Below are 57,671 nucleotides of genomic sequence, written 5' to 3'. Positions count from 1 at the left end.
TTAATTTCCTGGGCTATCATATTGTAATCCATGAGCTTGTAAGTGCCCTCCACGGGAGAGTAAAAAATATACAGAAAATCCTCACCGTTTGTAGAAGCAATAGTTCCCTGGAACTTAAGCTGCTGGACCTCTGTACTAAACAGATGAAATTCGCCGGTTTGCAAATAATACCCATTGGGAAAAATAATGCCCTGCTCATCGGGCAGCAATACCACCGCTTCCTTAACAGAATCTATTTTCTGTACCTCCTGCACCTTGTGATTGTACACAAAATACCTTGGCTCCTCCTGGAATGGTTTTATTTCCAGGATAATGAGGTTTCCCAAATCGGCAAAGCGAATCTGGCCGTCATCCAGCGTCTGGTCTTTATAGCTTACGGCTTCAGAATAAATTCCTTTACCATCATTGGTATTGTCTTCAATTTTGATGGTGAGATCCCCACCAATGGTTTCCACAAATACCTTATCCAAAATAGCCACATGCGGGTGCTCCCCGTAACGCTGCATATCGCGGTTTGCTTCCTGCCACTTAAACTGGTGCTGCTGCGGATATTTAAATTCATGCTCGCTGCGATTGTCTATATATTCCAGTTTGTCATCAGCGATAAGCCACTTAAAAGTCTTGATATCAGTAACGCTGTCACTTAGCTGAAAAACCATGTGCAGGTAATTGCCGATTCTGGCAAATTTCGAGAAAATGGTATTGCGGTAATATTTATAGAGATTGGTAAAATCGCTTTTGAAGGTTTCATCTTCAAGAATAGAATGCGCCACCTGCACAAACCGGTTTTCTGCAAATTGGTATACGCTGAAAACATCAGAAAGTTTGATCTCGGTACGCAAACCAAAATGCACATTATAGCCAAAAATGCAGGTATTCCCAAGGGAAATAATATCCCTGGCCACGCAATTATTTTCAGTACTAATGCGGTTACTGGCGATAAGCTGCGTTTCCAGAGAACCAAAGACCGTTTTGCGGCTTTCATTTAACTGCTGTAAACGCTCCTGCAAATTTGATTTATGAACGGCCAGCCGGTTGCGGATAATTTCGTAAGTGCCGCCATCCAGGGCATCATTTTTTACAGTTTTGTTATCTTCTTGTTTCATTTATTGCTAATCATAATTTGGATAAACATTCCCGTTTCCAGCCTTGCAGACCCGAAATTGGAGGTAAAGCTGAAATAGATTTCCATAACAGGATAAGCCTGCCCATGCAGACAGGCTTTCCTTTATGGGTCATTTCACTACACTTCAGCGGAAAAATGATCTTAAAACATTTTCCTGAACCATTATTAGGCTTTTAAAGCAGCTACCTTTTTATCTGAAAGCCCCAGCCCTTTCGCCAGGTTGAAAAGGTTGCCCAGCATGGTTTGCTCATTAGGATCATTAGATTTTTGTTTGAGCTCCATCAAAAGACTGGCGATGGTAAAGTTCTTGATATCTTCTGAAGAGATCCCGTATTTATGGGAAAACTCGCGGACTTTTGTAAGCAGGTTTCCCTTAATATCTTCACTTCCCAATATAGAATCCTTTAAATCCTGAACATTGCTGCTGTTTTGCACCAGCCTGTCTATCCCTTTACCCCTGGTAATCTGCCCGATAATCTGATCGAAGAACATAGTTTCCCCACCAACAATATCTATTTTGGCGGCTTTAAGGGCATCGCTTATCACGTGCGCCTGGGCATCTGCTATATCTTTCTGAATATTGATATGGGCCAAATCTACCTGAAGTTCTTTATCTAACTTCAATTTAAATTCTTCATGCTCTTTTCCAACTCCGTCCAGTTTCTTCATTGCGGCCGCTTTTTCCTCAATTCCAGCAGCATCGGCAAGGGCTTTTTCCTTAATGACCTCGGCAGCTGCTTTTCCTTCCTTAAGGCTGGCTTCAGCTTTGGCTTCCATTCCGGCAGCTTCGGCTTTGGCTTTTTTCTCGATAATAAGAGCTTCCATTATTCCCTGCCTTTCGCTGGCATCTGCCTTGGCATGCATCACTTCAGCTTCAGATAATCCAATGGTGGCTTCTTCTTTGGCTTTGGCCTCAGCAATGGTCTTTCTGGCTTTGGCTTCTTTTTCGCTGGCCTCTTTCTGTGCCAGGGCTTCAATATTAATTTCTTCGGCTCTTTGTTTAGCCGCTTCTTTTTTGGCCTCGGCAGCTTTTATTATTTTAATCAGGTCTTCCTGGGCATTGGCTTCAGCAACCGTTATTTTTACTTTCTTCTCACGGTCGGCGGTTTTAAAAGCTTCAATATCTTTCATATTCTCACGCTCTTCCACCACTCCTTTTTCCAGCATTACCCGGTCCCGAATCACATCCTGGATATTCTTTTTCTCAACCTCAACCACTTTTTCTTTTTCAATTTGAGCTAAGGTCACAATACGTTCTCTCTCGGTAGCTTCCAGTAATCGGTCTTTTTCAACTCTTTCGCTTTCCACAGCATCTGTGCGTTCCTTATTCTTGGCGGCCACAATAATCTGCCGGTTCATATTTTCTTCAGCCACCTTAACTTTTTCTTCCGTGGCAATCCTGGCGGTTTCAGATTTAAGTCGCTCTTCTTCAGCCACCTTGCTTATTTCTGCTGCTTCCCTGGCTTTAATATTGGCCACTTCGCGTTTTTGCTGCTCTTCTTTTTCAGCTAATTGTTTATCAAGCTCCAGAATAGCTTCCCGGGCTTCCACATCCTGCTTGCGAATGGTTTTTTCTTCATCCCTTTTAATAAGATTCGCCTTCATATTCTGAACAGCGGTAAGCTCGGTAATTTTCTTAATTCCTTCAGCATCTAAAATATTATCGGGTTTAAGATGGGTGATTGGCGTTTGCTCAAGAAAGTCTATAGCACAATCTTCCAGGGTATAGCCGTTAAGATCTGTCCCAATAATATTCACAATTTCATCCCGGAATTCCCGGCGTGCTTCATAAAGCTCAATAAAGTCGAATTTCTTTCCAACGGTTTTAAGAGCTTCTGAAAATTTGGCTTCAAAAAGGTCCTCCAAAGTTTCAATTCTGGAAGCACGGTCCACCCCAATGGTTTGGGCAACACGCTTTATAAAGGAAATATCGTTGTTGACCCTCACAAAAAAAGCCACTTTTATATCTGCCCGCATATTGTCCCGGCAAATAAGGCCTTCATGTGCCTGGCGCTCAATCTGGATTTTCTTTACAGAAATATCCATGACTTCCACCCGGTGAAAAACAGGCACCACGTAAAGGCCTTTATCTGTGGCTACTTTGGTCCCGCCAAAACCTGTACGCACAATGGCACGGCCCTGGGGCACTTTCTTATAAAACATCGCGATAATCGCGAAATACACTATGATTAGGAACAATATTCCCCCTAATCCAATTCCGATGATTGGTAAAATTTGATTCATTTTAAGATAGATTGATTAGTCGTTATAAGATTGTACTAAGAAGTAATTTTTATCGGCAGATTGCTTTATTATCAATATTTTATCATGATAATTCAAAGCCTCGCCGTGAAGGGATTTTACGTAAACAGACATGGAATCCCCGTTTACACTAATTTCAGCATTTCCCATCCTGTCACCGGATATGCTGGATAAAAGCACGCCCTGCCTGCCAATATAATCCACTGCTTTATCCCCATCTTTATTCAGGTTTTTAAAAAAGCCTTTAAAGGGACTGGTAAAGATCTTGTTTATAAAAAGAGAGGCAAAAAATGCAATTATTAAGATGGCAAATCCCAGCACATTGTCGTAGGTAACGGTTAGCGCTGTTATTAACACGGTACTAAACCACCAGATAAAAACAAAACAGGTAAAGGTGAACATAAACGGCAGCCCCACGAAATTGAAATAAATAAGAAAGACCTGCCACCATTTTAAAGGCTGGATACGCTTTCCCACAACATCTTCCCGGTTTAACTCGGCATTGGAAACCTCCTGGAATTCCATATTCCCGCCTTCCATCCCAACATCTGCATCCACATCTACATCAATATCTACATCATAATCAAAATCTATCCCGCTAACCATGGTTAATAACCAGTAGACCAGGAGTAAAATGAGCAGGATGCTTAAAGTGAGATTAACCTGGGAAAACAATATGTGCGTTAAACTGTCCACTTTCAGGAATTTTTATCTTTGTTAATTCCCAGCTGGTCTTTGAGTTTGCTTAAATCATCTTCAGCCTTGGTCTCTGTAGAATTCGCGGCTTTCTCCAGCTCGTCATCTATGGTTTTTGTGGCCCCGGCAATATCTCCGTAAGCTTCGGCCAGGGCTTCTTCCTGGGCAACTTTTTCTTTCATCCTCTCCAACATAGACACGGTACTGCTACTGTCAATTTCAGCCATTTGCTTGTTGAGGATTTTGGTGGCATTGCTAACTTTTACCCTTGCCTTTAAGGTCTTAAGCTCATTTTCCCAATTGCTGATGCTGGCTTTTATCGTTTGAATATTGCGTTCCAACTGGCTTACATTTTCATTGAATTTACGCGCTTCCTCCTCTGCCCTTTCCACATGTTTCTGAGATTCCTCTTTCTTGATAAGCGCTTCCCTGGCCAGGCGATCAGCCTCGGTTTTATCCATTTCACCACGCTCTCCTTTTTTGAGGATAAGAATGGCTTTATTGTGATAATCTTCTTTTTTCTCCAGGTATTCTTCCTGGTCGTTGCGGGCACGAATAGCCAGGGCCTTTACCTGTGCCAGGGCTTCCATATTTTTATCAAGGTCCTGCTTTAAATCCCTTATTCCCTGCTCGGTTAGTTTAATGGGATCTTCCATTTTATCTATGGCTGAATTTGCTTCGGCTTCCCCTATTTTAAATAATCGTCTAAAAATGTTCATAACATTAGGTTTAGTATTTTGAAAATTCTATAATCCGGTCTGAATATTCACTCATCAATAAGCTGAGGGAATTTAAAGAACCTTCCAACTCGTTTATGTCCAGGTTTTGTATTTGAAGTGTATCCCTGAAAATCACTTTTTCTCCCGAATCGTCCAGAACAAAAGCTCCATGAATTATGTCCCTGTTCTTTTGAAGCAGGCTTCTGAAAATTTTTTCTGACTGATTGTTAATCCTGAAGATATATTGCTCCATAATTAATATAGGCGGCGCTACTCCAAGAATTAGGTTCTTAATTCCAAAACTTTCCTTTTGAACCATTATAATTCCTTCTTCTTCATTTTCGAAGGTGATATTAAAATTAAGTTCCAGCAAAAAGTTTTTTGTAATCTGAAAATGGTTTTTCATCGATTGGTTTTTTGATTGCTGATGGTTTAAGGCGTAATAATACAAAAATCTGAAGGTTTTAAGGTATTATTAACAAAATGACCGCAATTATTATCGCTCCCATGATTTATCTTTTTTAAGGTTAAAAAAATTACGCTAATTATCTTAGTACTTCAGGATATCATTCTCTCTGAATAAAATAAAACCAAAAAGATTAGCAATTATCTACACTATTAGCTAATATTGTTAGATAAAGATAAAACAATTTTTATTTATTGCAAATAATTTTAGCAAAAATATGTCTTACTTTGGAAAGAATATCCGGAAGATCAGAAACGTCAAGAAGCTGAGCCAGCAGGCTTTTGCAGAGATGTTCGAGTTAAAACGCGGGACTTTAGGGGCTTATGAAGAAGAGAGAAGTGAGCCGCGTATTGAAACTATTATAAAAATAGCTAATTATTTTAGCATTACTATAGACGATCTGCTCACCAAAGAACTTACGGTGAACAAACTTTTAAAATTTAAAGAGGACCTGCCTCTGCAGGGAACTTTTGAAAAAGATGATTTTCCCAAGGTTCCCTGCATTGTACCAGCCAGTGAACAGGATTATATTCGGTATTACGATAAGCCGCACTTTATAGAAGACCTTCCCTGCCTTTGCCTCCCGGTAGATCCTAATGGTACGTTCCGGGGTTTTGTGATTTCTAATGAAGACAACGTAGAGAATGAACGTGGCTTAAGGCCTAAAGATGTTGTTATTGGTGAAAGGGTTCAAGCCGAGAATTTTTTAAAAACAGAAAATGGCAGCCTTATCCTTACGCTTGTAAAGGAAGGTTTGTACCTGCGTAAGTTTTATTTGTTTGGAGACAAAATAACCCTGAAGGCCACCAATAATAATATTAAAGATACTGTGATACCTTTGGCAGAAGTAAAAGAATTATGGCTCATAAAATATACTTTTCTCCAAAGGCTGCCGGACAATGCATCTGCTTTGGCAAATAAACTGGATTACCTCGAGCAGGAATTTAAAAAACTCCGGGAACAGTTGTAAAGTATTTAGGAGTTTGCGCTTTCTATAATTCTTCCGCAGAAAAAACCTCTAAAAAAATTTTCTTTATACCTGGAGCTCCGTGAGTATTGTAGTTATGAAATACTATATTTACAAGCGGTTTCCTTTTTGAAACTTAAAAACATAAGTATGGAGAAAAGAATTCTTGTTCCTACAAATTTTTCAAAGCATGCATGGAACGCCCTGGTGTATGGTTTTGGTTTATATAAAAACATTCCCTGCACATTTTATGTCTTGAATGCCTATCAAAGCGGAAGCACTTTACCGGAAAAACTTTCTTTATCTAAATCTTCCGGAAAAAACGCCACTGAAAGAGCCAGGGAAGATTCCCTGGAAGGTCTTGAAAAAGTTTTGCAGGGCTTATCTTTCCGCAAGGAAAATCCGCGACATCAGTTTGAAACTCTGTCTTCTAACCAGCCACTGCCGGAAGCTATTCAGGATGCTGTGGATAAGCATAATATAGACCTCATCCTTATGGGGTCTAAAGGGGAAAATGTTTCTATAAATTCAGCTTACGACAATACGGTAACTTTAGTTTCAGATAAAATAGAAAAATGCCCAATCCTGGTAATTCCAGAAGAATGTTCACCAACCACAGATCTGGTAAGGGAAATTGTATTCCCAACCAGCTTTAGAATGGCTTTTAAACTTAAAGAGCTCACTGCCCTTATGGATATTGCTTCCAGTTTTAGAGCCGGCATAAGGGTGCTTTATATTGATACCGATAATAAAAAACTGAACAAAGAACAGGAATCCAATAAGAAGGTTCTTAAAGATTACTTTATAAAATTTGATTGTAGTTTCCATACCCTTACCAAAACTACCATAAGCACCGGTACCCGTCTTTTTATTGAAAGCAGGCAGAGTGATTTGCTCGCCATCTATAAGCGGAAACAGGGGTTTTTCTCAAAATTGTTTGCACAGCCTTTTATAGAGGAAATAGATTTTAACCCCAATATTCCTGTTTTGGTGCTAAAGGAAAATGACTGACAATATTAATTATTAAAAATTCATTTCTGAACTTTCTAAAGTAAGCAATCTATTCCTCTATCCCTTTTCCAGTAGCAGCATAATAAATACCGCCATAAAGGTGATCTAAAAACCACTGATTTTTATAAATTTCAGGAATATGCCCCAAAGCGGTATAGAAAGCCCTTCCCCCATCGTATTCATGGTACCAGGAAATAGGGTGAAAATCTCCCATTCCCTTTCCAACCCTGTCCTGCATCTGGCCATTTTCGGCTTTATCGCGATTCTTCCAGGTGACTTCGGGATCATAAGAATTTTCATCTACTGCGACCAGGTAATTCAGGCCACTGGTTTTTTCTTCTCCAAACTCGTACCATTCGTCTGTCCATAAAAGTTTCTCGGGGAAATGCTCCAGGCCTGGAAAGTTATGCTCTAAAATATCCAGCCTTGCTGTTTGTTGAACCGGGTGAATATGGAACATCCTTCCTACCAGTTTAGTGTACCATTCCCAATCATATTCAGTGTCTGAAGCGGCATGTACGCCAACATATCCATTTCCTGCCTCAATAAAATTCTCAAAAGCTTCCTGCTCCTGTTCATCAAAAATGTCTGCCGTGGTATTCAGAAAAATTACGGCATCAAATGCATTCAACCTTTCCGCCGTGATCTTTTGAGCTTCCTGTTGCCGCTCGAGGCCAAAATTGTGCCTTGCCGCCAAATCTTCAACAGCGTCTATCCCATCTTCTATAGATTCATGGTGCCAGCCATCGGTTTCTGTAATTAAAAGTACATTAAATTGTTTTTGGGCATTAGCCTGGATGGCGAGTATTAAAAGAACAACAGTTAACCACCCCGCCTTTAAATTTTTTTTTGAAAACATCTCTGAATTTTAGATTTTACGTTTCCAGGTAAGAATTACCTGTATTACTCCCGAAGATATTAATTTATAGGAAAATATATCCTTAAAATTTCCTTAGTTTTCAATAATGAGTGGATATTGTTGTCTTTTCCTAGGTTGAGCAGCTTTACAGGATGCTTTTTCAGGATTTGCTGTCCTTTAAAATGGGGCCAAGTACTTCCCATACATTTTCTGCCACTATTTGCTGCCCTTCAGCCGTGGGATGGATTCCATCCTGTTGATTAAGTTCGGGCTTCCCGGCTACATCTTCAAGTAAAAACGGAATTAGATGCACATTATTTTTTTCAGCAAGATCCGGAAAAATACTTTTAAATTCTGAAGTATATTCCCGCCCCATATTTGGAGGAATCTGCATTCCGGCCAGGATAATTTTGGTGTCAGGATTTTTATTTTTCACAATATTAATAATAGACTGAAGGTTTTGCCTGGTCTCTTCAAGCGGAATTCCCCTAAGGCCGTCATTAGCACCAAGCTCCAGTACAAAAACATCCACGTTTTGTTTTAGCACCCAATTGATCCTGTTTTTTCCCGCGGCGGTGGTTTCCCCGCTTAAACCGGCATTTATTACTTTATAATTAAGGTCCAGCGAGTCAACCTTCCGGTGAATAATGGCAGGAAATGTTTCATCACTCTCCAAACCAAGACCTGCGGTAAGACTGTTCCCAAAGAACAGGATGGTTTTAGCATTTTCTTCCCGCTTGTTTCCACCAGAGATAATCTCTTCCTGATTTTCAATTTGTTCTTCCTTCTTCTCTTTATTCTTTCCACAAGAAAAGGTTAAAAGCATCAACAAAGCACAACATAATCCTAAGTTCTTCATAACAGTTCCTTTAAATAGAAATCTTTTTTTATTTTGTCTGCTTCAGCACGAAACAACAGGTAAGATGGCAAAAATTTTAGAGGTAAACAACCTGGGAAAAACCTATTCCAGCGGAAATAAAACTTTAAAGGTACTGGATAACATTAGCTTTAAGGTAGAGAAAGGAGAAAGTTTTGCCATTGTTGGTCCTTCTGGAAGTGGTAAGACCACTTTACTGGGACTTTGTGCGGGTTTGGACCGTGCAGATTCAGGAAGCATTAACTTATGCGGCCAAAATCTGGAAAAACTTAATGAAGATGGCAGGGCATTGCTTAGAAACAGGAATGTTGGATTTGTATTTCAGGATTTTCAATTGTTGCCAACCTTAACTGCGCTAGAGAATGTAGCCGTTCCATTAGAATTGCAATCGGTTAAGAATGCTTCAAAATACGGAATGGAATTATTGGAAAAAGTAGGCCTTGCCGATAGATTTCATCACTACCCATCACAACTTTCCGGAGGAGAACAACAACGGGTGGCCCTGGCACGGGCTTTTTCCAATAAGCCCGAAGTTCTTTTTGCTGATGAACCCACCGGAAACCTGGATGCTGAAACCGGTGAGAAAGTAGAACAACTACTATTTGATCTCAACAAAGATCTTGGCACCACGCTTATTATAGTAACCCATGATATTGAACTTGCCCAAAAAACCGGCCGCATTTTAAAGCTCAAGGGAGGAAGAATCATCTCTAACACCAGCGCTCATAAATGGTAGAGAATAGTAACAATTATAGTCCTAAAACGGCACTAGGCTGGATATTTAAGATGGCCTGGAGGGATGGCCGGGCGAGCGGCAAAAAACTCAGCCTTTTTATGGCATCTATTATTCTGGGAATTGCCGCCGTGGTTTCTATTCAATCTTTTGGCGATAATTTAAAAAAGAATATCTCCCTGCAGTCCAAATCGCTGATGGGAGCAGATTATATTATAGACAGCGATCATCCCGCCAATGAAGAAGTGGAAAAAATTATGGATTCCCTTGGAGGGGCAAACGCACAGGAAATTAATTTTGCCTCTATGGCCGCTTTTAGTAAAAATGATGCCGCCAAACTGGTCCAGGTACGAGGTATTGAAGGAAATTTTCCATTTTACGGAGCTTTAGAAACCAATCCCCCTGAAGCCGCTAATGTATATCAGGAAACCGGTGGCGCCCTGGTAGATGCCACGGTGATGCTGCAAATGGGAATTCAGCCCGGTGACAGTATAAAAATAGGTAGTATTAGCCTCCCGGTGGCCGGCGCTCTTAAATCTGTTCCCGGGAGTACTGCCATTTTCAGTTCTGTTGCTCCTCCCGTGCTTATTCCATATAGGTTTATAGAAGAAACAGGGTTGATACAAACAGGTAGCCGGATAGATTATAAGTATTATTTTGTAGCGCCTGCCGGGATGGACATGGAAAAGCTGGATGAGCAATTAGATTCCAGGTTGGACCAGGAAGACGCCGATCTCGATACCCATCTTTCTACCAGCCGCAGGATGGGACGCAGGTATGAGAATTTTGGAAAATTCTTAAACCTTGTCGCTTTTATAGCTTTACTTCTGGGATGTGTGGGCATCGCTAGTGCCATTCATATCTACATTAAGGAAAAATTGCGGGCTGTAGCTGTTTTAAAATGTTTGGGAGCCAGTAAAAAACAAACATTTTTAATCTACCTTATCCAGATTGCAGCAATAGGTTTTTTAGGGGGGGTAATTGGAACTATTGGAGGATTGCTGCTGCAACAGGTATTCCCTTTGCTTCTTGGAGAATTTCTACCTGTAAATGTAGAGATCTCGCTAGCCCCGCAGGCAATTGCAATGGGTTTAGCCCTGGGAATTAGTATGTCTGTTCTTTTTGCTCTTTACCCGTTAATGAGCACACTCTACGTTTCTCCATTGCAGGCGCTAAGAGCAGAGGCAAAAGGCAGATCGCGATCTGGGAAAGCAGGGACCCTGGTTCTTGGAGGGATCTTTCTTTTTATCCTGCTATTTTCCTACTGGATATTAAAGGACTGGAGCTATTCCTTTTCGTTTGTGGCCGGCATTATTATCACCTTTTCTATCCTGGCTGGAGTGGCTCACTTGTTCATGAAGGCCATCAAAAAATTCTTCCCTACCTCCTGGGGCTTCGTGGCAAGGCAAAGCCTGCTTAACCTCTTCCGGCCTCAAAATCAAACTTTGATCCTGGTCCTGGCTATTGGCGTTGGCACTTTTCTCATAAGCACCCTTTATTTTACCAAAGATATGCTGTTGGCCCAGGCTTCTATAGAATCCCAGGCCAACAGCCCCAATATGATCCTTCTGGACGTACAGAGTCCGCAACAGGAAGAAGTAAGCCGGGCGATCAAAAATAATAACCTGGAAGTACTTGAGAATATTCCTATTGTCACCATGAATGTGCAGCGTATAAAAGGCAAAAGTGTAGATGAAATTAGAAAAGATACCACATCCAGGATAAATGGATGGATTCTTCACCATGAATTCCGCACTACTTACCGCGATAGTTTAATTAATTCTGAAACCCTGCAAAGCGGGACCTGGACTCCTACTGCCAGTGGTATGAATACTATCCCCATCTCGGTTAGCAATAATTTTGCTGAAGATGCCGGTGTTTCTGTAGGAGATGAGGTAAGCTTTAATGTTCAGGGAGTTTTACTAAATACTGTAATTGGAAGCATAAGGATGGTAGACTGGAGCCGAATGCAGCTAAATTTTTCGATAGTATTTCCAACAGGAGTGCTTGAAGATGCCCCACAGTTTCGCGTTTTTACTACCAAAGTCCCCAATGAGCGATCTTCCGCAGCATTACAAAAAGACCTGGTACAAAAATTTCCTAATATTTCTATTATCGACCTCAGGCAGGTGCTTACGGTAATAGAAGGTATCCTTGGCAAAATTTCCTGGCTTATCAATTTTATGGCTTTTTTCAGCATCTTTACGGGGATTATCGTGTTATTGGGCGCAGTGAGGACCAGTAAATATCAGCGGATTAAAGAAAGTGTGCTTCTAAGGACACTGGGGGCACGCAGCAAACAGATTTTTAAAATCCTGGCATTGGAATATTTTTACCTGGGGCTTCTAGGAGCTTTATCAGGAATCCTTTTATCCTTGCTAAGCAGCCAGATCCTGGCATGGCAGGTATTTGAATCTTCCTTTATTCCATCTGCCGCTCCTTTCCTGCTCTTATTGCCGGGAATTATAATTTTAGTCCTGGTTATTGGCTTAAGCAACAGCGTTAGTGTAATTAAAAGCCCACCGCTTGTTATTCTGCGTAAAGAAGTACGCTAATTATTTATTTTGTCCGGTTACATCATCCCAGGTAAAACTTTCGCTTTTTAGCAGTGCTAAAAGAATATTCCTTCGTTTGTCCAGTGACTCCTCCTCCACTCCCGTGGTCTGGTAAGGAAATGGATAAGATTTTACCGTTTTTTCTTCAGAAGAAGATACATGAAGATAGTTCTCATTAATATGTTTTAAAAACCTGGTAATGGCAATCCTCAAAGGTTGAAGCTCTCTTCTTAAATCTCCCGCTTCGGGAGAACTTAATAATATATTTAAAGCCTCATCCAACCTGGTAAGATTTATACTTAGGCAAACTTCAGAATCTTTATGGCTGTAAAAATGCAAAACAGGGTATGCCTGGTGATTCACCGCATGCCGATCTATTTTTTCCTGAAGGGTAAGAAATTGCTGGTAACTATAAGCCGTGTTCATTTTCAGGATCTTTTCAGCAATATCCTGAGGGTCCTTTCCTAAGTTTTGAACGCTTAAGGCTAAAGACCTTTTATTGATGAGAGCTGAGGATACTGACAGCAGGTAAGTCATGGAACTTGTAAAGAAAATAAAACCGAAAAAGGAAAAGCAACTGGTGAAAATTTCAAAAAGTACGGTTACTGGTTTAAAATTCCCCATTCCCAGGGTGGAAATGGTGTATCCGGTAAAATAAAGCCGCTCCCAGTCTGTCGCAACCACTCCTTTACTATCTACTATTCCCGAGGGGTTAGAAGAATACAACAGGAACAATCCCAGCCATACCATTAATACCCAAACTACCAACACTACCAGATTTACCGCGAGGCCGCTAAAGTTATAGACCTTTCTGCCAAATATCCCGGCAATTAATCGTGAGATTTTATAAGTAAATTTAGAAACCGGTTTGGTAATAAGCCCGGCACCACTTCCGGAAAGGGTGGTGAAGAAAAAATCATAAACAACAAGAATCAATAGTACAGCGCCAATAATCAGGTATAATTCTTCGTTCATTCCTTATTTTTAAATTTTCTGTTATTTAAAATTAAATGAAGAAAAGGAAAAAATCGAAACTTTAACGGCTTTTAAGATATAGGAAGGCCGCTTTAATAGAGCATTTCTAAAGGATATTATACCTTTGTTCCTTCCATTTTGCAGCTAGATGAAAAAAAGATACTGGATTCTCCTCATTTTTCTAATTTGTATAACCATCACCTACTTTGTAGGACCTTCTTCACCAAATCCGTTATATGGAAATACATTACCTCAACTCCCCAATAATTTTGAAGAACTTCAGGAAAATATAGCCCGAAAAGAAGATAGTATGCCGGTGCGGAGAGATAATGAAGCACGCATTATTTTCCAACAGGAGCCACCGCAGATTACAGAATACAGCATTGTTTACCTCCATGGCTTCTCCGGAAGTTACCGGGATGGATACCCGGTTAACATGCAATTGGCAGATAGCCTTGGCGCAAACTTGTACCTGGCCAGATGGGCGGGCCATGGGCTTAAACCTCCTGCCGCTATGAAAACTTTTTCTGCGGAAGCAGCCTGGAATTCTGCCCGGGAAGCACTGGCCATAGGAAAGAAAATAGGGAAAAAGGTGATTATCCTGAGTACTTCCACCGGAGGCACCTTAGCTATTAAACTTGCTGCCGAGTTTCCCGAAAGTGTTTTTGCAATTATAAACATGTCTCCAAATTTAAAAGATGATCAAATGGGAGCTTTTATGCTCAACACCCGCTGGGGGTATGAAATTGCCAATCTCGTAACCATGGGAGAGAAGAAAATTGAATATGAAGAGCCACAGGCAGCACAATATTTTGATACTATTTATCCCGCTGAAGCCCTTGTAAATTTGCAAGTGCTGGTGGGCTCTACCATGGTGCCGGAAACCTTCAGGAAAGTTACCTGCCCCGTCTTAACACTCTATTATCATGAAAATTTCTGGAAGGAAGATGAACATGTAGAAATTGAAATATATTCTGAAGTGCATAAGAAGTTTTCCACCCCAGACAGCCTGGTGAAGCTACAGCCTTTAGCAACCCCGGGAACACATTTCTTAGGAAGTGCAATCAGGTCTAACGATACACAGGTGGTGCTAAGGGAAATTCTTGATTTTCTGCAGAACAAACTGGAAATACCATTGAGAAAAAAGAAATGATCATAATACAGGTTAGAGAAAAACGCTACTGCTGCTGAAGCTTAACCTTTATCTTTCTGTTATTTACTGATAATATTATTAACTTTCCCAAACAGGACTTAGGGTCTCAAAAAGAATTTTATGAAAAAGAATTACATTTTAAGCGTATTGCTGCTACTTTCTGCCATTCCATTGTGGGCTTTTCAGGATATGGATAATGTAAAAATAAAGGTGATTCCCATGAGTGAAAACATCTATATGCTTACTGGCCGCGGTGGGAATATTGGCGTTCTTACGGGTAATGATGGTGTTTTTATGATCGATGACCAGTTTGCTGAACTTTCTCCGAAAATAAAAGCGGTTTTAGATTCTTTATCGGGTCAACCGGTAAAGTTTCTGCTAAATACCCATTTCCATGGAGACCATACCGGCGGAAACGCCAATTTTAAAGAAAGCGGTGCAGTACTGCTCGCCCAGGAAAATGTGCGCCAGAGATTGAAAGAAAATAATGAGCATCCTGCTGAAGATAAACTGCCGGTAATTACTTTTAATGAAGAAATAAGCCTGCATCTTAACGGGAATGACGTTATGGCCCTGCATGTGCATAATGCCCATACAGATGGCGATGCTATTATATACCTGCCTCAGGGAAATGTGCTGCACACCGGGGATACTTTTTTTAATGGAGCTTTCCCTTACATAGATCTGGATAGCGGCGGCAGTGTGGCAGGAGATATTGAAGCAGCACAGCAGGGCTTGGCTATTATTAATAAAAACACTAGAATTATTCCGGGTCACGGGGCGCCTGCCGGTTATGAAGATTACCGGCAGTACCTGGAAATGCTTAAAGGGATTCGTGAAAATGTTCTTAGCGCGATCTCAAATGGTGCTTCCCGCGAACAAATAATAGAAGATGAAAGCCTCACCAGTTCTTATTATACCGATGCTGAAGTAAAAGATAGTTTTATTAGCGGGCCTAAAATAAGGGCTACTTTTTACGACAGCCTGCAGGCAGAAAATAATCAATAATTTTTACTGAAACGGCCTGTTTTAGAAGAAAACTGTAAAAGTAATTGGCTTCTATCAAACCGGTATTAAGCCAGAAATGAAATTTCTTTGCCTTATCATGGGAAAAGACGTGGAAAGCCAAAGCTTGGGCTAATGTATTTTTGAGATGATCCTGAATTTTGTTAAAAGAGCAGCAGCAGCTTTAACAGCTTGTTTAGGCGAAACAAGGAAATCTTGCGTAATTTTATATTGAAGTTTATACAATATGGCCAAAAAGAAATTAAACCAACTGGAGGCAACCGCAATTTGCGGTAATGATATTAGCTCTTCCTGCCTCTATGTTTCAGCACTTTCAATTTTTTACGCCGGGCAATATGCCTGGATTTCACTTTTAATGGTTGCGGGCGTCCTGTTCCTTTTTCGTAGAATATATGGAGAAGTTGTAGGCGCATTGCCTTTAAACGGAGGCGCGTATAACGCATTGCTCAATACTACTAAAAAATCCACAGCGGCTCTGGCGGCAGCTCTTACGGTATTATCTTATATGGCCACAGCAGTAATATCTGCCACAGAAGCCATACATTATGCCCATAGTATCTGGCATGTTATCCCTATTCTTCCGGTAACCATAGGGCTATTGCTCGTATTTATGGGATTGGTAATTTTAGGAATTGGGGAATCTTCTAAAGTGGCTATTGCCATTTTTCTGTTCCACCTTTGTTCTCTCACGTTGCTTTCGGGTTTCTGTATTTATTTTTTCTTTACGCACGGCTTCGATGTTTTACTGCGGAATTTTGAAATGCCCGTAGAAGGCAGCGTGACCATGGCACTTATCTTTGGTTTTTCCGCAGCAATGCTGGGGATTAGCGGTTTTGAGAGTTCAGCAAATTATGTTGAAGAGCAAAAAGAAGGAGTGTTTCCAAAAACGCTGCGCAATATGTGGATTGTAGTAAGCATCTTCAATCCGTTGCTGGCATTTCTCGCTTTGGCAATTTTGCCCATTGATGTCGCGGGAGAACACCAGGAAGCTTTGCTTTCTTTTTTAGGGGGGATTTCCGGTGGAAGCTGGCTCTCTTTCCTGGTTAGCCTGGATGCGGCATTAGTGTTAAGCGGTGCAGTACTCACCAGCTATGTGGGGGTTGGCGGCCTGATGGAAAGGATGGCGCTGGACAGAATTTTGCCACGTTTACTAATGAAGAAAAATGCTAAAGGCAGTTCTTACATTATTTACCTGCTCTTTTTTGTACTGGCCGTTTCCATTCTACTGGTTACCAGTGGTAACCTTGCTAAGCTTGCCGGCGTTTATACCATCGCCTTCCTGTCCGTAATGGCCCTGTTTGGGGTGGGAAATATTCTGCTTAAACTTAACCGGGGAAGACTACCACGGCCAGAGAAGGCCTCATGGATTGCCTTATTTATTGCCATTGCAGCGGTGATAACCGCTATAGTGGGAAATATCATCCTTAATCCCCCCTACCTGCTCATTTTTATAGAATATCTAATTCCCACCCTGTTAGTCATTTATTTTATGCTCTACAGGCACTATATCCTGCGAGGTTTTCTTATCGCAATTCGCAGGTTACTTCCCAAAGGCAGTCACGTTTTTAAAAGTTTAAACCGAAGTACCAAATACAAACTGGCTGAAATAAGCGGGAAAGAATTCGTCTTTTTCACCGGTGGGGACAATGTGGAAACTCTCAATAAGGTGATGCTTTATATTAAAAAGAATGAACCTACCCGAAAATTAAAAATTGTAATGGTGGTAAAAGAGGGAGACAAAATACCTGAAAATCTGGAAAAAGACCTGGAGGTCCTGGATCGCGCTTATCCTGAAATTCACATTGAATTTATAGTTGAAGAAGGTGAATTTGGGCCGGAAAAAATTGAAGAATTATCTAAACGCTGGAATATCCCCACCAATTTCATGTTTATAGGGTCGCCGGGAGATCATTTCCCTTACCGCGTCCAGGAACTTGGGGAAGTGCGGCTTATAATTTAATCTTCCGCGGAAGCATTAAAATATATACCGGTTACAGCAGGTATCATGCTATCTTGTTTATTGCTTAAACCCTACCAATTGAGGCATGCTTGATGGCATAATAGCATATTTAAATTCCCCTTTTCTCCAACTTATTAAAGAATGAATAAAAAATAATATAATAATTAATATGATGAAGAAGAAAATTGGATGGATTGGCCTGGGAAAAATGGGCAAACCAATGTCAGAAAAACTTTTAAAAGCCGGGCATAAGCTAAGCGTGTATAACCGAACCGCCAAAAAGGAAGCACCATTAGAAAAAGACGGCGCATCTACAGCATCCAATCCCAGGCAACTGGTGGAAGAATGCGATATCGTATTTTTGATGGTTTCTGACGATGATGCCGTACGGGAAATTTTTACTTCAGAAGAAGGAATTTTAGCAGGCGAGGTTCAAGGAAAGATCATCGTAAACATGAGCACCGTTTCTCCTGAAGTAAGCAAAGAAATGGCTTCTGGGCTTGAGGAAAAGAAAGCAAAATACGTGGATGCCCCGGTTTCAGGTAGTGTAAAACAGGCTGAAGAAGCCAGCCTCGTAATTATCGCGGGAGGTAAAAAAGAAGTTATTGATGAGGTTAAACCCCTTTTGGAGCAAATAGGAAAGGCCGTTATTTATATTGGAGATACGGGCCATGGGAATGCCGCCAAACTTGCTGTAAATACCTTTTTAGGTATCGTTACTCAGGGCCTTGCCGAGGTTGCCCAATTCTCTGAACAAATGGGAGTGGAAAAAAGTGCCCTTTTCGAGATTATAAATAACAGCGCCCTGGGCAGTTCTTTTGTTAAGCTAAAAGGAAATTCTATTTTAAATAAAGATTATGATGCCGCTTTTACCCTTACCCATCTTACTAAAGACCTACGGCTTGCCAAAGAAAGCGGGCTGGATTTCCCTCTAGGAAATACCGCTTATGAAACTTTTAAAAATGCCGAAGCAGATTTAGGCGATGAAGATGTGATTGCCATTATCAAGAAATTGAAGAAATAGCAGAACTGATTCCCGATAGAAAAAATGCCAGCTTTCTATAACAGATAAAAAGCTGGCATTTTTGTGATCGATAAAAAACTTCTTTATTTTTTCTTTTTCAGGGAATAAAGGTCTTTTCTGCGATCTTTCATATTCCTTACACTTCCAAAATTGTGCAATTCTTTCAGCAAATCCAAATCTACATCTACCAGTAAAGTGCTTTCGGTATTCGGGGTGGCTTCCGCTTTAATTCCGTTAACCGGAAAGGCGAAATCTGAAGGGGTGAGCACCGCACTTTGGGCATACTGGATATCCATATTATTCACTTTGGGAAGATTCCCCACAGAGCCTGCTATGGCTACGTAGCACTCATTTTCCACAGCACGGGACTGGGCACAAATTTTAACACGGGAATAACCATTTTGGGTATCGGTCATAAAAGGAACAAAAAGAATATTCATGCCTTCCTCTGCCAGGATCCGGGAAACTTCAGGAAATTCCACATCATAGCAAATTAAAACCCCAATTTTACCACAATCGGTATCAAAGGTTTCCAGTTTATTACCGCCTTTCATACCCCAAGCCGATTCTTCTGCGGGAGTGATATGGAGTTTTTCATAACGCTCGTAGCTGCCATCCCTTCTGCATAAAAAACCTACATTGTACATGTGCTCCCCTATTACCTGCGGCATGCTCCCGGTGATAATATTGATGTTATAATTTATGGCAAATTCCCTGAAAGTTTCCAGCAAACGCTCTGTATACCCTGATAGGCCACGAATAGCCTCCGGTTCAGAAAGATCGTTGAACTGCGCCATTAACGGGGCATTAAACAATTCAGGAAAAAGAATAAAATCACTCTGGTAATTACTCACGGCATCTACAAAAAATTCAATTTGGGAGACCAGGGCATCATAATCTTTGAACAACCGCATCTGCCACTGCACCAACCCCAGCCTTACTACAGTTTTGGTAGTATTTACAAGGTTTTGCGGCTTGGTATAGTAAATATTATTCCACTCCATTAAAGTGGCATACTCCTTACTTTCATGATCTCCAGGCAAATAGCCTTTAATCACTTTTTTTACATGAAAATCATTCGAAAGCTGAAAAGAAAGAACAGGATCATGAATTTCCTGTAATTTCACCTTATCTATATATTTTTTAGGAGTTAATTCGCTGGCATATTTGGAATAATTAGGGATACGTCCTCCAAATACAATGGCCTTTAAATTAAGGTGCTCGCACAATTCTTTCCTTGCCTCATAAAGCCTTCTTCCCAGGCGCATTCCACGAAATTCGGGATGTATAAAAACATCTATTCCGTACAGGACATTTCCATTTTTGGTATGAGTAGAGAAATTTTCGCCGCCAAGAATTTCTTCATAGCTGTGATTATCATCAAACTTATTATAATCTACAATTATAGAAAGGGCGCAACCGGCAATTTTGTTATCTATAACAATACATAACTGCCCTTCAGGAAATTTGTTGATCAAGGTTTTGATCTCTCCCTTAGACCAGTATTCATCAGGCATCGCATGATAACTCTTTATCATGGATATCTTTAATTCTTCATAATCTTTAACACGCAGGTTTCTTAACTCTATTTTTGCTGATTCTATCACTTTTCTTTTTCGTTTATTAATTGCAAAGATACTGCCTAAAAGAGTGATTGCGAAATAAAAAGCATTTATGAAAAAACTGCCGCAGAAATTTTATACCTGGTAGAAATTGTTCTTTATCGCGAAAAGAACCAGTCCTGTCCTGCTCTTCACATCCAGTTTCCCAAAAAGGCTTTCCCGGTAACCATCAATGGTCTTTGGGCTTAATTGCATTTTATCAGCAACTTCTTTATAAGTCATTTCAGTACAGGCTAAAGAAAGAAATTCCTTTTCACGCCTGGTAATATCAAAATCATTTTCTTTTGGGTCGTTTAAAACCAGTTCAGAAATCTCTTTGCTGTAATAATAGCCGGTATTCATTACTGAACTCAGGGCATGCAGAAATTCATCAGGATCAATATCTTTCAACAAATACCCCCGACAGCCCATCTTGAGCATGGTAATAATTGTTTTTTCATCATGCTCCATACTTAAGGCAAGTACTTTTTGATCGGGAAAATTTTCCTTTAACCACTTCATGGTTTCCACCCCATTCTTTACGGGCATTATTATATCCAGAAGAATAAGATCCGGCTGAAGATTTCCCGCCTCAAGATAATTAATTAGTTCCTCTCCGTTTTTAAGCACTTTAAGCACTTCAAAATTTTGATAAGACCTGATTAGCCCATGTAGCGATTGCGCAAAAAGGGTGTGATCATCAACGATTATGATCTTTTGCTTCATATTGTGATTGGTTAGCTGGATATTGTAAAGATAAAGAAGTTCCACTTTCCTGCAGGGAATTCAGGTTAAACGCTGCCCCTATTAACGCTGCCCTGCTTTTCATATTCAGCAGGCCGGAACTTTTTTTAATTTCTTCTGGATTAAATCCCACTCCGTTATCTTCTATTTCAATAAGGAGATTTTCTGCGGAATATCTGAAGTTTACCATCAGTTTTGTTGCATTCGCATGCTTAATGACATTTGTAAAAAATTCCTGAAGGATTCTAAACAATACAATTTCATCATTTTCCCTGATCTCAAATTCTTCTCCTGAAACCTTGAAGAGCGTCTTTAAGATATTAAGGCGCTGAAAACGCTGTAACTCATTTCTCACCGACTCTTTAAGCCCGGCATAACCAACCACTTCATTATTCAAAGATTTTGAAAGGGCACGCACCTCCTGCAGAGAGGTGCTCACTATTTCCTTTATCTCCAGCAAATTTTCATTCTCAGGATTTTCCCTGCTTTTTGCCATGATATTCAGCTGCAGATTAGCAACTGACAGTAACTGGCCAATATTATCGTGCAATTCCCGGCTTACGTTCATTAAAGTCTGCTCCTGGATTTCTATTCGGGATTTAGTAATTTCTTCTTCGTAGCGCTTTTCAGTTTCAAACTTTTCCTGTAAAAGTTTATTTTTCCGCTTTTGATAAGTAATGAAGAAAATCACCGTAAAAGCCGCCAGAAACAAGATTACCAGGATAAAATAAATTATAAGCAGTATTTGTTCTTTTTCAAGCATTAAGGCAGGTTGTTGCCAAAAATACAAACAAATGTTTATCCCGCCTAATAGGGCAGTTTAGAATCTCATGCTTTTCACTACTTTTTCATTTTTCTTCCGGGAACTAAAAAGAAATCCGAAGCCAAATAACGAATACATGAAAATATTGGAATAACTAAGGACGGAGGCATATACTTCTATAAAATATAAATTGCCCTCATTAAAATAGGCATTGTAAATATTGAGCGGCATATAAGCCAGATGCCAGACCAATGCCCCCAGTGAAATGTAAAAAACGGCATTTTTTGAGAAGTAAAGTATTTTGTCACTGGTTAGCATATCATAAAAATACGCGCCTATACATATTAGTAGCAAAAATGTTCCTACAAAGGAGTTTATCACTATATAATCCGTAAAGAAAACTTCAGAAGCAAAACATTGATAAATGCCAAATATCACGTATAAAACCAGAGAGACTTTAAGTATTTTTTTTGTTGTCGGATTTTTTAACTGAAAGATAAAAAGTTGACAATAAGCTAAAAAAGAAATAATTTTTAAAATATTGAACAACCAGGTATTACGGGCAAAAACAGAATCTTTTAAAGAAGGCAAAGTTTCGTAATTATCAAGATAGGCCCAAATCGCATAGGTGCCAGATAAATCTACAATAAAAACCAGCCACAGGTAATAGACAAACCACCGCAGTTCCCTGGATGTGCAGGAATTTTTTATAAGGTAATAACTGCCGCAGGCAGCAGCTATTATTTCACACAAAAAGGTATAATAGAAATTGTGGGCAATAATATAATCAAGTAAATCTTTCATCCGCCGTAGGGTTCTGGCGGCCATTTGCCGGTTACTTCGTTACACGGCTCTATATCTTCATTTTCTTCGTAACCGCCGTCTTGGGTTTCAATTTCTTTTGTGGCAGAAAAGAACAAGGTTGTTAAACCCGGTTTTTTTTCAGTTTTCGCATAAGCTCCCAACCAGATACTAATTCCGGGATTTTGTATACCCTGTTCAGCAGATTTTTGCCTTACATAATCAAGATACTCCTGTAGTTCATCAAGATTAAATTGAAACTCGCAGGTATCTTTATGTTTTTCTCCGTTGGTAATTACTTCGCTTCTTGTTTTCCTCCATCTTTCCTGAAGCTCCTTAGCTGCTTGCACGCTAATCCTTTGTAATGGTTTTGCCACCTACCGTTTTTATTTTAATAATGCTTAAAATTTTGTTAACGTAAAACTAGCTTTTTCTTTAAAAACATCAAACCTAAATATCAAATAAGGGGATTTTTCCCCTTGTAGGGAGAATATTCCCAAAGTACTTTTACATAGTCATTTTAGTTAGCTAAAGTGTTTTGGGGAAAAAAGGTGTCGCAGAAGCACGAAATAATGTTGAGTAGGGTCTTTATTATTTCTATTGCTGAAGCGGCACTTTTTATTTATCTGTCTTCTTTATAATGTAATATTTTAAAGCTGAACCTTTCCCCCATCACCTTCTGAGCAATAGTATTCATCCCATTTTCGCTTAGCTGAAGTATTCGCGGATATCCCCCGGTGGTTTGAGCGTCTTTCATAAGAACAATCATTTTTCCTGAAGGGGTAAGCTGGACTGTTCCCGGCAGTACCGGGCCGGTAATAATAGCATCCAGTTCGTTTACCAGCGGTTCCAGCAGCTGTATGGCCATACGGTTATTGTCCTTACTAATGCCATATTCGGTTTTTTCTAAAAGCAATTTCTGCGCATCAGTTAAGGCATCATACTCCGGTCCCGGGTAAACTTCAATATGGTTTGCAGTAATATATCCTGAAAAGGGCTTTACCCCGGCAAAGGTTTCTGCCTTTTCTGTATCATTAACCTCAAATTTCAGCCTCATTCCTTTTTCAAGTTTACTGAAACTGCTTATCCCGTTATACCAGCTCCTGCTTTCAAATATTTTTTCAGTTTTAAACCCTCCCTGTACAGCTAAATAAGCACGGCAGCCCGATTTTCTTCTTCCAAAAGATAAGGTCTCCCCACTATTGATTTTTACTACTGTGTTTTGCGCTACAGTTTTCCCACCTACAACTGGCGATAAGTCTGCACCCGAAATGGCAATTTTGGCAGCCTGAGTAAATTTTAGCTTGGGGCCCATCTGGGTAATTTCAAGAACAGCATCTTTAGCTTTATTTCTTAAGACGAGGTTTGCTGTTTTAGCGGCATAAATATCCATTGCTCCCCCTTGCGGAATTCCATATTTCTGAAATCCTGCTCTTCCAAGGTCCTGGATTGAGGAATATAACCCCGGCTGTAAAACTTCAATTTCACCCATCATATTTTTCCGATTTTAATTTGAAATTTCCATTACTTATATCTTCGGAAATCTGCTCAAATTCCTCTTCAGAAACAGGATAAAATTTCACTTTATCCCCGGCAGAAATTTCACACGGCGGAAGCTTGTTTTTATCAAAGAATGGCACCGGGCAATTACCAATAATCTGCCAGCCGCCTGGGCTGGATTGCGGATAGATTCCCGTTTGTTTTTCACCTATGCCAACCGCACCTTTTTCTATGGCCAGTCTCGGTTCATTTTTCCGCGGAATATAGAGTTCTTCAGGTAGGCCGCCAAGGTACAAAAAGCCGGGTAAAAAACCGATGAAGTAGACCGTAAAAATGGTATTGGAATGCAACCGAATGATCTCCTGTGTTTCCATCTTTTTCTCTTCGGAAATCAATTGGAGATCCAGGCCAAATTTTTTACTGTAACATACGGGTAGTTGATAAAGCCTGGCCTTAGAATATCTGGAAACTGCATCCTCCTGAAACAGGGTTTTAATTGTTAATATTTCACCATAGAGGTCTTCTATAGATGAAATGTACTTAATTAATAACGAGTTATATGTGTTAATTACTTCAAGTTTTACTTCATGATAAAGAAGCGAGATTTTATCTTTATAAAAAAGTACTTTCTCCAGCACTTCCTGGCTTATTTCCGGCTCAAATTCTACCAGAACTGCCCGCTCTCCCATTGGGGAAATTTTAGGAAATTTACCGTTCATAACTTTGCGATTTTAATATTATTTTCCTGCAATTTTAGATCTAAAAACTTAAGGATTTCAACTGAATTTTTAGTGTCGCTATGAAGACAAAAAGTGTCGGCTTTTATATAGATTTCCTCATCATTTATGGCCTTTATTTTTCCTTCAGAATACATGCTAAAAATATGCCTGAAAACCGCTTCCTTTTCATGCAAAACAGCTTCAGGATTTGCACGTGAAACAAGTTGCAGATCCTGCGTATAATTTCTGTCTGCGAAAGCTTCAAAAACCACTTTAAATTTCCCTTTTGCAAGCCGGGATATCACAGATCCAAATGGTGCGTAAAGCGAAAAATCACCTTCAATATCGCTTAGAGAATCCAGGACCAGCTGAGCAATTTTTTCCTCTTTTGCCGCATCGTTATAAAGCGAGCCATGAGGTTTTACATGCGTTAGCTTTACCCCTCTTTCTCCGGCTATTTTTTGCAGCAGTTTCACCTGGCTCTTGATGGACGCTTTAAGATCTTCAGCAGATATCTCCAGGGATTTGCGTCCAAAATTTTCTCTATCGGGATAAGAAGGATGTGCCCCTACTTCTACATTATTGGCAATGGCAAGCGCTATGGTTCTTCTAATGCTCTCCTCGTCCCCAGCATGCCCACCACAGGCAATGTTACAGGCAGAGAGGAAAGGCATTAGTTGGGCATCAAAGGCTGCACCTTCTCCAAGGTCGCAGTTAATATGGATTTTCTTCATTTTCTAAAAATTTGAGATCACCACATAAATCGATTTTAAGCCCAGGAAGAATGCAATGCCAATAATAATTACTGCAATACTGTTTTGCAGCCTATTATTGCGATACCTCCCAAGCACCGATTTTTGGTTTACCACCCAAAATAAGAAAATTGCAATGACAGGCAGTAATATTCCGTTGGCAATTTGCGCGAAACGGATAATCTGGATAGGCTTTAGACCTAAAGAAGAGAATAGCACACCCAGCAAAAGGACCAGCGCCCAGACTGCTTTAAACTTAAAGGAATTCATTCCGGCAGACCACCCAAGGCAGCCTTTAACCACGTAAGCTGCTGCAAGTGGCGCGGTGATGGAAGAAGTTATGCCCGCTGCCAGCAGTCCAATGGCCATAAAAAACGTTGCCGTTTTGCCAAATAAGGGTTCCAGGCCTGCCGCCATATCTGCTGCTGAAGAAACCTGATTAAGATTTGAAGATGCACCGCAAATGACTATAGCCATAGAAACCAGCCCACCAAGAATTATGGAAATAATGAGTTCTTTACGGGCAACAGGCAGATCACGTGCATTTTTCCATTTTTCACTCACCAGGGAGGCATGTAAAAAAAGATTATAAGGAACTACGGTAGTACCAATAAGAGCGATTACAGTTAATAATTCAGCAGAATTTGCGGAGGGAATAAGGCCATGCATGATTTTTGACAAATCTGGTTTGGTAATGGCCGCTGTAATGAGAAAAGAAAAGCTCATCAAAACTACTAAAGCGATAAAGATCCTTTCCAGAATTTTATAATTTCCAATAGCCAGCATCGTAAAAGCAGCCGCTCCAACAATAAGGCTCCAGAAGTTTAATTGTAATCCACCAACGGCAAAATTGCCGCTTCCAAAAAAAGCTTCCATTCCCAGTACTGCACCGGTAATATTTCCTGCCTCGTAAGCCGCATTTCCCACTGCTATGGCAGCGAAGATAAGCACCAGGGAAAGAAGCCTAAGCCCGGGATGTTTAATCTCGTCCCTTATACAGTCGCTTAAGCCTTTTTGAGAGATTAAACCCACTCTTGCCGCCATTTCCTGAAGTACAATACAGGAAATAACAGAGAGCAACAGGGCCCAGAGCAAACCATATTGAAAATTTACACCAGCCAGCGTACAAACAGTAACCGTACCCGGGCCTATAAAAGCCGCAGAGACTAATACACCCGGACCCAGCTGGTTTAAAAATTTTCTCACTCCCCCGCTTTGCTTTGTTTTAAAGCATAAATGGCAAAGCTGCCCAGCCAGTGACCTCCTTCGTAACTATCTTCCATAAGATTAGGGAAAGAATAGGCCACGTGCTCATTGGCAAGAGTTTCAAGATGTTTAAAATCATCAGGATATTTATTGGCCAGGTGATAAAACACCCATGCCCTGCTAAAGTTAAGGCCATCCAAATGCACGAGTTTTCCATCAGTACGATCGGAAACCTCACCTACTTCCATGGCAAAATCTTCACTTTTAAGCTCCGGCATAAAATCTTCTATCCAAAGATTAAAGGCATTCTTGGGCAGTACTTTTTGCATGATATCCACCTCTTCAAGGCAGGGAGAGAGAAAATCGAATCCTCCAGGCTCCCAGCTAACCGGGCAATTATCATCCTTTAAATAGAAATCTTTGGCGCGTTTGGAAATAAGTTCCATTAAACCCCTATTATCCACCGCTTCAGCATAATCATAGGCGAAACTTAATGCAAAGGCTGTATTCTCGTGTTCGCCAACACGAATAGGGTAATTTAATTTTGGGAGAAATTCTGTAAACCGGTTTACCACTAAATCTGTAAGTGGCTGAAGGTTTTGCGTTAACTCTTTTGCCAGAGGATCGTCCCAGGTTTTCAATTCTTCAGCTAATTTAAGAAGCCAAGCCCAGCCATAAGTTCGCTCATAGGAATCACTTTGCGGCCTTTTAAAATATTCCACTTCAGCATTAATATTTTCAGCAGAAAGGGATTTTTTAAGCGTCTCCCTTATTTGCTCTTTATTTTCGAGATCCGGAAACTGTTTCAAAAGGCTTACAAGGGACCAGTGCGCATGAACTGAGGAATGCCAGTCAAAACAACCATAAAAGGCAGGATGTAATTCTTTAGGTTCTCCAATAGCTTCGGCATTTTCGAGGGTTTGCCCCAGCTTATTGGGATACTCGGTGGCTATACAGTTTAAAGGAAGTTGGGCAAGTTTATTAGCTTCTTCCACAGTAAATTCAACTTTCTCCTCCCCTGTGATGGAAGATGGGATAATATTTTCATCAATTATACTGTCTGTTTCAGGTACTGAGGATTTTTCCATATCTGTAGATTGATCCCCTTTACATCCAATAATGGCCAGGGAAATAAGCAGTATCAGAATTCTTTTCATTGTTTAAGGTCTTGTTGCCCGTAAATATAACAGTTCTACTTTTAAGTTTTAAGAATTTGATGAATTCTTACCATTTACCCCAACCAGCCCTCACGGTCCAGGCTGCGATATTGAATGGCCTCGCTTATGTGTATATCTTTAATATCATCTGAAGCTTCCAAATCTGCTATTGTTCGTGAAACCTTTAAGATACGGTCGTAGGCCCTTGCTGAGAGATTAAGGCGTTCCATTGCGGTTTTGAGCAGTTGTTTGGAAGAATCTCCCAATCCACAAAATTCCCGTATATGCTTTACGTTCATCTGCGCATTATAGTGTACATTCTCAAAATCTTTAAAACGCTCTGTCTGTTTTTTTCTTGCATGGGTTACCCGTTCTCTGATCACCCTGCTGCTTTCCCCTTTTCTCTCTTCGGTTAACTTTTCAAAGGGTACGGGTGTAACTTCTATATGAATATCTATACGGTCCAGTAAGGGGCCACTAATCCTGCTCATGTACCGTTGCATTTCTGCGGGAGAGGAAGTAGCTGGCCCTCCGGGATCGTTAAAAAATCCGCTGGGGCTGGGATTCATACTGGCCACCAGCATAAAACTGGAAGGATAGGTAACGGTAAATTTAGCTCTTGAAATAGTGACTTCCCGATCTTCCAGGGGCTGCCGCATTACCTCCAGCACACTTCTTTTAAATTCCGGTAATTCGTCCAGAAAAAGAACCCCGTTATGAGAAAGGGAAATTTCTCCCGGCTGGGGATAAGCCCCACCTCCTACCAATGCAACATCTGAAATGGTATGGTGCGGACTCCTAAACGGCCTCTGGGACATTAAACCCACGTTTTCTTTAACCCGGCCAACGACACTATGTATTTTTGTGGTTTCCAGTGCTTCATGTAAAGTCATGGGCGGTAAAATACTGGGTAATCGCTTGGCCAGCATAGTTTTACCCGCGCCGGGAGGACCAATTAGTATAATATTATGTCCCCCGGCCGCAGCAATCTCCATACAACGCTTAATGGATTCCTGTCCTTTTACATCTGCAAAATCATGATCTGGATTATCCAGATTTTTATAGAATTCTTCCCTGGTATTAATAAGAGTAGGTTCTAACGGGGCACCTTCATTAAAAAATTGGATTACCTCAAGTAAATTTTTAACACCATAAACTTCAAGCCCCTTAACTATAGCGGCTTCTTTAGCATTTTGGACGGGCAGGATAAATCCTTTAAACCCTTCTTCTTTTGCTTTAATTGCAATAGGGAGTGCACCTCTTATAGGCTGAAGGCTACCATCAAGAGAAAGCTCCCCCATTATAATGTAATCTGCTATTTTTTCAGCTTTAATTTGCTCTGAAGCAGCAAGAATACCCAGAGCGAAGGTAAGATCGTAGGCAGAGCCTTCTTTGCGAAGATCTGCCGGAGCCATATTTACAATAATTTTCTTTCCAGGAAATTTAAAGGTGTTATTCTGTAAAGCAGCAGCAATCCTGAAACTGCTTTCTTTTACCGCATTGTCTGGTAAACCTACCAGATGATAACCTATTCCTGTGGCAACATTAACCTCAACGGTTATAGTTGTGGCCTCTACTCCAAAAACGGCACTACCGTAGACTTTTACCAGCATTTAATAAAATTGAATCTTTTAAAAGTAATAAAAAATTTATGTTGAAGGGAGATATTTTTTCTTCTCCTGAAAATAATTCAACAAAAAAGCCGGCTTCAACATGAAACCGGCTTCTATAATTCCTCAGATAATTTTTTAATCCTGAGTAGTTTTATTGAAAAAATTGGTCCTGTAATGTTCTATTAATCCATCGATGGGACGACGAACTATATTTCCTATTTCCAGTCCGTATGGTTGTAATACTGCCCTAATGATGTCTTCACTAAAATAGGCTATGCTCCCAATAAAGTGGATTGGTACACTTTGCGCCTGTTTGTAACAGAGTACGCGGGTTTGCACAAAATCATGTATACCTTCGTAAACCAGTTTATAAAAGTAACCGTTCCTTTCGTTTGTAAAGATGAATTCTGCAAAAGAAGCAAGATAAGTATTAGGATTTTCCCTTCTGTAAAGGTTCTTTTTAATGTCATCTGAATCCAGGTTAAATTTCTCTTCAAATTTTGCCACCAGTTCCGGAGGCATCCTTTTATAATAATAATCCCGGATAAGTCTTTTTCCGAAGTAATTCCCGCTGGCCTCGTCCATAAGAATATAGCCCAGCGAAGGTATGGTTTGGTGAATCTCCTTTCCATCAAAATAACTGCTATTGGAACCCGTTCCCAGGATACATACTACTCCCGGATTGGTTCCGGTAGCATAGACCGCGGCTACAGTATCTTCCCTTACCAGTACTTCATCTGCATTAGTGAAAAAATTCCCAATGATATCCTGAAGCAATTTACGTGGTGTTTCTGTTCCGCAACCCGCACCAAAAAAATGAACTTTTTCTATCTGGTCTTTGACAGACCGGAGTTCAGGATTTTCCTCTATACGTTGTTCCAGTACCATTTCTGGGAATACCGCAGGATTTAATCCCTTTGTACGGGTTTTAAACACCTGTTCTCCCTGATGATCCAAAAGAATCCAGTCACATTTGGTAGATCCCCCGTCGGTAATTAAAATCATAACTTTTTATTTGAGATAATAAGAGATAAAAAAAGCCTGAAAATCACGTTCCTGTACATAAATTACAGCTAAACGTATTTTCAGGCCTAGTGAGTAATTATAGTGAAGCAACGTGAGCAGCTAAATCAATCAATTTTGCGGAGTACCCATACTCATTATCATACCATGCAATTAATTTAAAGAAATTGTCATTAAGGGCAATACCGGCTTCAGCATCAAAATTACAGGTGTGTGGATTGGAAACATAATCCTGGGAAACCACAGCTTCTTCCGTATAGGAGATCACTCCTTTAAAGTCTCCTTCCGCAGCCTTTTTAAATGCTGCTTTAATATCATCATAAGAAACAGATTTTTCTGTTCTTACGGTAAGATCCACTACAGAAACATCTGTGGTAGGTACCCGGAAAGCCATACCTGTTAGTTTGCCTTTTAATTCTGGAATCACTTTTGTTACTGCTACCGCAGCACCGGTGGAGCTAGGAATAATATTAGCCATAGCACTTCTTCCTAACCTGTAGTTCTTTTTAGAAGGGGAATCTACAGTAAATTGTGTAGATGTACTGGCATGAACAGTGGTCATTAAGCCTTCAACAATACCAAATTCATCTTCCATAATTTTAGCTAAGGGTGCAAGACAGTTGGTGGTACAGGAAGCTCCTGAAATCACTTTATCTTCTGCTTTAACTTCCTTATGATTAACTCCCATTACAAACATTGGAGCATCTTTTGACGGAGCAGAGATCACTACTTTTTTCGCTCCCGCTTTAAGGTGCGCCTCAGCTTTATCTTTTAAGGTGAAGATACCGGTACATTCCAAAATAACTTCAGCTCCGGCTTCATCCCACTTCAAATCCTCAGGATTGCGCTCTGCAGTTACACGAATGGTTTTACCGTTTACCACAAGATTTCCATCTTTTACAGAAACATCTCCTTTAAATTTCCCATGCACCGAATCATGAGTTAACAAATAAGCTAAATGTTCCACTTCCAGCAAATCATTAATTGCCACAACTTCAACATCATTCTTTTCAGCCGCTATTCTAAATGCTATTCGCCCGATCCGGCCAAAACCGTTAATTCCAATTTTTGTACTCATTTTTCTATTTTTAAAATTTAAACCGAAGTGATGTCTGCCACCCTTCTTAATTCTTTATCTATTTTTGAATCTCCTTTTATAGCATCTTCCAGTGGAATTCTAACCACTTTTTGATGATGGAATCCTATCATAACTTTGGTGCGGCCATCCAGTAAGGCTTCTACCGCCCCAACTCCCAGCTTACTGGCAAGAACACGGTCAAAACAGCTTGGTGAGCCGCCTCTCTGAATATGGCCAAGTACCGAAACCCGTATATCATAATCTGCATCCTGCTCGTGAATAAAATCGGCCAGTTCAAAAATATTCTTGCCGCTTTTTTCTCCTTCAGCCACTACGATTATGCTAGATGTTTTTCCGGATTTCTTGCTTTTATGCAGCGATTCCAGTAACCTTTCTACCCCTGCGCTTTCTTCCGGAATCAATATTTCTTCAGCTCCCGCGCCAATCCCGCTATTTAAGGCAATATCTCCGGCATCGCGGCCCATGACCTCCACCAGAAATAGCCTATTATGAGAACTAGCGGTGTCCCTTATTTTATCTATGGCCTCCACTACTGTATTTAGTGCGGTATCATATCCCAGGGTATAATCCGTGCCATTAATATCATTATCTATGGTTGCTGGAATTCCTACAATAGGAAAACGAAATTCATCAAAAAAATGAACTCCTCCGGTAAAAGTTCCATCGCCCCCAATAACAATAAGGGCATCTACTCCTGCCTTTTCCAGCTGCTCCCGTGCTTTGGCACGGCCTTCTTTGGTTTTAAATTCTTCTGACCGGGTAGATTTGAGAAAGGTTCCTCCTTTATTTATTATATTTCTTACAGACCTGGCATTTAGCTCTTCCAGGTCTCCTTCTATAAGTCCCTGGTAGCCACGGTAAACTCCCTTACAATTTAGATTGTAATATGAGCAGGCCCTTACCACTGCCCGTATTGCTGCGTTCATTCCCGGAGCATCACCTCCTGAAGTTAATACTCCTATTGTGTTGATTTTCTTTGACATTAAGCCAAAGCTATTTTAATTATTCAATATAACCTAATTTAATAAAAAACTAAATCGTTTTCGGTTAATAACTAACAAATTTGAACAATTTTAACCATAGCTTTTTAAAGTTTTATGATTTTTAGTTCTGAATTATCAGGAATTCGCAGAAAAAGTTAATTCACCCACTCCTTCTATTATTTCAGAAAATTTAGATAAAACCAGCCTATCTCCGGAATTAAACGGCCGGAAAATCCATTACAAATCTTCTGTGAACTTCCGTAAGATCATTAAAGGTAAAGTGGGCTACTGAAAGTAACCCCCTATTCCCCACTCCAATACTCCACATGCCTGCGAGGTTTGCTGCCTTTATGCCTGCTAAGGAATCTTCAAAAACCATACAGGAAGAAGGTTTACAATTCAATTTTTTTGCTGCTAAAAGGAATATTTCCGGATCTGGTTTACCGTTTTTAACATCATTTCCATCCACTACCGCTTTAAACTTTGAGAATAAACCTAATTTCTTCAATATTATAGCACCACTCTTACTCGCAGATCCCAGCGCAAAGGGAATCTCTTCTTCTTCAAGCAACCCTAACAATTCCAAAACTCCTGGAAAAATCACAGATTGATCCATACTTTCAATATAAGTAAGGTAGTATTGGTTTTTGACTTTTATATACTCCCGGAAGTCTTCATCTGAAAGTTTTACATTGCCCCAGGATAGGATTTTATGGAAGCAATCTTCCCTGCTAATACCTTTTAATTCCTCATTTTGTTCTTCTGAAAAATCAATTCCAAGAGCATTGGCTGTTTTCCTCCATGCCAGGAATTGTAAGCCTGTGGTATCCACCAGTACTCCATCCAGATCAAAAATTACTCCTCTGCGATGCTCCATCATTAGGTACTTCCTTTATTCTCCTTAATATATTTAATATATTTCTGCAAAAATGTTCGATTGGCCGCCAAGTTATTAATTATAGATGATACTTGTAATTTTTTATGGATACCAGAAAAAAAGTTCCTATATTGGTTTTTTAAATTGAAATGTTCAGGAAATAAAGATATTGATCTACTTTTCTAAAAGATATTACCCTACCTCCAATGAAAATGGGGCAATGAATTTGAGGAGTTATCTCTTTTAATTTAACAACAGAATAAAGTTTTTATTTTGAATTTTCATAGGTGTTAATTCAAAGCAGGCTGATTGAAATTTCAATCAGCCTCTTTTTTATTTTCTGAAATTCTGCTACACTTCTTTAGTTTTTTCTACTTCCTTATTTATTTTAATTATTTGTCAACTTTTTGTTGTTAATAAATTTTTATTGTGCTGAAAATAAGCTTATTAACAACTTTTTCTTGATAACTTTAAAAAGAAATATTTGAGAACATATTAATTTCTTACCTACATTTACATTCGTCTTTTACCAGAATTACTAATCCCAAAAATCTAAAAATGTATGCCAGTACAAGCAAAATCAACGGCTCCTAAAACCTATTCCCAGGAAGAGGCATTTAAAGCTTCTGTAAAATACTTTAAAGGAGATGACCTTGCCGCCCGCGTCTGGGTCAATAAATATGCTCTTAAAGATTCTTTTGGCAATATTTATGAACTTACTCCCAACGATATGCACAGGCGAATCGCTAAAGAAATTGCGAGAATCGAGCAGCGTTATCCCAATCCTATGACCGAAGATGAAGTTTTTGAGCTCATTAAGGACTTTAAATACATTGTGCCTCAGGGGAGCCCAATGGCCGGTATTGGCAATCCTTACCAAATCGCCTCCCTGTCCAACTGTTTTGTAATTGGAAATGAAGGCGACTCAGACTCGTACGGAGGTATCATGAAGATAGATCAGGAACAGGTGCAATTGATGAAACGCCGTGGCGGGGTGGGCCACGACCTCTCCCATATTCGCCCCAAAGGTTCCCCGGTAAAAAATTCTGCTTTAACCTCTACGGGAATTGTCCCGTTTATGGAGCGCTATTCCAACTCTACCCGCGAAGTCGCCCAGGATGGACGAAGAGGAGCTTTAATGCTTTCCGTCTCCATTAATCATCCCGATGCTGAAGATTTTATTGATGCTAAAATGGAGCAGGGAAAAGTGACCGGTGCCAACGTATCGGTAAGGATTGATGACGAATTTATGAAAGCCGTCAAAAATAACAGCTCCTACACCCAGAAGTATCCAATTCACAGCGAAAATCCCGTAAATGTAAAAGATATTGAAGCTGAAAAGCTTTGGAAAAAGATTGTTCATAACGCATGGCAATCGGCTGAACCTGGAATTTTATTCTGGGATACAGTAATTAACGAATCGGTGCCGGATTGTTATGCAGATCTTGGGTACAAGACTGTTTCTACTAACCCATGTGGCGAGATTCCGCTTTGTCCTTACGATTCCTGCCGCCTGCTGGCCATTAATTTGTTCTCTTATGTAGAAGAACCTTTTACTGAAAATGCCTCTTTTAACTACGAGCTTTTCAGTAAACATATTGAAGCCGCCCAAAGAATTATGGATGACATTATTGACCTGGAGCTGGAAAAGATAGATGGTATCCTGGCTAAAATTGATGCCGATCCCGAGAACCTTGATATAAAAGGGGTGGAGAGAAATCTTTGGCTAAACATTAGGAATAAAGCTCAGGAAGGCCGCAGAACAGGAATAGGGATTACTGCAGAAGGCGATATGCTTGCTGGCCTTGGCCTTAAATACGGCAGTAAAGAAGGAGTTGATTTTTCTGTAGATATTCATAAAAAACTGGCGCTGGCGGCTTACCGGGCTTCTGTAGACACTGCCAAAGAACGAGGCGCTTTCAGCATTTTTGATTCCGACAGGGAAAAAGAAAATCCCTTTATACAGCGGCTTAAAGAGGCTGATGAAAAACTGTATTATGATATGCTGGAGTACGGGAGGCGGAATATTGCTCTTTTAACCATTGCTCCCACCGGAACTACCAGCCTAATGACGCAAACTTCTTCTGGTATTGAGCCGGTTTTTCTTCCGGTCTATAAGAGAAGAAGAAAAGTAAATCCTAATGATAAGGATGTACGCGTAGATTTTGTGGATGAAGTGGGAGATTCCTGGGAAGAATATGTGGTTTTCCATCATCGTTTTAAACAATGGATGAAGGCAAAAGGCCACGATACTACAAAAAATTATTCCCAGGAAGAGCTAGACAAACTGGTAAAAAACTCTCCTTATTATCAGGCAACTTCTAATGATGTAGACTGGCTAAGCAAAGTAAAAATGCAGGGTGCCGTTCAAAAATGGGTAGATCATTCAATAAGTGTCACTATAAATTTACCTAATGACGCTACTGAAGAGTTAGTGGGTCGCTTATATCTTCAAGCATGGCAGGCAGGATGTAAAGGAGTTACGGTGTACCGCGATGGATCCCGCTCCGGGGTGTTAATTTCTAATGAGGAAAAGAAAGAAGAAGAGCAGGAAGAAGGCACTTCCGTTTTTCCTACAAAACGGCCCCAGGTTTTAAAAGCCGACGTAGTGCGTTTCCAGAATAATAAGGATAAATGGATAGCTTTTATAGGGCTTATTGATGACCGCCCCTACGAAATCTTTACCGGTTTTGCGGATGATGAAGACGGAATCCTGATCCCTCGCTGGGTGAACGAAGGGCTTATTATCAAAAACAGGAACGAAGATGGTACGTCCAGGTATGATTTTCAGTATCAAAATAAAAGAGGATATAAAACCACTATTGAAGGGCTTTCGCATAAATTTAACCCGGAATTTTGGAACTACGCGAAATTGATTTCCAGTACGCTCAGGCACGGCATGTCTATAGAAAAAGTAGTAGACCTTATCGCCAGCCTTCAACTTGATACCGAGTCTATCAATACCTGGAAAAACGGGGTGGCAAGGGCTCTTAAACGCTATATTGCCGATGGTACTGTTGCCAGGAAAGAAAAATGTAATAATTGTAATTCCACCAGTTTAATTTATCAGGAAGGTTGCCTTACCTGTAAAGACTGTGGGTCTTCCAAATGCGGATAATTTTAATTTTAAGTGTTAATCAAAAAAAGAGGCTGCTTTGGAAGGGCAGCCTCTTTTTTGTTTAAGGAATTAGAATTTATTCATACTAATTATTAAATGCTTCCCTTAATTCTGAAGCTACCAAATTTTGAGCTTCCTCTGCCTGTGGTACCACAGCTGCCATTCCAAAGAATTCATGCGTTACCCCGGTAAAAAGTTCATAAGTTGTTTGCACACCTGCCCTCTGTAGTTCCTGCGCCAGTTGTCTACCTTCGCTCTGCAGCGGGTCAATCTCGGCACTTATCACTGTGGTTGATGGTAAACCGCTCAAATCTGCTTCCACAAGAGAAATTAACGGGTTATCACCTTCTGAAGGAGAATTAAGATATTTATCAAAGAACCACATCATTAAAGGCCTGTTTAACGGTACCGCATTTTGATACTCTAAATAAGAGGCTGTACTAAAATTATCATTTGCAATAGGATAAATAAGCGTCTGATGAACAGGAAGTTGCACTCCGTTGTTCCTGGCCATTAAACTCACCCCTGCAGCAAGGTTACCGCCTGCACTTTCACCTACCACTGCAACATTATCGCTATCTCCATTAAAGGATTCAGCATTATCCAAAGTCCACAAGTAAGCCTCGTAAGCATCATTATTGGCAGTTGGAAACTTATATTCCGGCGCCTGCCTGTATGCCACCGCCACCACTATAGCATCTGCCTTATTTGCCAGGGCACGGATAGAAGCATCATAAGTATCAATTCCTGCAATTACCCAGCCACCACCGTGAAAATAAACAATAACAGGATATGAATCCCTGCCGGAATCGGGTGTATAGATCCTGCCATGAATCTGTCCTCCTTCAACCGGAATAGAAACACCTGTGGTATCTACATTTGTATTTTGAGCAGGGATGTTATGTTCTTCCATAACATCCATTAATGCAGTTGCAAAACTTGGCTGCTGCCGGGCTTCTTCTGCTGTTAGCGTATAAAGAGGTGGCACATTGTAACTGAGCAATTGCTCAATAACAACCAACATAGGATCTGTTATGGTTGGTCCCCAATCTGGAGCGGGTCCTTCGGGCTCAAATTCCAGGCCCAGGCCGCTGCCTTCCTGCAGTAAGGCCGGAGTATCACCGGCTAAGCATTCTCCCTGCTGAAAATGATAATAATCGGTATTTTCTGCATCACTATATAATTCCATGACATCCTCATCACTAAATACTCCGCTCCTAATGATTTCTCCTTCGGTCTCTCCACTATTAAAGTCGATCAGAGAAATTTCCGCATAATATAAATCTTCACCCGCTGTATTGGGCAGGGTTATACATAATGGTTCAGCATAAACATCACCATAGTTATTTGTTCCCACCACGTTTATATAGGGGTTGTTTTCGTCAAATAATGGAGTTCCCATTGGAGCATCAGGATCTCCACTATAGGTCCACACATCTAATCGAAAATTAGCGGGATAGTGGCGACCATTTTCAGCACAATAATTACCGAAAACACAAAAGTTTATTACTTGTGTGCTCTCAATATCAAAAAACAGATATCCATATTGATTTACAAGGCGATTATCGTAACAAATAACTTCCACATTCACATATTTTTTAACGCCATTCCCAAGATTTATTGAAATTGGTAAAGGTTCATCTACATAATCCTGGAAGCTTACGGGGCCATATTCATCATTTTCCCGGGGTGCAATCCATAATACCTCATAATCTTCTGTTAATACCCCAAAATATTCGAGGGTGTAAATTCCTTCAGGTAACTCAAGCTCCATAGAATAATCTGTGAACCAGGCATCTTCCTCTTCATCATAAAGAACAGGAATTTCAATAAAATTGTCTTCATCACCATCTTCACCGGCTACCCAGTTGCCATCGGAATCCTGCAATGCTACCTGCACATATGCGGGTTCCCCATTAATACAATCCGGAACATCATCAAGATGATTTTTAAAAGTGCTTTGTTTATCCAACATTTGGTTTAAAGCGGTACTAAATGATAATCTGGCAAAGTTCTCACTGGTTTTTTCATTTCCATCTTCTTTACTACACGAAGAGAAAAGAAGAGCCACAAAGGCAAATGCCAGAAAATTGTAATTAATCTTTTTCATAAATATTTATTTAGGTGAAACATAGAATATTCGACCAAAGTGAAATGATTGAAAATGAAGGGGAGAAATGGCTTTAGGAATATTGCAGATAATTTATCCTGCAACACTGCATAAAGGAGGAGCCTAAATTTAACATAAGAAAAACGAATGGTCTATAGGGGAAATCACCTGTTTTTAGATAAAAACCAGAACATTGAAAAAAGATAGATTATTAACCTTCTATTGTTATTTCTACGGAGATATAATTGGGGTAAAAACAATGTTTAAGGCAGAAAATGTAAAAAAATGGATTGAAAATGAACTACCACTCGGCAGGAATTCGAATTATAGGGAGGGCAACTTTTAAAATTTCATCATAAGAATTATAAAGTATAGCCTACTGCAGGATTTAACATTATACATCACAAATCATCACCCCTTCTTTAAGCGCAGCGATTTTATCATTATATGTGGGCACAAATTCTTGCGCTATAAACCCATTAAAACCTGTTCCCAGAATGGCTTTAACAATGGCAGGATAATTTAATTCCTGGGAATCATTTATTTCGTGCCGGCCCGGCACCCCGCCGGTATGATAATGATTAATATATTGATGATTATCTGTAATGGTCCTTATCACATCTCCTTCCATAATCTGCATGTGATAAATATCATAAAGCAGCTTAAAATTGTCCATCCCCATCTTTTCGCAAAGTTCCGCCCCCCATTTGGTGTGGTCACATTGATAATCGGGATGGTTCACCTTACTGTTCAGCAGTTCCATCACCAGGTTTACATTTTTATCGCTGGCGTATTTTAACAAAGGAGTAAGGCCAACAGCACAATTTTCCAAACCTTCGGCTTTGCTCAGCTGCCTTTTATTTCCTGAAAAACATATCACGTTCTTAATCCCATGCTCCGAAGCTTTATCAATTAGAGGTTTATAAGCCGACTGTAATTTTTTATGATTATCGGGATTATTAAAGCCATGTTCAATATTGGCAAAATCATCTGTAGCCATGGAGCATTCCAGGCCATATTTTTCAACAGTATCCCATTCTGAAGGTTTTAAAAGATCGATTCCCTTTAAGCCCAGTTCTGCCGAATCCCTCGCAAACTGTTCCAAAGGAATATCATTATAACACCAGCGGCAGGCAGAATGATTTACATTCCCTTTTAATTTTTCTAAATTTTCACTTTCTGTATCCTGTGCAGAGGCAAAGGAAAAACCTCCAAGACTCAATGCTCCAGATCCAAGGGCGAGATTCTTAATTGCCTGTCTTCGGTTTAATTTATTTTTCATGGAATTCTTAATTATGATGCAAAAGGTGGTAAAGTTAGCTCTGCCTATGCAATTTCAAAGTTATAGCCGGATTTCAACAATTTTTGATAATTTTCGTGATCGAATTTGTATAAAAACGCACCTCTTTTAGAACCAGCTTTATCCTTCTCATCCAGCTTAATCAAAACATTTAGTGAAAGTAGTTTTTTCCGGAAATTACGGGAATCCAGTTCCCGCCGGTAAATTGCTTCATAAAGTTGCTGTAATTGCGGAATGGTGAATTTCTCAGGCAAAAGTTCAAATCCAATTGGCTGGTACCTGGCTTTTTGTTTTAAACGCTCCAAAGCATCTGCCACCATCTGGTTATGATCTAAAACCAAATCTGGCACTTCATTTATATCAAACCAGTGGGCACCATGCTTTTCAACCAGTTCCTCATCATAATCATTTATACGTATCAATGCATATTGGGCTATAGACAAACACCTGAAACCCGGATCCCTGTTGGCTTTACCATAAGCCTTCAGTTGTTCCATAAACACATTTTCCAGGCCGGTAATCTCTTTAAGCACCCTTTTTGCTGCTTCAGAAACATCTTCCTCTAATCTTATAAAACTTCCAATAAGGGACCACTCCCCTTTTAAAGGTTCCACTCTCCGTCGAAAAAGCAGCAATTTAATCCTGCCGCCTTCAAAACCAAAAATAATACAGTCTGCTGCCGCGTAGAATTTATCCTTAATCCTGTAAAGATCTGCTATAGTTTCTGTCATTTATTAAAATTAATCCTGATATCTTCTAAAGATATAGAAATATTTCAAAATTAGAATGAGCGTATTTTTTACATTTATTATATTTGAAATTAATAATCCATCCTGAAAAAAATTACATGACCCTTTCCAAAAAACTTAAAGATTTTCAGGCCGAAGTAAAAGTCTCTTCTCCCGGCCGGATTAACCTTATTGGCGAACATACAGATTATAATAATGGTTTTGTGATGCCCACTGCTATTGACAAAAAGATATTTTTTGATTTCAAAAAGAACGAATCTCCCGAAAACTGCAGGATTTATAGCAAAACATTTGATAGCTACTATGAATTCTCACTGAATGAAATTTCTAAACAGGAAGATTCCTGGAAAAATTATCTACTGGGCGTCATTGATGAAATTCAAAAACTGGATAAAAAACTGCAGGGTTTTGACTGTATTATTAAAAGCGAACTGCCCATTGGTGCGGGAATTAGTTCTTCTGCTGCACTTGAATGTGGTTTTGCTGCCGGTTTAAATAAGCTGTTTGATTTGAATTTGTCCAAACAGGAGATTGTGGAGCTTTCACAAAGGGCTGAAAATAATTTTGTGGGCTCGAACTGCGGGATTATGGACCAGTTTGCTTCTGTTATGAGCAAAAAGGAGCATATTATCCTGCTGGATTGTAAAACCCTGGAAACAGAATTTATTCCTGCCGACTTTAAAAATTGCAAACTATTACTGCTGAACACCAATGTTTCCCACAGCCTTGCCGATAGCGAGTACAACACCCGCCGGGCGGAATGTGAGGATGCCGTGGAGAAAATCCGGCAGAAATATGCTGAAGTTTCTTCCCTTAGGGAAGTAAGTTTTGAGATGCTGCAAGAGTTTAAAAAAGAGCTTTCTGAAAAAACTTATCAACGTTGCCTGTATGTTCTAAATGAAAATGAAAGAGTTCAAAAAGCTTCCGAAGCAATGAAAAAAGGGGAACTGAAAAAGTTTGGGGAGTTGATGTACCAATCTCACCGGGGCCTTCAGCATCATTATGAAGTAAGTTGCCCGGAACTTGATTTTATGGTGGATTTTTCTGAAGACAAAGATTTTATTTATGGCTCCCGTATGATGGGCGGCGGCTTTGGCGGCTGTACCATCAATTTAATTGAAGCAGATAAAATTGAGGATTATATTAAGGAAATTTCTGAAGCTTACTTTAAGAAATTTGACATTAAAATGGATATGATCTCCGTTTCTCCAGGTGAAGGAACGGTAATAGATTAATTCTGAAAAAATACTGAAAATGAGCAACAAACTAAATAATATTCCGCATAGAAGATATAATATACTTACAGGCGAATGGATTCTGGTCTCGCCACACCGCACCAAAAGGCCATGGCAGGGAAAGACCGAGAAAAATTTTCCGGAAGCCAGGCCTCCATATAATGCATCCTGTTATCTCTGCCCCGGTAACACCCGTGCCAGTGGGGAAACCAATCCCCAGTACACCGAGCCTTATTCTTTTGTAAACGATTTTTCGGCTTTACTTCCTGATACTCCTCGAGAAGAGCTAAGGAACGGCTTATTAAAAGCTGAAGCTGAAAAAGGGATCTGCAAAGTGGTCTGCTTTTCGCCAAATCACTCGCTCACGCTGCCACTTATGGAGCGCGGGGAGATCGCTAAAGTGGTGAAAATGTGGAAAAAAGAATTCCGGGAACTGGGCAGCAGGGACAACATTAATTATGTGCAGATTTTTGAAAATAAGGGTGAAGCCATGGGCTGCAGCAATCCCCATCCACATGGGCAAATTTGGTCCCAGTCTTCTATCCCTACTGAAATTAAAAAGAAGTCACATCATTTTAAAGAATATTGGCAGAAAAATAAGCGAAGCATTCTTAGCGATTATTTAACACAGGAACTGGAAATAAACAAGCGCATTCTATCTGAAAATGAGTATTTTGTAACGTTGGTTCCTTATTGGGCAGTATGGCCTTATGAAGCCATGATTATTCCAAGGGAACAGCACCAGAACATAAATGAGCTGAGCAAAGATGAAGAAGAAGCTTTTGCCGATAGTATTAAAAGGCTAACCGTGATGTATGATAATCTTTTTGAGACTTCTTTCCCCTATTCTTCGGGAATCCATCAGGCCCCTACAGATGGTACAGATTATCCTGAATGGCATTTTCACATGTCTTTTTACCCGCCTTTATTACGATCGGCTACAGTGAAAAAATTTATGGTAGGCTACGAGATGTTTGCAGGACCCCAAAGGGATATTACTGCAGAGATGGCTGCGGAAACCCTAAAGCAACTTCCGGGGCAACATTACTTAAAACAATAAGCTATGGAGCAAAAAGTGACTTTAAAGAAATTGGCCGGACTGCTTAATTTATCCGTTTCCACGGTTTCAAAATCCCTTAATGACAGTCCTGAAATAAGTGCCCAAACCAGAAGTCGCGTAAAACAGTTTGCCATTTTAAACAATTATGTCCCCAATGGAATGGCCCAGAGCCTTAAAGCCAATAAAACCAAAACCATTGGCGTAATTATTCCCAATATACTTCCCTCCTTTTTCACGAAAGCGCTTTATGGCATTGAATCTACCGCGGCAAAAGCGGGCTATAAAATTATTATCTGTATTTCTAATGAATCTACCAGGAAAGAGGCAGAAAGCCTGAGAACTTTTCTTAATGGCAGGGTAGATGGTATTATTCTCTCCCTTGCAAAAGAAACACAGCAAACACAACAACTGGAACACTTAAATCGTATCATTGATTATGGGATTCCCCTGGTGCTATTTGACAGGATTACTCATAAAATTTCCTGCGACAGCATTTCCATAGATGATAAAAAAATAGCAGAAAAAGCAACCGATGAAATGCATAGAAGTGGCTGCAGGAACATTATTTATCTTTCTACCATTTTTGATACCAGCGTAGACTTACAGAGGCAAAACGGATATGCCTTATCCCGGGCAAAATGCAGGGCACAACCCTATGTTCTTCATATAAACGAGAATGAGGCTTTTGAAGAAAAACTCTTACCCGTTCTTGCTGAAAAATCTGTAGATGGCATCCTGGCGGCAGATGAACTCTCTGCTATTTTAAGTATGCGCACGGCTATAAAAAAAGGTTATAAAATTCCGGAAGATATTTCTGTAATTGGATTTACCAATGGTTTTATGGGAGAACATTTTTTACCCTCCCTAAGTACCGTAAACCAACATGCCGAAGAACAGGGAAAGATGGCTGTAGAAACTTTAATAACGAGGTTGCAGAAAGACCAGGATAGTCCTACAGCATTAGAAGAGTATCTGGAGCCCGTACACCATGTGCTGGAAACCGTAATTATTCACAGAGAATCCACCCATCCTCCCGTCCCAAAATTTTCCGGCAAAGTCTAGAGAATGATTATTAGGTTAACTACTGTCTGCAGGGGTCATTTTTTTGCCAATCCGCAAATTCTTTAACAATTTAGGCTTAAGTCCAGTTAAAACATCGCTAAAGGTGTGCTCTAATTTGGCAGCGGCACTACTTAAAGCTATTTTTCAAAAAAAACTTATGGAAATGAAAGGAAAAACAGTAATTATTACAGGAGCATCAAGCGGAATTGGGGAAGCGACAGCAATGCGGCTTTCAAAAGCGGGTGCAAATGTAGTATTGAGCGCAAGAAGGGAAGATCGTTTGAAGACCCTAAAGGAAAAAATTGAAAAAAATGGCGGTAATGCTTTAGTGGTACCCGCAGATGTTACTAAAAAGGATGATTTTAAAAAAATAGCATCCCGTACCAAAGAAGAATTTGGCAGTATAGATGCCATTATTAATAATGCAGGACTTATGCCTTTATCTTATGTGAAGAATCTGCATACAGATGAATGGGACACCATGGTAGATGTGAATATTAAGGGTGTGCTGAATGGGGTTGCTGCGGTATTGCCAACCATGATGGAACAGAAATCTGGTCATATTATAAATATTTCTTCCAGTGCAGGAAGAAAAAATTATCCGGGAGGCGCAGTTTATTGTGCAACCAAATCTGCTGTAAAAATGTTTACTGAAGGTTTGCGTATGGAACTGGCGCCAAATTTTGGAATTAAAGCAACCTCTATTGAACCGGGAGCGGTGGAAACCGAATTAACCGATACCATCACCGACGAGGAGATTAAAGAAGGTTTTGTTTCCCAATTGGAGAATCTAACTCCTTTACAGGCCGAAGATATTGCAGAATCTATTTATTATGCATTATCACAACCTGCCAGGGCAAATATTAATGATGTTTACATTATGCCCACCGAACAGGAACAATAGAATAGAAAGCTTTTGGATTTCCGGAAGCTTTAGAAATAAAAAGCTGCCCATGGACTTTCCGTGGGCAGCTTTTTTTATATCAGAATTTTTCCCTTACCAGAACATTGCATACAGCATGGCTACAATGAGCAATATTGCAAAACTGCAAATATTAAAGACAGGCTCTGTTTTAAATAAATTTTTTGAGAAAACAATAGATTTTTCATGATTCCTGCCTTTTGCTTCAGCATAACTTATAAGAACCATCACCAGCATGGTAAGAATCCAGGTAGCCATCATCTGGTGCATAAAAGGCCAGGTAATAAAGAAAGGAGATTCTATCCAGCCATTAGGACCAATCTTAAAGTAAAGAGCGATAGGAATAGAAATTAAAACTCCCCAAATAGCCGCTTTATTAGTGGTTTTTCTCCAAAAGAGTCCAAGCATAAATACTGCAAGAATTCCAGGACTTACCACCCCGGTATATTCCTGGATGTACTGGAATACCTGTCCAAGGCTTTTAAGCTGAGGCGCCAGAACAATGGCAATGATTAAAGCTAAACTGGCAGAAATTCTTCCCACATTAACGAGACCTTTCTCAGATTTATTCTTTTGAAAGAACGGTTTATAGATATCCATGGTGAAAATGGTGGCAGTAGAATTTAACATAGAGGCCACGGAGGAGACAATGGCTGCCGCGAGTGCCGCCACTACCAGGCCTTTAAGGCCTACAGGTACAAATTCCTTAATTAGCCAAGGGGAGGCATTATCGTTAATTACCGTTCCTGTCCCGCTAAAGAAAGAGGCATCGGTTACCCCCCTTACAATTTCGCCACTGGCATCGGTATTAATCACAAAAGCAATAATCCCGGGAATTACAACAATAAGCGGAATCAGGAGCTTTAGAAATCCGGCCAGTACAATCCCTTTCTGAGATTCTTTTAAACTTTTTGCCGCCAGCGTACGTTGGATAATATATTGGTTAAAACCCCAGTAGTATAAGTTGGCCACCCACATTCCTCCAATAAGTACTGCAAGCCCCGGCAAATCCCACCAGGCGTCTTTTCCGTTTGGAGTAATTATTTCTCCTTTATCGAGAATCATGGAGAATTTCTCCGGCACCTGTTCATAAACACTTACCATTCCATCAATTATTCCGCCTGTTTCAGAAACATGGGACAATGAAATAAAAGTGGTAATAAGCCCTCCAACAATTAACAGTACCACCTGAACCACATCTGTCCATGCCACTGCAGAAAGCCCTCCGTAAAGAGAATACGCGGCTGCAAATAATGCCAGGCCAATAATAGATTCCATAAATATAGAACCATCCCCGGTACCAATAATAGTATCCAGTGCTGTAGCTCCTAAATAAAGAACAGAAGTTAGGTTCACAAATACAAAAAGGCAAAGCCAGAAGACGGCAAGTATGGTCTTCAGGTTCTTACTATACCTTACTTCTACAAATTCGGGAATAGTATAGAGTTTCTTTTCTATAAAAATGGGCAGGAAGAATTTCCCGACTACCAGTAGCGTTACAGCCGCCATCCATTCATAAGAGGCAATAGCGAGCCCAATGGCAAACCCGGAGCCGGACATCCCTATAAATTGTTCCGCCGAAATGTTGGCAGCAATAAGCGATGCGCCAATAGCCCACCAGGGCAAGGATTTACTGGCAAGAAAATAATCTTCTGATGTTTCCCCTTTTCCCCGCGAAACCCACCATCCTATTCCAATAATCATTAAAGCATAAGCCGCAAAAACAATCTGGTCGAGTAATTCAAATTCCATATAATTGTAAAATTTTTTTAAATATAAACTTTAAAATTATAAAACGTAATTTTTACGTTTAAAATAATATATATCTATCTTTTTACAGAAAATTTAAAAGAAATAAGGTTTTGGTATTTCTCGCCGGCTTCAAGAATGCTGGATGGGAAGTTCCGGAAATTTGGGGCATCCGGAAAATTTTGCGCTTTCAGGCAAATTGAAGGGTATTCCGGGGCGACCCTGGTTTGATACTCAAGATCTGCCGGAAGTTCTTCTGGAACATATGCAACAACTGCTCTCTGATTGGTCCTCATTTCCATCTTTATTCCTGTTAAAGGCGCAAATAAACGGGCAGAAATTTCTTCCTCATCACTATTAAGAACAAAGGTATCTTCTAGCAGCCTGTTACCTATTAGCTTATTATTTTCAAAATTCTTCTGGTTATCCCTAAGGTTCACCAGATTTCCTGTGGGCAATTGTTTTTCATCTACTTCCAGTATTTTATCGGCATTAATACAAAGAAAGTGATCGCTTACACTGCCTTCACCATTAAGATTGAAATAAGCGTGATTGGTAATATTTACTACGGTTTTTACATCTGTTTCTGCCGTATAAAGTATTTTAAGCTCATCATCTTCAGTAAGGGTGAAGTTTGCAAGAACTTTAAGGTTCCCGGGGTAACCTTCTTCCCCATCTCTACTAAAGTAGGATAACGTGGCTGATGGATTGCTCCCTTCTTTTACTTCTTCTACCTTCCATAATTTACACTGGAAGCCACTTTCGCCGCCATTTAGATGCACTCCGCTTCTCTGAAAAAGTGAAAAATCTTCTCCGTCCAGCCTAAATTTACCACCGGCTATACGGCCGGCATATCTTCCTATTGTTCCTCCAAAGCATTTATTTTGAATTTTGTAACGGGCACTTAGCACTTCTTCCGGCATTTTTGGGGCAACAATAACATTAACTTTTTTTCCTGAAGCAGCAAAAATTTTCATGCTAAAAAGAGAGGCCCCAAAATTGAGAATTTTCACCTCCGTCTTATTTGCATTTTTAAGGCAGACGAGCTTCAGGTCTTTTTGTTGTATTTTATCCAATAGCTTTGGCTTTACTGTTTAGACGTAATCCATTTCCCTACTTTTTCTTCCAGGACGTTTAGCGGTATAGCGCCGTCCAGCAAAACTACATCATGAAATTCACCCAGATTAAAATTCTCTCCTAATTCTGCTTCTGCATCTTCTCTTAATTGCAGAATTTTATTCATTCCTATCTTGTAAGCAGTAGCCTGTCCCGGCATTACAATATGCCGTTCTACCATTTTTACCGCATCGCTTTCAGCATTGGGAGTATTTTCTTTATAATAGGCAATACCTTCTTCCCGGGTCCATTTTTTAGCATGTATCCCGGTATCTACCACTAAACGGCAGGCTCGCCAAAGCTCCATGGCCAGCCGCCCGAAATCGGCATAAGGATCTTCATAAAAGCCTATTTCTTTAGGTAATAATTCACTGTACAGCCCCCAACCTTCCACATAAGCGGTATAAAAACTAAATTTTCTAAAATTGGGCACCTCCTCCAGCTCCTGTGCAATCGCAATCTGCATATGATGCCCCGGGATGCCTTCATGATATGCCAAGGCTTCCAGCTGATAGGTGGGCATGGCACTCATATCATATAAATTTGCATAAAAAGTTCCCGGCCTCGAACCATCTAAAGCCGGTTGTTGGTAAAATGCTTTTCCTGCACTTTTTTCCCGGAAAGGTTCTACGGCCTTTACAACAATCTCCGCTTCAGGTAAAGTATTAAAAAGGTCTGGCAGCCTTTTTCGCATTCTGGATATTATATGTTTAGCATCTGAAAGATATTTCCCACGGCCTGCTTCAGAATCTTCATAATAAAATTGCTTGTCTGTTCTCATAAATTCGAAGAAATCCTGAAGAGATCCTTCAAAATTTACTTTTTTCATGATCTCTGCCATTTCTCTGTGGATACGGGCAACTTCATCTAAACCAGTGTTATGGATTTCTTCTGCGGTTAAACTGGTGGTGGTAATCCGCTGTAACCTGTTGTTGTAAAAAGCTTCTCCTTTAGGAAATTTCCATACCCCCGCCTCTACCGTTGCTCTTTGCTGCTGATTTTCAAGATAATCTATTAACTGATCATAGGCCGGCTTCACATTCTTCACCAGGGCCTGTTCTGCTTTGCTAATAAGTTCCTGTTTTATTTCTTCGGAAGTATCCAGCATCGCCACTTTAGATTTAAAATCCTCTAATAGTGTACTGCTTTCCAGGGATTTCATGAAGGGCTTTCCTTTAATTATATTCCGGGAATCCTCCAGCACCTTTTCAAATACAAATTTTGGAGGTATTACCCCATTCTGCTCCCTTATTTTGAGGTTTTCTATTATATCCTCAAAAGCTTCAGGAAAACCCTCTAAACGGGAAATATAAGCTTCAGCATCAGCAATAGAATCTACACTGTGCATATTAATAAGAAAAGCCGGCAACTGGGAGTGATAGCCAAACATCTGGTTAACCGGATAATCGTAAAAACGGTAGGTATAATCTTCTATCGCGTTTTCCTGCTGCTGCCTGTAGAGCTTGTAACTTAAGCGGGTAGCTTCATCAAGACTTTCGGGATCAATTTTCTTCAGATACTTTAACCGCTCTTTAGCCTGTTCAAGATCTTTTACATATTTATCTGTAGAGAAATCATCCCACTTGCCATAATCCCTTTTAATCCCTAAACGGGTTTGTAACATGGGAGATTCTTTTACCTCCTCCTGGAACTGTTCTTCAAAGTAAGTATTCAGTTCTTCAGAATTTCTTTCAAGTTCGGCCTGGGTAAGTACCTTCTTTTCTTCCTTACAGGAAGTAAACAGAAGCAAAGACAGAAGTATAAAAATGTAAATCTTTTTCATTTCCAGATTTTTAGCCTTAACCTAATGACCGCCCGAAGCGCAAAATTAGTTCTTACGCCGGGGTGACACTATAAAGGTTATTCCTGAAGTACCGTAAATTCTATTGCGGAATCTCCGTAAACAGTGTGGGTTTGTTTTTGAAAATCTTTTTCTTCAGCCTCAAAAATATTGGGCACATAAGTCTGCGGATTTAGGTCTATAAGGGGAAACCAGGTACTTTGTATCTGGATTTGCAATTTGTGCCCTTTCTTAAAGGTATGGTTAATTGCCTGAAGGTCTAAATTTACTGCAGTTTTTTTGTTGGGCTCAAAAGCTTCAGGATTTTCAAAACTATTTCTAAATCTTCCCCTCATCACTTCGCTGCGCACCATCATGTGATAATTGCTCATTTTTAAATGTGCCGGGGTTTCTTCATAATCTTCAGCATCGGGAGGAAAAACATCAATCACTTTTACCACCCAGTCTGCCGCGGTACCTGTTGTGGCTACTTCTAACATTGCCTTTATGGGCCCTGCCATTTTAAGATCTTCTTCCAGAACATCGGTCTCAAAAACCAGAACATCCGGCCTTCTCGCCGCAAAACGCTGGTCCCCGGTCATATATTCTCTTGGCGTAAAAACCGTTTTAATTTCATTATTATAAGAAATTGGTTTTTTGGGATCACTCACAAATTCCTGTTTTGAATCTGTGGGTGAAGGAGTCAATTTTTGGTTTTCTCCTAAATAATAGGTTCTTTTTGCAGTATTTTCCGGTGGCCACTGGGTGTAATTATTCCATTTTCTTTCGCCGGTATCATAGAGGTGAGCTTCAGCCAGGCCGGTGTTGCCGTTTGCTTCCCCTTTAAGAAAATGATTAAAGAAAACGGTTTCATAATTTTTTTGGAAGTCTGCAGAAATACTATCCCCAAAATAAATATTACCCACGGTCTGCCTATCTTCTGCCCTGGCCCAATCGCCGTGGCTCCAGGGGCCATATACCAGAATATTATAATTATCACTGTTCTGTTCTATGCTTTTGTAAATATGGAAAGGGCCGTAAAGGTCTTCTGCATCAAAAAGGCCGCCCACAATCATCACCGCAGGTTTAATGCCTTTCATGTACTGTACAATTCCACGGGATTGCCAGAATTCATCATAATTTGGATGTTCTTTTAACTGCTGCCAGAATTCGTTATCCTCTTTATAATATTCATCCAGGTTGCTCAAAGGGCCGGCATCCAGAAAGAATTGGTATTGATCTTTTGTTTCCAACTCGGGTAAGTTGTACCAGGCTTCATCTGTAGGGCCATCTTTTTGATATCCAAAAAGCGCGGTAGCTCTCCAGTAACTCAACAAATAGGCTCCGTTATGATGAAAATCGTCAAAAAAGAAATCGCTGATACTGGCCTGCGGAGAAACCGCTTTTAAAGCCGGGTGGCCGCTTAGAAGGGAATAGGTTGCGTAAAAACCGGGATAAGAAATGCCCCAGGTTCCAACCCTGCCGTTGTTGTTTTCTACATTTTTTACCAGCCAGTCTATGGTATCGTAAGTATCACTGGCTTCATCGAATTCCTCTCCTTTTTTATTCGGAAGGAATGCCCGCATATTATCATATTTCCCTTCACTCATCCACCTGCCGCGCACATCCTGATACACTATAATATTTCCCTGCTGCATCAAATATTCGTTAGGGCCAATTTTAGACCTAAACTCCCCTTCTCCATAAGGCCGGGAACTGTATGGAGTACGCTGCATCAAAATGGGATATTCGCGGGCAGTGTCTTTGGGTGAATATATGGTGGTATGTAGCTTTGTACCATCCCTCATAGGGATATCTACTTCCATTTTGGTATAGTGTTCAGAAACTTCATAATTTTCCTGAAGTTGCGCAAAGGACTGTGCCCCAACAAAAACGAAGATGTGGAGCAGCAGAATAATTCGGAATAATTTCATTACGGGATTTTTTAATGCTGCTAAAGATAGAAATTACTGCAATAAACATAAAGAAAATTCGGTTTTTACGTTACCTGCATCCCTTCATATACTTACAGGATCGCTAAAATTATGCCCGCACGGAACAGGCAAAAAGGGTGAAAATCCATACTTTCTTAATAGAAGGAGCAGCTTATACGGAGAATAGTTGTGGTTTCTGAAGTAATTTTATAACGATCGTCTGCCCGGTAATTAATTATCCAAACAATATCCTCTCCCGAACAAAGCAACCAGGTACGCTCTTTTTCAGGCAAAGACATCTTTTTATCCTTAAAGAAGTCGCTTACCTTCTTTTTGCCTTTCATCCCGAAGGGATAGAAAAAATCTCCTGTTTTCCATTTTCTAATGCTGAGTGGGAATTTTAGTTTTTCCTTCGCTACAAAGATCCTGGAAGAATTGGGGCTGTCATCCATTTTTCCGGCTTCGGTGAGGGCTATTCTTCCCATGGGCAGCATCACCATTTCCTCACCTTCAGCGACTTTGTAAATTTTATCCTCCAGATGGTTTATTTCGGTGAGGATAAGAGTTTCTCTGTCTTTAATAAGCCGGTATTCATTAGAGAAAACCATTTTCCCGGGTTGGGCATTCAATAGATTATAAACATCATCCCACTCGGTAAAACCAAAGGTTTTCAAAAGCTGATACATGACGGCTTTGGTGTTGGGAATTTTTTTTAAAAAATCAATATCCAGCTCATATCCAAATTGATTTTTTTTGATCACCTTGGGATATATGAGGCTCATGTAATCTTCCACCAAAGCTTCGCTTTCCTTAAGATTTAATTGCGTTTGCTTAAAGCTTTGCAATAACTGCGGGTTGAGTTCTTCCAAAACAGGCACTACATCATGTCTTATTTTATTCCGAAGGTATTTTGTAGAAATATTGCTGCTGTCTTCCCGCCATTTTATATGCTTCTCATGAGCATAAGCTTCAATTTCCTTCCTGGAAAAATCGAGCAAAGGGCGCACCATATTTTCCCTTTCGGCATTAATACCGCTTAAACCTTCCAGGCCCGTACCGCGAACCAGGTTAATGAGAAAGGTTTCCAGGTTATCGTTTAGGTGATGGCCGGTAAGTAAATATTCAAAATTCAAGGTAGTTTGTAATTCCTTAAACCAATCGTAACGGAGTTCTCGCGCCGCCATTTGGATGGAGATTCCGGCTTCTTCAGCAAAAGCTTCGGTATCAAAATTCTGGGTAAAAATTTCTACTTCCAGCTCATCTGCCAGGTCAATCACAAAATCTTCATCCCCGTCACTCTCGGTTCCGCGCAAATTAAAGTTACAATGCGCTATGGCAAAATCGAGTTTGGCATTTTTACAAAGGTAAGCCAGCACCACACTGTCTATTCCGCCACTAACTGCCAGCAGCAGTCTTTTTCCGCATAAAAAAGGAAAACGGCTCTTGATAAGATTTCTGAAAGATTTTTCCATTTGTTTCAAATATACAAAGGCAGGCGATAATTGTTTCCAATGACCGGTATTTTTTGCTTTCAGAAGAAAATTCCTATAACTTTAAGCTTCAGCTGGCCGATAAAGCTTCCCGCATCGCTTTTGCTTTCAGCAGGCATTCCTCATATTCCTTTTCCGGAGAAGATTTTGAAGTAATAGCGCCACCTACAGAGAAAGAGACATATTGATTTTCAGCATTATAAAGAATACTTCTAATCACCACATTAAAATCGAAATCGTCGCCGGGTGTGAAATAACCTACTGCACCGCTATACAGGCCTCGTTTGGTTTCCTCGAGTTCTTCAATAATTTTCATTGCTGAAATCTTGGGAGCCCCGGTCATGCTTCCCATAGGAAAAGTTGAGCGAAGGACTTCCACAGCGGGAATTCCTTCTTCCAACTGCGCTGAAACGGTTGAAATCATTTGATGCACCTGCTCAAAACTATATACTTTACAAAGCTCTTTCACCAGCACGCTGCCTTTTTTAGCAATTTTTGAAAGGTCGTTACGAACAAGATCCACAATCATTACATTCTCAGAAATTTCCTTGGGATCATGTTCCAGTTTTTGGGCGATTTCAAGATCTTCTTTTTTATCCCCGGACCTTCTTGCCGTTCCTTTAATAGGTTGCGAAGTAATTTTATTTCCGCTTTTTTTCATGTAGCGTTCTGGAGAGGCGCACATAAGATATTGCTGCTCCAGTTTAATAAAAGTGGCGAAGGGCGGGCGGGACAATGCATTGAGTTTTGTAAAAACCTTGTGCGGACTTATCCTGGCATTTTCTGCAAAAAATTCCTGGCAAAAATTAGCTTCATAAATGTCACCGCGTTGAATGTGAGTCAGCATGGTTTTTACTTTTTCAATATATTCTGAATGGGAAAGCCTGCTCTTCAATTCGATTTTTCGAATACTGCTGGTTTCAGGCTCTTCTTCTTTTGCCGCGGAAAGAATTTTCTCCATATCCATGTCTATTTCATCATCTACCATTCGCAAATAATGAAACTCAGCAATATTAGCTTTAAGAATAATTATTTTTTGAGGCTGAAAAAAATACAGGTCGGGAAACTGCAATCCGTCAAAATTTTTAGATTTCAGCTGCTCCACATCATTTTTAAGATCATATGACAAGTATCCAAAAATCCAGTCTTTAGTGGTTTGCTGGTATTCCTGAAGCCTTTTAAAAGCCTGAAAAGAATCTGTTTTAATAGCCGTAAAAGCCGTGACAGCCAGCAGAGCGTCAAAATTGCTCTTTTCACGATCATAGTCATTACTGTCCAGCCAGGCGATTTCATCAAACTGCCGGCTCCATTCAAATAATTGGTCTTTAAATTTACCCGGATGGGTTAACTTGTAAGATTTGGTAGTGCGCACTTAACTTTCAATTTGATGCGCAAAGGTAGTCAAGACATCTTCAATTCCCATATCCAGCACCTCGTTAACTACTTTATTATCCTTAAAATTATCATGAAAAGAAGGAAAACTAAAGCTTTGGATCACCTGCCCACCAAACCTGGGCAATATTCTCTTTAAATATTCCAAAGAAGAAGCAGCTCCCCTGGCACCGGGAGAAGTACTAATGAGAAGCACTTTTTTATCTTTTAAAAAAGTACGATCGGCCCGGGACAGCCAGTCTATAAAATTTTTAAAAAATGCTGAAACATTTCCATTATGTTCATTTGCAGCAATAATTAGAGCGTCACTTTCGGCAATGAGATTTTTAACAATGGTTACATTCACCGGGATGCCTTTTTCCTTTTCATCATCGGCTCTGTAAATTGGGATTGGATAATCAATAAGCTTTATAAGCTTCATTTCATGCCCCTGGATTCTTCCAGTAATATGGGTCAAGAGGCGTTGATTTATAGAAGTGCTGCTATTGGAACCGGCAAAAGCTAGGATCTTTTTCATAAAGGAATAGTAATTTTGATTAAAAATAGGTAAAAATGGGGGAGTGATATTAAAGAAGAACAATATTGATTGTAACTTTAAATTTTACTGAAAATATCAAATATTTGGAAAAGTATAGTATTGAAAACGACCACCTGAAGATCTCGGTTCTTCAAAAAGGCGCCGAGCTGTGCAGTATTATAAATAAGGAAACCTCTATTGAGCACCTGTGGCAGGCAAATCCTGAAATTTGGAGCAGCCATGCTCCCAATTTATTTCCGGTGATTGGGGTTTTAAAGGAAGGTTTCTACCTTTACGAAGGCAAAAAATACCAGATCCCAAAACACGGACTTATTAGGAATAACGAGGCCGTAAGATTAAAGCGCAGAACAGAAGAAATGCTGGTTTTTGAACTTATTTATTCCGAAGAAACTTTAAAATCATATCCGTTTAAATTTGATTTTCAAATCGCTTTTAAGCTGAAAGGAAAAGCTTTGGAGGTTTCACATCATGTCACCAATCTTGATAATAAATCCCTGTACTTTTCGCTTGGGGGCCACCCGGCTTTTAATGCTCCGGTTCATGAAGAGGAAAAATATGAAGATTGCTACCTGGAATTCGACCAGGTTATGAACTTAAAAACATATCTTTTAAACGGGGAAGGCCTGGTAAGCCATCAGACTAGAGAAGTTCTGAAAAATGAAAGTAAATTTGAGCTTCATCCACGGCTTTTTGATAATGATGCCTTGATTTTTAAAGATATTCCCTCAAAAAAGGTGGCTCTAAAAAGTAAAAAATCTGGTACTATTCTCAGCATGGAATATTCCAATTTTAAAAACCTGGGAATTTGGGCAAAACCTGGCGCTCCTTATGTTTGCATAGAACCATGGTTGGGAATAGCAGATATTGAAGGCACAGATCAAAACCTAAAAACTAAAGAAGGAATAATAGCACTTCCAGCGGCAACGGACTTTAAAGCTGCCTACAAAATTACTATTGCTTAATATTCCCGTTTCGGTATCAATTATCCAATTGAAAATCAAAGTGTACCTTTGCCAAAAATTAAACATCACATTTTGACATTTCAGGACCTTAACTTAAACACTCCTTTGCGCAACGCGCTGGAGGATATGAATTTTCATACTCCAACTCCCATCCAGGAACAGGCTTTTTCTTCTATTATGTCTGGCAAAGATGTGGTGGGAATTGCACAAACCGGTACGGGAAAAACCTTCGCCTATCTTCTTCCCTTATTGAGGATGCTTAAATATTCTGAACAAAAAAATCCGCGTATTCTCATTATGGTACCCACGCGGGAACTGGTGGTTCAGGTAGTGGAAGAGATTGAGAAGCTGGCAAAATATATTAATTTACGGGTTTCCGGAGTTTATGGCGGGGTGAATATCAACACACAACACCAGGATTTAATGCAGGGCCAGGATATAGTGGTGGCCACCCCAAGGCGGCTCTACGACCTTGTTTTAAGAAGAGCCGTGTTGCTGAAATCTATTCAAAAAATGGTAATAGATGAAGTGGATGTCATGCTGGACCTGGGTTTTAAATTTCAAATTATTAACCTTTTGGAAATACTTCCTGAAAACCGGCAAAGTATCATGTTTTCTGCCACCATGACCGAAAATGTTGAGAAACTGATTGAGGCCAGTTTTAAGGCTCCGGAAAAAATTTCGGTAGCGGTAAGTGGTACTCCTCTGGAAAACATCTCGCAAGAGGTGTATGAAATTCTAAATTTTAATACTAAAGCTAACTTTTTGAAGTACCTGCTTTCCGATAAAGATACTTTCCAAAGAGTGCTAGTTTTCACCGAAAATAAACGCCTTGCAGACCGTCTTTTTGAAAGCTTAAGTCCTCAATTTGCCGAGGAAGCCGCAGTAGTCCATACCGGAAAAGGACAGAATTACAGGTTAAGAAGCCTGAGGCAATTTGCAGATGGGTTTTGCCGCATACTGATTGCTACCGATGTTATGGCGAGAGGGCTGGATATTAATAATATTAGCCATGTAATCAACCTGGATGTTCCTTCATATCCCGAAAATTACATGCATAGAATAGGAAGAACAGGGCGTGCAGCGCAAAAAGGCAATTCGCTATTATTTGTTACTGAAAAGGAAGCGGAAAAGCTTAGTGCTATTGAAGGATTAATGAATATGAAGATTCCGCAGGCTAAACTTCCGGAAGAAGTAGAAATTTCTACCGAATTAATCCCCGAGGAAAAACCCCGGGCGATTGAAATTAACAATCCGCACGGTAAAGCAGAACAAGCGGGCCCTGCCTTTCATGAGAAAAAGGAAAAAAACAAGAAGCAAAATCTTGGAGGTTCTTACCGGCGCGAAATTGGAAAGAAATACAAGAAGCCTAAAACCAGGGGCGATAAAAATGCCCATAGAAATAAAAAGAAATAGCGAAATATTCCCCTTACCGGCTTAAAAATTTTTATTTATTCGAGCTTACTATTTGCCAATTCATTGAATAAATAGTCCTTCTTCAGTTCTTTACTCAAAGAAAAAGCTGCATAAAAATAGAGAAGTTTTTCTTCTGGGTTTTTATACAGCCTGTTATCCTATAATTTAAAATTAGGTTCTGGTTTTTTTCTTAGCTGCCTTGGCGGCACGCTTTTCCTTTAAACTTAGAACCGGCTCTTTTTTAGCCGAATTTTTTGAAGGGGATTTTTCTTTACTCATGATTCTGACAATTAGAAATTAACGGTTAAAAGTAGTAAATGTTATGACATAAAATTTAAAAACTTTTCGCTTCTTTTTGTATTTTTTATTTCCACCTCTTTTGTTGCCGAAATTAGCTTACCGGAATTAAAAAAGCCATTTTAGAAAAAAGAACTCTCTAAAATGGCCTTACCTATATTATTACACTCTTACACGTGCAAAGCCCTGTTATC

The 57,671-nt window shown here is 40.0% G+C and carries 50 protein-coding genes (2 of these 50 running past the window's edge); 16 read left to right on the top strand and 34 right to left on the bottom strand.

Annotation, left to right across the window (positions count from 1 at the left end; all coding sequences use genetic code 11):
• The 5 genes from AB8M93_RS10705 to AB8M93_RS10685 form a co-directional block, all read right to left on the bottom strand.
• A protein-coding gene (locus AB8M93_RS10705; RefSeq protein ID WP_373057577.1) for a DNA repair ATPase crosses the window boundary here: on the bottom strand, window positions 1–1,106 show its 5' portion. 3,760 nt of this gene lie to the left of the window's left edge; 1,106 of the gene's 4,866 nt are visible here — the first part of the coding sequence; the start codon lies at window positions 1,104–1,106; its stop codon lies off the left edge, out of view.
• A gap of 185 nt (window positions 1,107–1,291) precedes the next feature.
• On the bottom strand, window positions 1,292–3,370 hold the full coding sequence (locus tag AB8M93_RS10700; RefSeq protein ID WP_373057576.1) for a flotillin family protein: 2,079 nt from the start codon (window positions 3,368–3,370) through the stop codon (window positions 1,292–1,294).
• 15 nt (window positions 3,371–3,385) lie between these two features.
• A complete protein-coding gene (locus AB8M93_RS10695) occupies window positions 3,386–4,084 on the bottom strand; it encodes a hypothetical protein (protein ID WP_373057575.1) in 699 nt (232 codons plus the stop codon).
• Between the two features lie 2 nt (window positions 4,085–4,086).
• The gene (locus AB8M93_RS10690; RefSeq protein ID WP_373057574.1) at window positions 4,087–4,803 is read right to left on the bottom strand and encodes a PspA/IM30 family protein; all 717 of its coding nucleotides are present in this window, start codon (window positions 4,801–4,803) and stop codon (window positions 4,087–4,089) included.
• Window positions 4,804–4,813: 10 nt separating this feature from the next.
• The gene (locus AB8M93_RS10685; protein WP_373057573.1) at window positions 4,814–5,209 is read right to left on the bottom strand and encodes a type III secretion system chaperone family protein; all 396 of its coding nucleotides are present in this window, start codon (window positions 5,207–5,209) and stop codon (window positions 4,814–4,816) included.
• 277 nt (window positions 5,210–5,486) lie between these two features.
• Between AB8M93_RS10685 and AB8M93_RS10680 the strand changes: the two genes are divergently transcribed.
• Together AB8M93_RS10680 and AB8M93_RS10675 are read left to right on the top strand one after the other, a co-directional pair.
• On the top strand, window positions 5,487–6,239 hold the full coding sequence (locus AB8M93_RS10680; protein ID WP_373057572.1) for a helix-turn-helix domain-containing protein: 753 nt from the start codon (window positions 5,487–5,489) through the stop codon (window positions 6,237–6,239).
• A 147-nt stretch (window positions 6,240–6,386) separates the two neighbouring features.
• The gene (locus tag AB8M93_RS10675) at window positions 6,387–7,247 is read left to right on the top strand and encodes a universal stress protein (RefSeq protein WP_373057571.1); all 861 of its coding nucleotides are present in this window, start codon (window positions 6,387–6,389) and stop codon (window positions 7,245–7,247) included.
• A 49-nt stretch (window positions 7,248–7,296) separates the two neighbouring features.
• Here the strand turns inward: AB8M93_RS10675 and AB8M93_RS10670 are convergent, their stop codons facing one another.
• Together AB8M93_RS10670 and AB8M93_RS10665 are read right to left on the bottom strand one after the other, a co-directional pair.
• Window positions 7,297–8,106 (bottom strand): ThuA domain-containing protein, encoded by an 810-nt coding sequence (locus AB8M93_RS10670; protein ID WP_373057570.1) that lies wholly within the window; start codon window positions 8,104–8,106, stop codon window positions 7,297–7,299.
• Between the two features lie 160 nt (window positions 8,107–8,266).
• On the bottom strand, window positions 8,267–8,965 hold the full coding sequence (locus AB8M93_RS10665; protein ID WP_373057569.1) for an arylesterase: 699 nt from the start codon (window positions 8,963–8,965) through the stop codon (window positions 8,267–8,269).
• Window positions 8,966–9,029: 64 nt separating this feature from the next.
• Between AB8M93_RS10665 and AB8M93_RS10660 the strand changes: the two genes are divergently transcribed.
• Together AB8M93_RS10660 and AB8M93_RS10655 are read left to right on the top strand one after the other, a co-directional pair.
• Complete coding sequence (locus tag AB8M93_RS10660; protein ID WP_373057568.1) at window positions 9,030–9,719, top strand: ABC transporter ATP-binding protein; 690 nt, start codon at window positions 9,030–9,032, stop codon at window positions 9,717–9,719.
• Window positions 9,713–12,271 carry an ABC transporter permease gene (locus AB8M93_RS10655; protein ID WP_373057567.1) on the top strand — a complete coding sequence of 853 codons (2,559 nt, stop codon included), beginning with the start codon at window positions 9,713–9,715 and terminating at the stop codon, window positions 12,269–12,271. Before AB8M93_RS10660 ends, AB8M93_RS10655 begins: the two co-directional genes overlap by 7 nt.
• Here AB8M93_RS10655 and AB8M93_RS10650 read toward each other — a convergent pair whose 3' ends face one another.
• The gene (locus AB8M93_RS10650) at window positions 12,272–13,246 is read right to left on the bottom strand and encodes an ion channel (RefSeq protein WP_373057566.1); all 975 of its coding nucleotides are present in this window, start codon (window positions 13,244–13,246) and stop codon (window positions 12,272–12,274) included.
• 148 nt (window positions 13,247–13,394) lie between these two features.
• Here AB8M93_RS10650 and AB8M93_RS10645 point away from each other — a divergent pair, with 148 nt between their 5' ends.
• The 4 genes from AB8M93_RS10645 (at window position 13,395) to AB8M93_RS10630 (ending at window position 18,409) form a co-directional block, all read left to right on the top strand.
• Entirely contained in the window at window positions 13,395–14,399 is a 1,005-nt protein-coding gene (locus tag AB8M93_RS10645) for an alpha/beta hydrolase (RefSeq protein ID WP_373057565.1), read from the top strand.
• Window positions 14,400–14,519: 120 nt separating this feature from the next.
• Entirely contained in the window at window positions 14,520–15,407 is an 888-nt protein-coding gene (locus AB8M93_RS10640; RefSeq protein ID WP_373057564.1) for an MBL fold metallo-hydrolase, read from the top strand.
• Window positions 15,408–15,651: 244 nt separating this feature from the next.
• Window positions 15,652–17,385 (top strand): APC family permease, encoded by a 1,734-nt coding sequence (locus AB8M93_RS10635; RefSeq protein ID WP_373057563.1) that lies wholly within the window; start codon window positions 15,652–15,654, stop codon window positions 17,383–17,385.
• Between the two features lie 169 nt (window positions 17,386–17,554).
• Window positions 17,555–18,409 (top strand): NAD(P)-dependent oxidoreductase, encoded by an 855-nt coding sequence (locus tag AB8M93_RS10630; protein ID WP_373057562.1) that lies wholly within the window; start codon window positions 17,555–17,557, stop codon window positions 18,407–18,409.
• Window positions 18,410–18,492: 83 nt separating this feature from the next.
• Here the strand turns inward: AB8M93_RS10630 and AB8M93_RS10625 are convergent, their stop codons facing one another.
• The 15 genes from AB8M93_RS10625 to pgmB all read right to left on the bottom strand — a co-directional run bounded on the left by AB8M93_RS10625 (window position 18,493) and on the right by pgmB (window position 33,250).
• Complete coding sequence (locus AB8M93_RS10625; RefSeq protein WP_373057561.1) at window positions 18,493–20,016, bottom strand: carbon-nitrogen hydrolase family protein; 1,524 nt, start codon at window positions 20,014–20,016, stop codon at window positions 18,493–18,495.
• Between the two features lie 90 nt (window positions 20,017–20,106).
• Window positions 20,107–20,736, bottom strand: a complete 630-nt coding sequence (locus AB8M93_RS10620) for a response regulator (protein WP_373057560.1) — start codon at window positions 20,734–20,736, stop codon at window positions 20,107–20,109.
• Window positions 20,711–21,517: a sensor histidine kinase gene (locus AB8M93_RS10615; protein WP_373057559.1), complete on the bottom strand. Its 807-nt coding sequence runs from the start codon at window positions 21,515–21,517 to the stop codon at window positions 20,711–20,713. Before AB8M93_RS10615 ends, AB8M93_RS10620 begins: the two co-directional genes overlap by 26 nt.
• A gap of 57 nt (window positions 21,518–21,574) precedes the next feature.
• A complete protein-coding gene (locus tag AB8M93_RS10610) occupies window positions 21,575–22,321 on the bottom strand; it encodes a hypothetical protein (protein WP_373057558.1) in 747 nt (248 codons plus the stop codon).
• Entirely contained in the window at window positions 22,318–22,695 is a 378-nt protein-coding gene (locus AB8M93_RS10605) for a hypothetical protein (protein WP_373057557.1), read from the bottom strand. Before AB8M93_RS10605 ends, AB8M93_RS10610 begins: the two co-directional genes overlap by 4 nt.
• Window positions 22,696–22,940: 245 nt before the next feature.
• Complete coding sequence (locus AB8M93_RS10600; RefSeq protein WP_373057556.1) at window positions 22,941–23,813, bottom strand: 5-oxoprolinase subunit C family protein; 873 nt, start codon at window positions 23,811–23,813, stop codon at window positions 22,941–22,943.
• On the bottom strand, window positions 23,803–24,537 hold the full coding sequence (pxpB, locus tag AB8M93_RS10595) for a 5-oxoprolinase subunit PxpB (RefSeq protein WP_373057555.1): 735 nt from the start codon (window positions 24,535–24,537) through the stop codon (window positions 23,803–23,805). Before pxpB ends, AB8M93_RS10600 begins: the two co-directional genes overlap by 11 nt.
• Entirely contained in the window at window positions 24,534–25,271 is a 738-nt protein-coding gene (gene pxpA / locus AB8M93_RS10590; RefSeq protein WP_373057554.1) for a 5-oxoprolinase subunit PxpA, read from the bottom strand. Before pxpA ends, pxpB begins: the two co-directional genes overlap by 4 nt.
• Window positions 25,272–25,274: 3 nt before the next feature.
• Window positions 25,275–26,495 carry an Nramp family divalent metal transporter gene (locus tag AB8M93_RS10585; RefSeq protein WP_373057553.1) on the bottom strand — a complete coding sequence of 407 codons (1,221 nt, stop codon included), beginning with the start codon at window positions 26,493–26,495 and terminating at the stop codon, window positions 25,275–25,277.
• A complete protein-coding gene (locus AB8M93_RS10580) occupies window positions 26,492–27,652 on the bottom strand; it encodes a DUF2891 domain-containing protein (RefSeq protein ID WP_373057552.1) in 1,161 nt (386 codons plus the stop codon). Before AB8M93_RS10580 ends, AB8M93_RS10585 begins: the two co-directional genes overlap by 4 nt.
• 74 nt (window positions 27,653–27,726) lie before the next feature.
• Window positions 27,727–29,265 carry a YifB family Mg chelatase-like AAA ATPase gene (locus AB8M93_RS10575; protein WP_373057551.1) on the bottom strand — a complete coding sequence of 513 codons (1,539 nt, stop codon included), beginning with the start codon at window positions 29,263–29,265 and terminating at the stop codon, window positions 27,727–27,729.
• 135 nt (window positions 29,266–29,400) lie between these two features.
• Window positions 29,401–30,270 (bottom strand): N-acetylglucosamine kinase, encoded by an 870-nt coding sequence (locus AB8M93_RS10570; protein WP_373057550.1) that lies wholly within the window; start codon window positions 30,268–30,270, stop codon window positions 29,401–29,403.
• A gap of 97 nt (window positions 30,271–30,367) precedes the next feature.
• Window positions 30,368–31,366, bottom strand: coding sequence for a type I glyceraldehyde-3-phosphate dehydrogenase (gene gap / locus AB8M93_RS10565; protein ID WP_373057549.1), 999 nt, complete (start codon window positions 31,364–31,366; stop codon window positions 30,368–30,370).
• Between the two features lie 17 nt (window positions 31,367–31,383).
• Entirely contained in the window at window positions 31,384–32,370 is a 987-nt protein-coding gene (gene pfkA, locus AB8M93_RS10560) for a 6-phosphofructokinase (RefSeq protein ID WP_373057548.1), read from the bottom strand.
• 217 nt (window positions 32,371–32,587) lie between these two features.
• Window positions 32,588–33,250 (bottom strand): beta-phosphoglucomutase, encoded by a 663-nt coding sequence (gene pgmB / locus AB8M93_RS10555; protein WP_373057547.1) that lies wholly within the window; start codon window positions 33,248–33,250, stop codon window positions 32,588–32,590.
• A 559-nt stretch (window positions 33,251–33,809) separates the two neighbouring features.
• On the opposite strand from pgmB, the gene AB8M93_RS10550 reads away from it, so the two are divergent.
• Entirely contained in the window at window positions 33,810–36,365 is a 2,556-nt protein-coding gene (locus tag AB8M93_RS10550; protein ID WP_373057546.1) for an adenosylcobalamin-dependent ribonucleoside-diphosphate reductase, read from the top strand.
• A gap of 85 nt (window positions 36,366–36,450) precedes the next feature.
• Here AB8M93_RS10550 and AB8M93_RS10545 read toward each other — a convergent pair whose 3' ends face one another.
• On the bottom strand, window positions 36,451–38,475 hold the full coding sequence (locus AB8M93_RS10545; protein WP_373057545.1) for an alpha/beta hydrolase: 2,025 nt from the start codon (window positions 38,473–38,475) through the stop codon (window positions 36,451–36,453).
• 193 nt (window positions 38,476–38,668) lie between these two features.
• Here AB8M93_RS10545 and AB8M93_RS10540 point away from each other — a divergent pair, with 193 nt between their 5' ends.
• Complete coding sequence (locus AB8M93_RS10540) at window positions 38,669–38,821, top strand: hypothetical protein (protein WP_373057544.1); 153 nt, start codon at window positions 38,669–38,671, stop codon at window positions 38,819–38,821.
• Window positions 38,822–38,869: 48 nt separating this feature from the next.
• Here AB8M93_RS10540 and AB8M93_RS10535 read toward each other — a convergent pair whose 3' ends face one another.
• Window positions 38,870–39,757, bottom strand: coding sequence for a hydroxypyruvate isomerase family protein (locus AB8M93_RS10535; protein WP_373057543.1), 888 nt, complete (start codon window positions 39,755–39,757; stop codon window positions 38,870–38,872).
• A 44-nt stretch (window positions 39,758–39,801) separates the two neighbouring features.
• Entirely contained in the window at window positions 39,802–40,506 is a 705-nt protein-coding gene (locus AB8M93_RS10530; protein ID WP_373057542.1) for an NUDIX hydrolase, read from the bottom strand.
• 83 nt (window positions 40,507–40,589) lie between these two features.
• Between AB8M93_RS10530 and galK the strand changes: the two genes are divergently transcribed.
• The 4 genes from galK to AB8M93_RS10510 all read left to right on the top strand — a co-directional run bounded on the left by galK (window position 40,590) and on the right by AB8M93_RS10510 (window position 44,785).
• Window positions 40,590–41,759, top strand: coding sequence for a galactokinase (gene galK, locus AB8M93_RS10525; RefSeq protein WP_373057541.1), 1,170 nt, complete (start codon window positions 40,590–40,592; stop codon window positions 41,757–41,759).
• 19 nt (window positions 41,760–41,778) lie between these two features.
• The gene (locus tag AB8M93_RS10520) at window positions 41,779–42,819 is read left to right on the top strand and encodes a UDP-glucose--hexose-1-phosphate uridylyltransferase (RefSeq protein WP_373057540.1); all 1,041 of its coding nucleotides are present in this window, start codon (window positions 41,779–41,781) and stop codon (window positions 42,817–42,819) included.
• A 3-nt stretch (window positions 42,820–42,822) separates the two neighbouring features.
• Window positions 42,823–43,881 carry a LacI family DNA-binding transcriptional regulator gene (locus AB8M93_RS10515; RefSeq protein WP_373057539.1) on the top strand — a complete coding sequence of 353 codons (1,059 nt, stop codon included), beginning with the start codon at window positions 42,823–42,825 and terminating at the stop codon, window positions 43,879–43,881.
• 157 nt (window positions 43,882–44,038) lie between these two features.
• Entirely contained in the window at window positions 44,039–44,785 is a 747-nt protein-coding gene (locus AB8M93_RS10510; RefSeq protein ID WP_373057538.1) for an SDR family oxidoreductase, read from the top strand.
• A 93-nt stretch (window positions 44,786–44,878) separates the two neighbouring features.
• On the opposite strand, the gene AB8M93_RS10505 is transcribed toward AB8M93_RS10510, so the two are convergent.
• The 7 genes from AB8M93_RS10505 to AB8M93_RS10475 all read right to left on the bottom strand — a co-directional run bounded on the left by AB8M93_RS10505 (window position 44,879) and on the right by AB8M93_RS10475 (window position 54,781).
• Entirely contained in the window at window positions 44,879–46,555 is a 1,677-nt protein-coding gene (locus tag AB8M93_RS10505; RefSeq protein WP_373057537.1) for a sodium/sugar symporter, read from the bottom strand.
• A gap of 74 nt (window positions 46,556–46,629) precedes the next feature.
• Entirely contained in the window at window positions 46,630–47,628 is a 999-nt protein-coding gene (locus AB8M93_RS10500) for an aldose epimerase family protein (RefSeq protein ID WP_373057536.1), read from the bottom strand.
• 11 nt (window positions 47,629–47,639) lie between these two features.
• Entirely contained in the window at window positions 47,640–49,451 is a 1,812-nt protein-coding gene (locus tag AB8M93_RS10495; protein ID WP_373057535.1) for a DUF885 domain-containing protein, read from the bottom strand.
• 77 nt (window positions 49,452–49,528) lie between these two features.
• A complete protein-coding gene (locus AB8M93_RS10490; RefSeq protein WP_373057534.1) occupies window positions 49,529–51,382 on the bottom strand; it encodes a CocE/NonD family hydrolase in 1,854 nt (617 codons plus the stop codon).
• Between the two features lie 155 nt (window positions 51,383–51,537).
• Window positions 51,538–52,854, bottom strand: a complete 1,317-nt coding sequence (gene tilS, locus AB8M93_RS10485) for a tRNA lysidine(34) synthetase TilS (RefSeq protein ID WP_373057533.1) — start codon at window positions 52,852–52,854, stop codon at window positions 51,538–51,540.
• 88 nt (window positions 52,855–52,942) lie between these two features.
• Window positions 52,943–54,244, bottom strand: coding sequence for an anthranilate synthase component I family protein (locus AB8M93_RS10480; protein ID WP_373057532.1), 1,302 nt, complete (start codon window positions 54,242–54,244; stop codon window positions 52,943–52,945).
• A complete protein-coding gene (locus tag AB8M93_RS10475) occupies window positions 54,245–54,781 on the bottom strand; it encodes an NADPH-dependent FMN reductase (RefSeq protein WP_373057531.1) in 537 nt (178 codons plus the stop codon). It lies immediately after the preceding gene.
• Between the two features lie 104 nt (window positions 54,782–54,885).
• Here AB8M93_RS10475 and AB8M93_RS10470 point away from each other — a divergent pair, with 104 nt between their 5' ends.
• Both AB8M93_RS10470 and AB8M93_RS10465 read left to right on the top strand, forming a co-directional pair.
• A complete protein-coding gene (locus tag AB8M93_RS10470; RefSeq protein ID WP_373057530.1) occupies window positions 54,886–55,764 on the top strand; it encodes an aldose 1-epimerase family protein in 879 nt (292 codons plus the stop codon).
• A 72-nt stretch (window positions 55,765–55,836) separates the two neighbouring features.
• Window positions 55,837–57,180 carry a DEAD/DEAH box helicase gene (locus AB8M93_RS10465; RefSeq protein WP_373057529.1) on the top strand — a complete coding sequence of 448 codons (1,344 nt, stop codon included), beginning with the start codon at window positions 55,837–55,839 and terminating at the stop codon, window positions 57,178–57,180.
• A 467-nt stretch (window positions 57,181–57,647) separates the two neighbouring features.
• Here AB8M93_RS10465 and lpdA read toward each other — a convergent pair whose 3' ends face one another.
• Window positions 57,648–57,671, bottom strand: partial view of a dihydrolipoyl dehydrogenase gene (gene lpdA / locus AB8M93_RS10460; RefSeq protein WP_373057528.1) — the final stretch only. 1,380 nt of this gene lie beyond the right edge of the window; only the last 24 of its 1,404 coding nucleotides appear in the window; its start codon lies off the right edge, out of view — the gene reads right to left on this strand; its stop codon occupies window positions 57,648–57,650.

Origin of the sequence: Autumnicola aciditolerans (genome assembly GCF_041679265.1) — a bacterium.
Classification (GTDB): Bacteria; Bacteroidota; Bacteroidia; order Flavobacteriales; family Flavobacteriaceae; genus Autumnicola.
The sequence above is the reverse complement of the archived record's forward strand: the minus strand, read 5'-3'. Positions and strand labels throughout refer to the sequence as shown.

Coding starts and splice junctions, on each gene's coding strand:
- AB8M93_RS10700 (WP_373057576.1), bottom strand. CDS start 3,370: ATGAATCAAATTTTACCAATCATCGGAATTGGATTAGGGGGAATATTG.
- AB8M93_RS10690 (WP_373057574.1), bottom strand. CDS start 4,803: ATGAACATTTTTAGACGATTATTTAAAATAGGGGAAGCCGAAGCAAAT.
- AB8M93_RS10685 (WP_373057573.1), bottom strand. CDS start 5,209: ATGAAAAACCATTTTCAGATTACAAAAAACTTTTTGCTGGAACTTAAT.
- AB8M93_RS10680 (WP_373057572.1), top strand. CDS start 5,487: ATGTCTTACTTTGGAAAGAATATCCGGAAGATCAGAAACGTCAAGAAG.
- AB8M93_RS10675 (WP_373057571.1), top strand. CDS start 6,387: ATGGAGAAAAGAATTCTTGTTCCTACAAATTTTTCAAAGCATGCATGG.
- AB8M93_RS10670 (WP_373057570.1), bottom strand. CDS start 8,106: ATGTTTTCAAAAAAAAATTTAAAGGCGGGGTGGTTAACTGTTGTTCTT.
- AB8M93_RS10665 (WP_373057569.1), bottom strand. CDS start 8,965: ATGAAGAACTTAGGATTATGTTGTGCTTTGTTGATGCTTTTAACCTTT.
- AB8M93_RS10660 (WP_373057568.1), top strand. CDS start 9,030: ATGGCAAAAATTTTAGAGGTAAACAACCTGGGAAAAACCTATTCCAGC.
- AB8M93_RS10655 (WP_373057567.1), top strand. CDS start 9,713: ATGGTAGAGAATAGTAACAATTATAGTCCTAAAACGGCACTAGGCTGG.
- AB8M93_RS10650 (WP_373057566.1), bottom strand. CDS start 13,246: ATGAACGAAGAATTATACCTGATTATTGGCGCTGTACTATTGATTCTT.
- AB8M93_RS10645 (WP_373057565.1), top strand. CDS start 13,395: ATGAAAAAAAGATACTGGATTCTCCTCATTTTTCTAATTTGTATAACC.
- AB8M93_RS10640 (WP_373057564.1), top strand. CDS start 14,520: ATGAAAAAGAATTACATTTTAAGCGTATTGCTGCTACTTTCTGCCATT.
- AB8M93_RS10635 (WP_373057563.1), top strand. CDS start 15,652: ATGGCCAAAAAGAAATTAAACCAACTGGAGGCAACCGCAATTTGCGGT.
- AB8M93_RS10630 (WP_373057562.1), top strand. CDS start 17,555: ATGATGAAGAAGAAAATTGGATGGATTGGCCTGGGAAAAATGGGCAAA.
- AB8M93_RS10620 (WP_373057560.1), bottom strand. CDS start 20,736: ATGAAGCAAAAGATCATAATCGTTGATGATCACACCCTTTTTGCGCAA.
- AB8M93_RS10615 (WP_373057559.1), bottom strand. CDS start 21,517: ATGCTTGAAAAAGAACAAATACTGCTTATAATTTATTTTATCCTGGTA.
- AB8M93_RS10610 (WP_373057558.1), bottom strand. CDS start 22,321: ATGAAAGATTTACTTGATTATATTATTGCCCACAATTTCTATTATACC.
- AB8M93_RS10600 (WP_373057556.1), bottom strand. CDS start 23,813: ATGATGGGTGAAATTGAAGTTTTACAGCCGGGGTTATATTCCTCAATC.
- pxpB (WP_373057555.1), bottom strand. CDS start 24,537: ATGAACGGTAAATTTCCTAAAATTTCCCCAATGGGAGAGCGGGCAGTT.
- pxpA (WP_373057554.1), bottom strand. CDS start 25,271: ATGAAGAAAATCCATATTAACTGCGACCTTGGAGAAGGTGCAGCCTTT.
- AB8M93_RS10580 (WP_373057552.1), bottom strand. CDS start 27,652: ATGAAAAGAATTCTGATACTGCTTATTTCCCTGGCCATTATTGGATGT.
- AB8M93_RS10575 (WP_373057551.1), bottom strand. CDS start 29,265: ATGCTGGTAAAAGTCTACGGTAGTGCCGTTTTTGGAGTAGAGGCCACA.
- AB8M93_RS10570 (WP_373057550.1), bottom strand. CDS start 30,270: ATGATTTTAATTACCGACGGGGGATCTACCAAATGTGACTGGATTCTT.
- gap (WP_373057549.1), bottom strand. CDS start 31,366: ATGAGTACAAAAATTGGAATTAACGGTTTTGGCCGGATCGGGCGAATA.
- pfkA (WP_373057548.1), bottom strand. CDS start 32,370: ATGTCAAAGAAAATCAACACAATAGGAGTATTAACTTCAGGAGGTGAT.
- pgmB (WP_373057547.1), bottom strand. CDS start 33,250: ATGATGGAGCATCGCAGAGGAGTAATTTTTGATCTGGATGGAGTACTG.
- AB8M93_RS10550 (WP_373057546.1), top strand. CDS start 33,810: ATGCCAGTACAAGCAAAATCAACGGCTCCTAAAACCTATTCCCAGGAA.
- AB8M93_RS10545 (WP_373057545.1), bottom strand. CDS start 38,475: ATGAAAAAGATTAATTACAATTTTCTGGCATTTGCCTTTGTGGCTCTT.
- AB8M93_RS10535 (WP_373057543.1), bottom strand. CDS start 39,757: ATGAAAAATAAATTAAACCGAAGACAGGCAATTAAGAATCTCGCCCTT.
- AB8M93_RS10530 (WP_373057542.1), bottom strand. CDS start 40,506: ATGACAGAAACTATAGCAGATCTTTACAGGATTAAGGATAAATTCTAC.
- AB8M93_RS10520 (WP_373057540.1), top strand. CDS start 41,779: ATGAGCAACAAACTAAATAATATTCCGCATAGAAGATATAATATACTT.
- AB8M93_RS10515 (WP_373057539.1), top strand. CDS start 42,823: ATGGAGCAAAAAGTGACTTTAAAGAAATTGGCCGGACTGCTTAATTTA.
- AB8M93_RS10510 (WP_373057538.1), top strand. CDS start 44,039: ATGGAAATGAAAGGAAAAACAGTAATTATTACAGGAGCATCAAGCGGA.
- AB8M93_RS10505 (WP_373057537.1), bottom strand. CDS start 46,555: ATGGAATTTGAATTACTCGACCAGATTGTTTTTGCGGCTTATGCTTTA.
- AB8M93_RS10495 (WP_373057535.1), bottom strand. CDS start 49,451: ATGAAAAAGATTTACATTTTTATACTTCTGTCTTTGCTTCTGTTTACT.
- AB8M93_RS10490 (WP_373057534.1), bottom strand. CDS start 51,382: ATGAAATTATTCCGAATTATTCTGCTGCTCCACATCTTCGTTTTTGTT.
- tilS (WP_373057533.1), bottom strand. CDS start 52,854: ATGGAAAAATCTTTCAGAAATCTTATCAAGAGCCGTTTTCCTTTTTTA.
- AB8M93_RS10475 (WP_373057531.1), bottom strand. CDS start 54,781: ATGAAAAAGATCCTAGCTTTTGCCGGTTCCAATAGCAGCACTTCTATA.